This is a genomic window from Nonomuraea sp. NPDC049714 (assembly GCF_044465295.1).
GTDB lineage: Bacteria > Actinomycetota > Actinomycetes > Streptosporangiales > Streptosporangiaceae > Nonomuraea.
Genome location: NZ_JBITLM010000016.1, coordinates 189024 through 242696, shown reverse-complemented (window position 1 = coordinate 242696; position 53673 = coordinate 189024). Strand labels below are relative to the sequence as shown.

45 protein-coding genes and 1 riboswitch (1 of these 46 cut by a window edge) are annotated in these 53673 nt (G+C 68.5%); of the genes, 15 read left to right on the top strand and 30 right to left on the bottom strand.

All coding sequences use genetic code 11. The annotated features are described in order from the left end of the window. Positions 1-356: 356 nt before the first annotated feature. Entirely contained in the window at positions 357-1343 is a 987-nt protein-coding gene (locus ACIBQX_RS43995; RefSeq protein WP_397015521.1) for a DUF5937 family protein, read from the bottom strand. Positions 1344-1401: 58 nt separating this feature from the next. Here ACIBQX_RS43995 and ACIBQX_RS43990 point away from each other — a divergent pair, with 58 nt between their 5' ends. Further along, on the top strand, positions 1402-2658 hold the full coding sequence (locus ACIBQX_RS43990; RefSeq protein WP_397015519.1) for an MFS transporter: 1257 nt from the start codon (positions 1402-1404) through the stop codon (positions 2656-2658). A gap of 23 nt (positions 2659-2681) precedes the next feature. Continuing rightward, the gene (locus tag ACIBQX_RS43985) at positions 2682-3605 is read left to right on the top strand and encodes a DMT family transporter (RefSeq protein ID WP_397015517.1); all 924 of its coding nucleotides are present in this window, start codon (positions 2682-2684) and stop codon (positions 3603-3605) included. 171 nt (positions 3606-3776) lie between these two features. Here ACIBQX_RS43985 and ACIBQX_RS43980 read toward each other — a convergent pair whose 3' ends face one another. The 5 genes from ACIBQX_RS43980 to ACIBQX_RS43960 all read right to left on the bottom strand — a co-directional run bounded on the left by ACIBQX_RS43980 (position 3777) and on the right by ACIBQX_RS43960 (position 11598). Continuing rightward, positions 3777-4547, bottom strand: coding sequence for an ABC transporter ATP-binding protein (locus tag ACIBQX_RS43980; RefSeq protein WP_397015515.1), 771 nt, complete (start codon positions 4545-4547; stop codon positions 3777-3779). 16 nt (positions 4548-4563) lie between these two features. Continuing rightward, complete coding sequence (locus ACIBQX_RS43975; protein ID WP_397015513.1) at positions 4564-6966, bottom strand: FtsX-like permease family protein; 2403 nt, start codon at positions 6964-6966, stop codon at positions 4564-4566. A gap of 506 nt (positions 6967-7472) precedes the next feature. Further along, entirely contained in the window at positions 7473-9284 is a 1812-nt protein-coding gene (locus ACIBQX_RS43970; protein ID WP_397015511.1) for a Tn3 family transposase, read from the bottom strand. Positions 9285-9320: 36 nt separating this feature from the next. Next, positions 9321-10628: a DUF4158 domain-containing protein gene (locus ACIBQX_RS43965; RefSeq protein ID WP_397015509.1), complete on the bottom strand. Its 1308-nt coding sequence runs from the start codon at positions 10626-10628 to the stop codon at positions 9321-9323. Between the two features lie 367 nt (positions 10629-10995). Then, a complete protein-coding gene (locus ACIBQX_RS43960) occupies positions 10996-11598 on the bottom strand; it encodes a TetR/AcrR family transcriptional regulator (RefSeq protein ID WP_397015507.1) in 603 nt (200 codons plus the stop codon). A gap of 88 nt (positions 11599-11686) precedes the next feature. Here ACIBQX_RS43960 and ACIBQX_RS43955 point away from each other — a divergent pair, with 88 nt between their 5' ends. The 3 genes from ACIBQX_RS43955 to ACIBQX_RS43945 are packed head-to-tail and all read left to right on the top strand — an operon-like array spanning position 11687 to position 15052. Then, on the top strand, positions 11687-12913 hold the full coding sequence (locus ACIBQX_RS43955) for an amidohydrolase family protein (protein WP_397015505.1): 1227 nt from the start codon (positions 11687-11689) through the stop codon (positions 12911-12913). Next, positions 12910-13764, top strand: coding sequence for an alpha/beta hydrolase (locus ACIBQX_RS43950; RefSeq protein WP_397015503.1), 855 nt, complete (start codon positions 12910-12912; stop codon positions 13762-13764). The genes ACIBQX_RS43955 and ACIBQX_RS43950 overlap by 4 nt, the downstream gene beginning before the upstream one ends. Before the next feature lie 22 nt (positions 13765-13786). Then, positions 13787-15052 carry an FAD-dependent oxidoreductase gene (locus ACIBQX_RS43945; RefSeq protein WP_352037868.1) on the top strand — a complete coding sequence of 422 codons (1266 nt, stop codon included), beginning with the start codon at positions 13787-13789 and terminating at the stop codon, positions 15050-15052. 613 nt (positions 15053-15665) lie between these two features. Here the strand turns inward: ACIBQX_RS43945 and ACIBQX_RS43940 are convergent. The 10 genes from ACIBQX_RS43940 to ACIBQX_RS43895 all read right to left on the bottom strand — a co-directional run bounded on the left by ACIBQX_RS43940 (position 15666) and on the right by ACIBQX_RS43895 (position 30968). Further along, positions 15666-17093: an aldehyde dehydrogenase family protein gene (locus tag ACIBQX_RS43940; protein ID WP_357961193.1), complete on the bottom strand. Its 1428-nt coding sequence runs from the start codon at positions 17091-17093 to the stop codon at positions 15666-15668. Between the two features lie 30 nt (positions 17094-17123). Then, a complete protein-coding gene (locus ACIBQX_RS43935) occupies positions 17124-18674 on the bottom strand; it encodes a GMC family oxidoreductase (protein WP_397015501.1) in 1551 nt (516 codons plus the stop codon). A gap of 24 nt (positions 18675-18698) precedes the next feature. After that, positions 18699-19826, bottom strand: coding sequence for an o-succinylbenzoate synthase (gene menC / locus ACIBQX_RS43930; protein WP_397015499.1), 1128 nt, complete (start codon positions 19824-19826; stop codon positions 18699-18701). Between the two features lie 2 nt (positions 19827-19828). After that, positions 19829-20623: a GNAT family N-acetyltransferase gene (locus ACIBQX_RS43925; protein ID WP_397015497.1), complete on the bottom strand. Its 795-nt coding sequence runs from the start codon at positions 20621-20623 to the stop codon at positions 19829-19831. Then, a complete protein-coding gene (locus ACIBQX_RS43920; RefSeq protein WP_397015495.1) occupies positions 20620-23715 on the bottom strand; it encodes a serine hydrolase in 3096 nt (1031 codons plus the stop codon). The genes ACIBQX_RS43925 and ACIBQX_RS43920 overlap by 4 nt, the downstream gene beginning before the upstream one ends. Positions 23716-23930: 215 nt before the next feature. Beyond that, positions 23931-24731 (bottom strand): ABC transporter ATP-binding protein, encoded by an 801-nt coding sequence (locus tag ACIBQX_RS43915; RefSeq protein WP_397015493.1) that lies wholly within the window; start codon positions 24729-24731, stop codon positions 23931-23933. Continuing rightward, positions 24728-26587, bottom strand: a complete 1860-nt coding sequence (locus ACIBQX_RS43910; RefSeq protein ID WP_397015491.1) for a dipeptide/oligopeptide/nickel ABC transporter permease/ATP-binding protein — start codon at positions 26585-26587, stop codon at positions 24728-24730. The genes ACIBQX_RS43915 and ACIBQX_RS43910 overlap by 4 nt, the downstream gene beginning before the upstream one ends. 14 nt (positions 26588-26601) lie before the next feature. After that, positions 26602-27630, bottom strand: a complete 1029-nt coding sequence (locus ACIBQX_RS43905) for an ABC transporter permease (RefSeq protein WP_319711848.1) — start codon at positions 27628-27630, stop codon at positions 26602-26604. Next, complete coding sequence (locus ACIBQX_RS43900; RefSeq protein WP_397015489.1) at positions 27627-29186, bottom strand: ABC transporter substrate-binding protein; 1560 nt, start codon at positions 29184-29186, stop codon at positions 27627-27629. The genes ACIBQX_RS43905 and ACIBQX_RS43900 overlap by 4 nt, the downstream gene beginning before the upstream one ends. Positions 29187-29339: 153 nt before the next feature. After that, positions 29340-30968, bottom strand: coding sequence for a PucR family transcriptional regulator (locus tag ACIBQX_RS43895; protein ID WP_397015487.1), 1629 nt, complete (start codon positions 30966-30968; stop codon positions 29340-29342). A gap of 114 nt (positions 30969-31082) precedes the next feature. Here ACIBQX_RS43895 and ACIBQX_RS43890 point away from each other — a divergent pair, with 114 nt between their 5' ends. Beyond that, positions 31083-31928, top strand: a complete 846-nt coding sequence (locus tag ACIBQX_RS43890) for a M55 family metallopeptidase (protein WP_397015485.1) — start codon at positions 31083-31085, stop codon at positions 31926-31928. On the opposite strand, the gene ACIBQX_RS43885 is transcribed toward ACIBQX_RS43890, so the two are convergent. Together ACIBQX_RS43885 and ACIBQX_RS43880 are read right to left on the bottom strand one after the other, a co-directional pair. Continuing rightward, positions 31904-33091 carry a M20 family metallopeptidase gene (locus ACIBQX_RS43885; RefSeq protein WP_397015483.1) on the bottom strand — a complete coding sequence of 396 codons (1188 nt, stop codon included), beginning with the start codon at positions 33089-33091 and terminating at the stop codon, positions 31904-31906. The genes ACIBQX_RS43890 and ACIBQX_RS43885 overlap by 25 nt on opposite strands. Next, positions 33088-34053, bottom strand: a complete 966-nt coding sequence (locus tag ACIBQX_RS43880) for a serine hydrolase domain-containing protein (RefSeq protein WP_397015481.1) — start codon at positions 34051-34053, stop codon at positions 33088-33090. Before ACIBQX_RS43880 ends, ACIBQX_RS43885 begins: the two co-directional genes overlap by 4 nt. Positions 34054-34318: 265 nt before the next feature. On the opposite strand from ACIBQX_RS43880, the gene speB reads away from it, so the two are divergent. Continuing rightward, on the top strand, positions 34319-35302 hold the full coding sequence (gene speB, locus ACIBQX_RS43875) for an agmatinase (protein WP_225301984.1): 984 nt from the start codon (positions 34319-34321) through the stop codon (positions 35300-35302). Positions 35303-35382: 80 nt separating this feature from the next. On the opposite strand, the gene ACIBQX_RS43870 is transcribed toward speB, so the two are convergent. The 3 genes from ACIBQX_RS43870 to ACIBQX_RS43860 all read right to left on the bottom strand — a co-directional run bounded on the left by ACIBQX_RS43870 (position 35383) and on the right by ACIBQX_RS43860 (position 37776). Beyond that, positions 35383-35778 carry an SAM-dependent methyltransferase gene (locus ACIBQX_RS43870; RefSeq protein WP_397015479.1) on the bottom strand — a complete coding sequence of 132 codons (396 nt, stop codon included), beginning with the start codon at positions 35776-35778 and terminating at the stop codon, positions 35383-35385. Positions 35779-36058: 280 nt separating this feature from the next. After that, positions 36059-37453: a S41 family peptidase gene (locus ACIBQX_RS43865; RefSeq protein ID WP_397015477.1), complete on the bottom strand. Its 1395-nt coding sequence runs from the start codon at positions 37451-37453 to the stop codon at positions 36059-36061. Next, positions 37453-37776, bottom strand: a complete 324-nt coding sequence (locus ACIBQX_RS43860) for a hypothetical protein (RefSeq protein WP_397015475.1) — start codon at positions 37774-37776, stop codon at positions 37453-37455. The genes ACIBQX_RS43865 and ACIBQX_RS43860 overlap by 1 nt, the downstream gene beginning before the upstream one ends. Positions 37777-37865: 89 nt before the next feature. On the opposite strand from ACIBQX_RS43860, the gene ACIBQX_RS43855 reads away from it, so the two are divergent. Together ACIBQX_RS43855 and ACIBQX_RS43850 are read left to right on the top strand one after the other, a co-directional pair. Beyond that, complete coding sequence (locus ACIBQX_RS43855) at positions 37866-38513, top strand: response regulator transcription factor (protein ID WP_397015473.1); 648 nt, start codon at positions 37866-37868, stop codon at positions 38511-38513. Next, positions 38510-39523, top strand: coding sequence for a sensor histidine kinase (locus ACIBQX_RS43850; RefSeq protein ID WP_397015471.1), 1014 nt, complete (start codon positions 38510-38512; stop codon positions 39521-39523). The genes ACIBQX_RS43855 and ACIBQX_RS43850 overlap by 4 nt, the downstream gene beginning before the upstream one ends. Here ACIBQX_RS43850 and ACIBQX_RS43845 read toward each other — a convergent pair. The 7 genes from ACIBQX_RS43845 to ACIBQX_RS43815 all read right to left on the bottom strand — a co-directional run bounded on the left by ACIBQX_RS43845 (position 39520) and on the right by ACIBQX_RS43815 (position 47864). Continuing rightward, on the bottom strand, positions 39520-39855 hold the full coding sequence (locus ACIBQX_RS43845) for an alpha/beta fold hydrolase (protein WP_397015469.1): 336 nt from the start codon (positions 39853-39855) through the stop codon (positions 39520-39522). The two genes, ACIBQX_RS43850 and ACIBQX_RS43845, sit on opposite strands and share 4 nt — an antisense overlap. A gap of 174 nt (positions 39856-40029) precedes the next feature. After that, entirely contained in the window at positions 40030-40626 is a 597-nt protein-coding gene (locus ACIBQX_RS43840; RefSeq protein WP_397015467.1) for a recombinase family protein, read from the bottom strand. Between the two features lie 1373 nt (positions 40627-41999). After that, positions 42000-43391 carry a sensor histidine kinase gene (locus ACIBQX_RS43835; protein ID WP_397015465.1) on the bottom strand — a complete coding sequence of 464 codons (1392 nt, stop codon included), beginning with the start codon at positions 43389-43391 and terminating at the stop codon, positions 42000-42002. 58 nt (positions 43392-43449) lie between these two features. Next, positions 43450-44187 carry a response regulator transcription factor gene (locus tag ACIBQX_RS43830; protein WP_397015463.1) on the bottom strand — a complete coding sequence of 246 codons (738 nt, stop codon included), beginning with the start codon at positions 44185-44187 and terminating at the stop codon, positions 43450-43452. 165 nt (positions 44188-44352) lie between these two features. Next, the gene (locus ACIBQX_RS43825) at positions 44353-45693 is read right to left on the bottom strand and encodes a hypothetical protein (protein ID WP_397015461.1); all 1341 of its coding nucleotides are present in this window, start codon (positions 45691-45693) and stop codon (positions 44353-44355) included. Positions 45694-46591: 898 nt separating this feature from the next. Continuing rightward, complete coding sequence (locus ACIBQX_RS43820) at positions 46592-47161, bottom strand: hypothetical protein (protein ID WP_397015459.1); 570 nt, start codon at positions 47159-47161, stop codon at positions 46592-46594. A 367-nt stretch (positions 47162-47528) separates the two neighbouring features. Continuing rightward, on the bottom strand, positions 47529-47864 hold the full coding sequence (locus ACIBQX_RS43815) for a winged helix-turn-helix transcriptional regulator (RefSeq protein ID WP_397015457.1): 336 nt from the start codon (positions 47862-47864) through the stop codon (positions 47529-47531). 148 nt (positions 47865-48012) lie between these two features. Between ACIBQX_RS43815 and ACIBQX_RS43810 the strand changes: the two genes are divergently transcribed. Beyond that, positions 48013-48912, top strand: a complete 900-nt coding sequence (locus tag ACIBQX_RS43810; protein ID WP_397015455.1) for an alpha/beta fold hydrolase — start codon at positions 48013-48015, stop codon at positions 48910-48912. 387 nt (positions 48913-49299) lie between these two features. On the opposite strand, the gene ACIBQX_RS43805 is transcribed toward ACIBQX_RS43810, so the two are convergent. After that, a complete protein-coding gene (locus tag ACIBQX_RS43805) occupies positions 49300-49908 on the bottom strand; it encodes a TetR/AcrR family transcriptional regulator (protein WP_397015453.1) in 609 nt (202 codons plus the stop codon). Positions 49909-50017: 109 nt separating this feature from the next. On the opposite strand from ACIBQX_RS43805, the gene ACIBQX_RS43800 reads away from it, so the two are divergent. The 3 genes from ACIBQX_RS43800 to ACIBQX_RS43790 all read left to right on the top strand — a co-directional run bounded on the left by ACIBQX_RS43800 (position 50018) and on the right by ACIBQX_RS43790 (position 52353). Then, positions 50018-50899: an NAD(P)-dependent oxidoreductase gene (locus tag ACIBQX_RS43800; protein ID WP_397015451.1), complete on the top strand. Its 882-nt coding sequence runs from the start codon at positions 50018-50020 to the stop codon at positions 50897-50899. Positions 50900-50935: 36 nt separating this feature from the next. Further along, on the top strand, positions 50936-51295 hold the full coding sequence (locus tag ACIBQX_RS43795; RefSeq protein WP_397015449.1) for a transposase: 360 nt from the start codon (positions 50936-50938) through the stop codon (positions 51293-51295). 542 nt (positions 51296-51837) lie between these two features. After that, positions 51838-52353, top strand: a complete 516-nt coding sequence (locus ACIBQX_RS43790) for a hypothetical protein (RefSeq protein WP_397015447.1) — start codon at positions 51838-51840, stop codon at positions 52351-52353. An 8-nt stretch (positions 52354-52361) separates the two neighbouring features. On the opposite strand, the gene ACIBQX_RS43785 is transcribed toward ACIBQX_RS43790, so the two are convergent. Beyond that, the gene (locus ACIBQX_RS43785) at positions 52362-52871 is read right to left on the bottom strand and encodes an IS5 family transposase (protein ID WP_397015445.1); all 510 of its coding nucleotides are present in this window, start codon (positions 52869-52871) and stop codon (positions 52362-52364) included. A gap of 243 nt (positions 52872-53114) precedes the next feature. Then, positions 53115-53244, top strand: a riboswitch (cobalamin riboswitch). A gap of 30 nt (positions 53245-53274) precedes the next feature. Here ACIBQX_RS43785 and ACIBQX_RS43780 point away from each other — a divergent pair. Together ACIBQX_RS43780 and ACIBQX_RS43775 are read left to right on the top strand one after the other, a co-directional pair. Further along, a complete protein-coding gene (locus tag ACIBQX_RS43780; protein ID WP_132334386.1) occupies positions 53275-53463 on the top strand; it encodes a CbtB-domain containing protein in 189 nt (62 codons plus the stop codon). An 8-nt stretch (positions 53464-53471) separates the two neighbouring features. Next, positions 53472-53673, top strand: partial view of a CbtA family protein gene (locus ACIBQX_RS43775; RefSeq protein WP_397015443.1) — the 5' end (the start) only. It continues 551 nt past the right edge of the window; the window shows 202 of its 753 coding nt (coding positions 1-202); it begins with the start codon at positions 53472-53474; its stop codon lies off the right edge, out of view.

The following is a 53673-nucleotide window of genomic DNA, read 5'->3' as shown; positions in this document are numbered from 1 at the left end:
CCGGGCCCCCCTCTCGGTCCACCCGGGGTGGTTTTGTTGGGTTTTCTCATTCCATACTATTCCCCCCCCCCCGGGGGGCGGCCCCGGCGCCCCCCCCCCCCCCCCCGCCCCCGGCCGGTTGTCGCAGCAGGTGGCTGGCAGGGCAACACGTTCGTCGCCGAGCTGTACGTGATCACCAGCCCGCACCGGGTTCGGCTGGCGGTTGACGCCGACACGGAACTGCGGTGGCGAGGTGGAGGACGGTGCCCTTGACCAGGCCTAGCCTCGAGTTACATCTGCGGTCGCCGCTGATGACTCGCCCCGATGTCGCGCAAGGGCGCTGCGCTACCCGATCCGATCCGCGCGGTGCTGGCCAGTCAGCTGATGAGGTGGTCGCCTCGGACGGTCCGGGCGTAGTAGACCTCGCGTCCGACGCGGGCTTTGGATGCCAGCCCGGCTGTGACGAGTCGGTGCAGGTGCGCGGAGATGCCGCCGGGAGCCGCGTGCAATGAGCGCGCGAGCTGGTGGGTGGTCGAGGGGGTCTCCAGGAGCGCGAGCAGGCGGGCACGCGTCTTGCCAAGCACCGCCGTCAGGTCGTGGGGTGCCGGATCGGATTCCCACAGGGCGCCGACTCCTCGTGCGGGATATCGCACGACCGGGGTCCAGGGTTCGACTGTCTTTGCGTACACCCTGGGCCAGGCGAAGACCGACGGGACGAGCACCAGTCCGCGACCCGCCAGGGTGCGCTCCGGGTCGGTGATCTCGGCGAGTCGGTTACGGATGAGGAGGGTGTCGTCCTCATCGTGCCAGACGAGGTCGGGGTGGAGGCTGTTCAGCATTTCGCCTGGCCCGTCCTCGGCCAGTGCGCTGGCCCGATGCTGGACGTCGCGCTCGAGCACGCTGCGCATCTGCGGCCAGTGCGGCTCGATCGCGCGGCGCCAATAGGCGCCGAGATCGGCGACGAGCGCGGCGATCTCCCGGCGGGGTTCTTTGAGGAGTGGCGTCAGTGATTGCGGGACCCCCGCCGGACGGCTGCCGCTGACCTCGCGGCGGACGATCTCGGCCGGCGTCGCGGCGACCGCGTCGAGCTCGTCATCGATGGTGGTCAGTGGTGACTCGGGGGTGGGCGCGAGGAACCCGGGCAGATGGCCCGGCGCGCTGATGACGAAGTCCCGGACGGCCCGATGGCGCGGATCGGTGAGCAGCGGGTCGCCCCGATGGCGCGACAACCACGGCATGTGAACGGCATGTTCTCCTGGTCGGCCGAGGACACGCAGGCTGGCGAGGAGCTCCCAGGCAGGCGAGATCGCCCACCGCATCCTGCTCACGTCCGCCGCGGCGAGGCGGATGCGGACCTCCCTCATGGATTCACTCTAACGTGAATCTGATGCAGCCCGGCGCGGCCGTCCCCACGCTCGTCGCATGACCTCCGACGCAGCCCCCGTCACGACGGAGACACCCGCACCGGACCGGGATCGCCGCCGTTACCTCATCGCCTCCGGAGTCGCGCTGTGGGGAGCGCAACTCGCCGTGGTTGCAGTCCCGTTGACCGCCGTCACGGAACTGTCGGTCGACGCCCGTGGGACCGCCCTCCTGACAGCGACGACGGCGGTCGCCTTCATGGTTCTCGGCCTACCCGTCGGCGCCTGGCTCGACCGGGTACGACGCCGCCCGGTGATGATCACCGCAGACCTGGTCCGTGCCGCGACCCTTGCGACGGTGCCGTTCGCCGACTGGCTGGATGCGTTGACGTTCACCCACTTGTGGCTGGTCGTCGCAGTCAACGGGATCGCCACGGTGTTCTTCGACCTGGGTACCCAGAGCCACCTGAAGGACCTGGCTCCGGCGGATCAGTTGGTCCGGATGAACGGCCGCCTCGCCACGCTGACCCAGACCGCGCTGATCTGTGCACCGCCGCTGGCCGGCTGGGCGGCAGGGATCCTCACCCCCGCCGTGGTCCTGGCTGTCACGTCGGCCGGCTACCTGTGGTCCGCCACCTGGCTGTCACGGCTGCGGACCCCCGAGCCCGCTCGCGCCCGGTCGGCGGAGCGACGACACATCGCTTCCGACATCCGTGACGGAGTCGTGTTCGTGTGGCGTCAACCTGTGCTTCTGACCGTGCTCGGGTCCGGTTGCCTGGTGAACTTCGGTATCGCCGCGGTCACCGCGGTGCTGCCGGTCTACGCTCTCGACGATCTCGGCTGGTCGCCGGCACAGCTCGGGCTCTACCTCGGCGCCGGTGGCGTGGGCGGTCTGGCCGGGGCGATGACTGCCGAACGGGTAGCACGGCGGCTCGGGGTGGGGCCTTCCCTCCTCGTCATCGGCCTTGTTCTCTGCCCGGTTGCGGCGCTGCTGCCGATGACCGGGTCTTTGGTCCCGGGCCCGATCGCGGCGCTCGCATGGTCTCTCGTTCTCTACAAGGTCGGCTTCGACTCCGTGCTCATGATGAGCTTCCGGCAGGCGGTCACGCCCTCGTACCTGCTGGGACGTGTCAACGGCACCATGCGGGTCCTGCTCACCGGCGCCGTAGCGCTCGGAGCCGGTTGTGCGGGAGCGGCAGCGGGGGTCTTCGGTACGAGCGGCTCGATCATCGTGGCTGCCGTCGCCCTGGGGTTGGCGTGGGTGCCGGTCGCCGTGTCTCCGGTCTCTCGGATGGTGGCTCTGGACGGACAGTCGTGACTCGGAGCAGATGGCTCGCCCCGATGGTCATGATCGCCGTCAGCGTGGGCTGGGGCTGCTCGTTCCTGCTCATCCGGGACTCATTGCAGGTCACCGGACCCACCGGCGTCGCCCTTGCGCGAGTGGCGATCGGAGCCGCAGTCCTCGGCCTGCTCCCGGCATCGAGGCGGGCGGTGCCGCGGCGGGCATGGCCCGCGCTGACGTTGCTCGCGGTGACCTGGATGACGTTGCCGATGGTGCTGTTCGCGCTTGCAGAACAGCATGTGAGCTCGTCGACGGCAGGAATGATCAACGGCTCCGCACCCATCTTCACGGCCGTCGTCGCTGCCCTTCTCACCGCCAGGCTGCCTCGCACGAGCCGACTGCTCGGCCTTCTCGTCGGGCTGCTCGGCGTGAGTCTCATCGGGATTGCCGGCAGCCACGAGGAGTCCGGTGCACGGCTGGGCGTCGCCCTTGTCGCGGCCGCTGTCGCGCTCTACGGCGTTGCATTCAACATCGCTGGGGGCCTCCAGCGCGAGTACGGCGCCCTCCCGGTGATCTGGCGCGCGATGCTGCTCACAACGCTGATGCTGACCCCGTTCGGGATCCCAGACCTGCTCGACGCACGGCTCGAGCCACGAGGCATCCTCGCGCTCACGCTACTCGGGGGTGTCAGCACCGGCGCCTGCTTCGCGCTCTTCGCCTGGCTGGCCGGGACCCTCGATGCGACGCGCGCATCGGTGGTCACCTACGCCGTTCCCGTCGTCGCGCTGGCCGTTGGTGTGGTGCTCGGTGGTGAAGCGGTGAGGGCGCCCGCTCTGGTCGGCATCGCGCTCGTGACCGTTGCCGCATACCTGGTCCAAAGACCAGATCTGTCCAACTCCGGGGCGAGGCTGATCAATGGGAGTGCGGCGCCTCCCGATCCGGCCGTCGCCAGCCTGGACGATCACAACAGCCCCGGTCGTTGAGCACGAGTCATCCGAGCCCGTCAAGCCGCTGGCGGATGCAACGCGACGGCAACGCATCGGTGGCCGGACTCGCGATCGATCGACGCGTCGATCTGCCGAAGGCCGCAGGTGCGCTCGCCGGCACAGGAACTCCGGTGAGACTCCGGGTGGCTGTGGAGGCGCTGCGGGCGGTCAGAAGCCCAGCTTGCGAAGCCACTCCAGGAGCTTGTCCTCGCGCCGGCCGGCCGACTCGGCGTTCCACGTCCCCAGCTCCCGAGACTCGACGAGGACGCCGTCGCGCAGGTAGATGACGCGGTCGCCACGGACGGCGACGGCGGGGTCGTGGGTGACCATGACGATCGTGGTCCCGTCCCGGTGCACATCGGTGAGCGCATCCATCACCTCACCCGACATGCTGCTGTCCAGGGCGCCCGTCGGCTCGTCCGCGAACAACACCAACGGTTCTCCGGCCAGCGCCCGGCAGATCGAGGCGCGCTGCAGCTGACCACCCGACACCTGGGTGATGCCGTGGCCGGCGATATGCGCGATACCGAACCGCTCCATGAGCGCGTCGACGCGCGCGATCGCGGCCGCTCGCTGGTCCTTGGGTGCCCCCTTGAGCGCGGGTAGCAGGATGTTGTCCCGCACGTCCAGGTTGCTCAGGAAGTGCGGCTGCTGGAACACGAATCCCATCCGCGTGAGCCGGATGTTGCTCATCTCCGTGTCGCTCAGCGACTCCAGCTGCCGCCCCTGGAGGGCCACGCTCCCGCTGGTCGGCCGGTCCATGCCGCTGAGGCTGTACAGCAGTGTGGACTTGCCGGAGCCGGAGGCGCCCATGATCACGAGGAACTCGCCGGCGCGAACGGTCAAGTCGACACCGCGCAGCACCTCGGTCGGCGGGTCGGTGGAGTAGTAGGTCTTGCTCAGCTCCTGGGACTCCAGGGTCACTGTTGCTCGATTCATCACTCTCTCCTCATTCTCAGAGCCACTGGCTCTTGTCGGCACGACGGATCCCTGCGGTGAGCAGCGCGACGCCGAGGTATCCCGCCCCGAGCAGCAGCAGCGGGTACAGCACGTACACCAGCCAGGGATTCGGGATGAACGTCAGATCGGTGATCCCGACCTGGACGGCGGCCAGCCCGGCGCTTGCCAGGGACTGCCCTGCGGTCGCGGCGAACACGAGACCCACCACCGTGCCGACGGCCACCGTTAGCAGCGTCTTGATCCGCGCCTGCCCCACGAGTTCCCTCGCCGAGAAGCCGACCGCCGACAGCACGCCCATCTTCGACCGGTCGCGGGTGAGCCTGAGCTTGAGGAACAGGCTGGTGATCAGCACCGCTACCCCGAGCCCGAACACCAGCGCGACCCAGGCCGCCCTCCGCAGTGAGTCGATCAGGACCCCGAGGGTCTCCTGCGCATACTCCTGAGTCGGCTTGACACCGGCGGTCGGGAACTGGGCGTCGTACTCGTCGGCGATCCCACCAGCATCCGTGCCGTCGTCGGCCAGGTTGGCATAGACCGTGTACGCCGACGCGCCCGCGGTCACCTCGCCGTTCATCTTGGCGGTGTGCCCGCCATCGGTGATGTCCTGGTAGATCCCGCTGACCTGCACGGTCGTCGGTTCGTCGCCGTCGTAGATCGTCAGGTCGTCACCGACGCCCACCTGATATTTGTCCGCGTTGAGTACCGACAACGCGATCTGCCCGTCCCGCGGCAGGTCGCCCTCGCTGAACCGGACGCCTGCCTCGCCGGATCGGTCCCCGACCTCGACGCGCAGCCTGGCCCGCCCGTCCTCGCTGTCGGCGCTGTGGTCGACGTAGGCGTAGGTCTGCACGTCCGTGAGACGGTCGTCCTCTGCCATCGTGGCGACCAGTCGGTCCTTGACCTCGTCGACGTCCTCCTGGAACTGCACATCCGCCCGCAGATCACGCTCCGGCGCACCCAGGTAGGTGACGAAACGAGGGCTCTCGAAGGTGCTGACCAGGTTCGCCGGGAGCGTGATCAGCACCGCGGTCAGGCCGAACACGATCGGCACCAGCACCCACGCTCGACCCTCCGCCAGCAGGTCGAGCAGGGCCAGCCGCCGGTTGACGCCCGCCCCGGACGACGCCAGCCCGGTCCGACGTACCCAGCGCGCCTGCCGCTTCGCGCGACGGGCCGTCTGCCTCTCGTCGAGGGTGTTGCCGTGCACGAGGGCGTTGACGACCTCGATCCGCCTCACCCCGCGCAGGACCCTGCGACAGATCCCCACGACGATCACGTAGACGGCGGCGAGCGCGATCAGCGGCACCAGGAACGTCCAGATCCCCACGGGCGCGGGCGCGAAGTTCGTCCGGATGCCCTGTGTCAGCGCGTTGGTCGCGACCACCGCGAGCAGCCCTCCCACGGCGCAGGCCACCAGCGTGAGGATGCTGTACTTCGTCAGGTAGAGCCTGGAGATCGCGCGGTTCGGGATACCGATCGCCTTCATCGCGCCGATCTCGCGTACGTCGTCCTCGAGTGTTCCCCGGATGACGAAGCGCAGGTTGAGCAGGGCGATCGCGACCAGGATCAGGCTGACGAAGACCAGCGCGAACGCGACCAGCCCGTCGCTGAGCATGCTGATGATCCGCAACTGCTGGCCCGTGATCGTCTGGCCGTTGGTAGGCAGCCCCCTGGCACCCTCGTACGCCGTCTGCAGCGCCCCCGCGTCGCCGCCGGGCGGCAGCCGGTACTCCACGATGATCTCCGGCGTGGCGCCACCGCCCTGCCGCAGCGCCTCGAAGTCCTCGGGATGGATCAGGAACCGGGACGACGGCGAGAGCGACGCCGCCATCTGCGAGTCCTTCACCGACCCCTGCACCTTGAGCTCGTGCGCCCCCGAGTCGGTGTGGATGGTGAGCACGTCCCCGGCTCCCAGCCCGTACTGCTCCTGGTAGAGGACGGGGACGTACACCTCGCCGGCCGCGGGTTCGACGACGTCACCCGTGTCGTCGACCAGGAAGTCGAACTCCTCGTTCTGCGTGACGAAGAGGTTGTCGATCCGGCTGGCGGCCAGGTCGCCGTACTCGCCGGTCTCCGGGCGCGCCCAGGACAGAGAGGTGCTGTCGAAGCCGAGCATGTCCTCGATGAGCCACGCGCCGATCTCGGCCTCGTAGTCCGCCGCGAACCGCTCCAGCGCGGCTTCGTCGTACTCCCCCAGGTGCATCTGCATGAGGTCCGGGGGCTTGCCCTGCTCGGACAGCTGGCTGATCGAGCCGGTCAGCCGCTCGATGACCATGGATCCGGTCGCCATCAAGAAGGCGCTCAGGATCAAGATGGCGATGACGGCCGCGTTGACGCCCTTGTTCTTGCCCAGGTCGTTGATTGCGTAGCGGAGATAGAGCCGTTCATCGTTCTTCACTGTGATGCTCCGCATCCGTGGGATCTGCGACGGCGTCTACGTCAGGACGTCCCCATCCTGGTGGGACTACTGCTCTGGAAGGGATGGGGTTCTGCCCTGATCCGCCCCTGGTTTCCTCGCGCCCGTACCCTGACCGTGGCGGCGGCCGGACCCTGAACCTCGATGGCGAGCGGGCCCGCCTTCGTCGGGGGTTCACCACCCCCGCGGATGCAACTTGTCCCATGTCTCGTTCGCGACGTAGTGGTTGTCGTACAACTCCGCAGTCGCTGTGAGCTCGTCGACCGTCGCCTACGTCAAACCCGGCCTAGAAACCATCACCAAGGTCACCGAGGTCCTGGCACCCCGCCGCCGTACCCACTGATCAATCCAGTGGCGGCTCGCCCCAGCTAAAGGGAGTTCCGGGCCTAACCGGCGGCGCACCCTCCCTGCGGATCGAGCCTTCCGGTAATGGCCGGCTAAGGCCAAGGCCTACGAGGAGTCCCCAGCCAGCCCACGGCGCGTTGATCTCACAGATCCGGGTCGTCGGCGGCGGTGGGGTCGCGCAGGTCCCGCAACCGGCCGGGCAGTTCCGGCCGGTTGAACGGGTACGTCCCGTGGAAGTTGATGTGTTCCCACTGCAGCGGCGACAAGTGGGCCCTGATCTCCGGGCCGATCGTCATGCCGCCGGCGGCGAGTTTCTTCACCGCGGCGTCGATATACAGGCTGTTCCAGAAAATGATCGCGTTCAAACCGAGGCCGAGCGCGCCGAGCTGGTCCTCCATCCCGCGTTCATAACCCCTGCGCAGCTGGCCGTGGTGGGCGAAGAACACCGCCCGCGCCAGGCCGTTGCGGCCCTCTCCGACGTTCAGCTGGGCGCCCATCATCCTGCGGTAGTCCTCCAGGTGGGCGACGTGCAGCAGGTGCATCGACTTGAAGATCCGGCCGTAGTGGGCGAAGGCGTGGCCGAGGCCGGTGGTGCGGCCGTCGGCCGTCATCATCTTGATCAGGTCGTAGGCGCGGACCTTGTTGGTGACCAGCGATCCGGCGACCTGGAGCATCTGTGGCCAGTGCTGCTTGATCAAAGCGATGTTGACACGGCGCAGGTTCAGCTCGGTCAACCGTCCGTACCCGGCGGCCGCCGGGGTGGTGCGCTTGTCGGCCTGACCGACGTCGGCGGGGTCGATCCACCACTGCTGAGCATCGCCGATGTCGGCGATCCGGGGCGCGAACTGGTAGCCGCAGATCGCAAATAATCCGAACACAATATCGGAATATGACGCTGTGTCCGTCGTCAGGACCTCCGGCTGCTCCTTGGCGTCCAGCCGGTGCAGGGCGTCCAGGATGAACAGCGAGTCCCGCATCGTGCCCGGCACCAGCAACCCGCCCAGGCCCATCACCCGGTCGGAGACGACCGCCAGCCAGGTGGCGCCCTTCGAGCGTTTGGACTGGCCGAAGTAGTGCGGGTTCGGCCGCCCGTACAGGGAGCGGACCGGGACCACGAACCGCAGCCCGTCGGCCGAGGCGACCAGCCCGCCGCCCCAGTCCTCGCGGGCGATGTCGATGCCGGTCTGCCCCTCGATCAGCTTCCCCGACGCCAAGCCCATCCCGTCGTGGTGGAAGTAGCCCTTCTCCGCGCTGATCAGCCGGTGAATGCCCAGCACAGGATCGCCGGGCTTGGCCACCGGCCCCAAGCCGAGATTGCAGGAGCGCGCCACCATCAGCGCGGCCAGGCTGATGTCCAGATCCGCGCGCCGTGACGTCGAACCGGAGATGTGCTCGAAGGCGTCGAACATGCCGGTGTGGCCGTGGACCTCCAGCAGCAGCTCGGGATAGTCGATGCGCGGCAGCATGTTCATCACCGCGTCATGGGCCGCCTGGTAGGCCTCCGGCATCGGGGCGGCCTCCAGCTTCGCCAGGTTCAGCCGGCCGTCCTTGATCGTGATGGCGGGGTTGGCGTCCAGGCTGTCGGCCAGCTCGCGATAGATGCCGCCCAGGTCGCCGGACAGTTTCCGGAGATGCTCGGCCGGGTCGGCGGGAAGGCCGAGCGCGGTCAGGATGCTCGGCGCGTGCACGCTCCACAGGGCGTCCGGGATCAGCTTGGTCCGCGGGTCGCCGGACTTGTCCGCGCCGACGGCGTACACGTCCTTGCTGCGCAGAGCCGACCACAGCCCCTCCAGGATACAGAAGGTGTAAGCATGCCGGTCGATCAACCGGTCGCCGAGCTCGGGGTTGTCGTAGACCAGCCGCCGCCACGACCCCGCCACCAGATCCTTGTGCGCCTCGATGTGCTGCACCCCGGCGTGCTTGCCGTAGGCGAGCACGCGAGGCAGACCCCGCAAGGCCGCGATCACACCGGCACCGGCGTCGGTGGCACCTCAGGGGATCGTGTCGGCCAGCAGTTCGACGAACCCGCGCACCGAAGCGAACCGGTTCGTCAGCTCCGCCCGCCACGCCAGATCCTCATCCTCACCCGCCGGCGGCACCAACTCCTTGATCACCGCCAGCGCCGCCTCCAACTGCTCGATCGGCACCACCGACGCGATCCGCGCGATCATCTCCGACGCGGTCGTCGCCCGCACCACCGGCCCCGACCCGGTGCTCTCCCCAGCCTGGCCATCGGGCTGCGGGGACTGTTCCCGCTGGGTCATCGGGGTGTCCAGCGCCGCCCGCAGCGCCGACTCGGCCTGCAGCGCGGCCTTGCGCAACTTGGGCAGCGACTTCAGCTTCGCGTTCTTCTCATCCCGACTCGCCCGCGCCAGCAACTTCGTCGACATCAGCAGATCGAACAGCAGCAGCGCGTCATCGACCGACACACCCTCCAGATGCCGCATCGTCGCCAGCAACGTCGCGACCCGCCGGCTCCCCTTCAACTGCCCGATCTTCGGTGCCTTCGCCGACATCCCGTAGGCGGCCAGCTCCGTCAGCTTCACCGGAGCTACCCCGCCCGCATCCACCGCGCCCGCACCGAACGCCCACACCGCCACCGACCGGTTCAACGCCTCCTTCATCCCCGTCCCGGACACCACCGCCACCGCTGTGCGCATCCACTCCAACGGCGACACCTTCTTGCCCGCCGGCACGACCAGGCTCTCCAGCAGTTCCCGCCGCATCTCCACCGGCGTCTGCTCCACCAGATGCTCGTTGATCGCAGCCAACTGCTCCGCCCGCACATTCGTGACCAACGGCGCCAGCGTCGTGATCCCCGGCAGCAACACCCGGTTCTCGATCAGCCACACCACCGCCCGGTCGAACAGCTCCCGCCGCGAATCCCGCGTCTGCGCCGCCCGCGACGCCACGAACGCCCGCAGCTCCGCCTCCGCCTCCGCGAACTCCCGCAACCCCAACAGCTCGCGGATCTCCCGCGCGTGCTCATGCTGGGTCGGCAGCCGCTCCGCGTAGTGCTTGATACACGAAGGGTCCGCCACCCCGAGCTGCTCGGCGACGTAGTCAACCGCCACATGCGGGACATCGCCAGTCGGATCGGCCAGAAACGTGCCGAGCATCCGCACCGTCCCCCACTGCAGACCCCAGCCGAGCCGGTTGTGCGGACCGCGCTTCTTCGCCACCTCCGCCAACGCGTCCGCGTCCAGGTAGAAGAACCGCTCCAGATCCTCCGGCGACGGATCCGTCAAGAACCGCCGATAGCGGGCCCTCTGCTCCTCGGACAAGTACTGAAACGACATAAACCGTGACGGTATGAGATCAATGACCGCCTACCAGCCGGTACACCCAAACCGAGATCAACTCGTCCGCGACGCTCGGCCCGCAACCCCCTGACCTGCGGTGGAGGCTTATCGTTCAATTCCGGCCGGATAGTCCCAAGACCCCATACAGCGGATCGCCAGTCGGGTCTTTCCGCACCCGCCCGGCAGCCACCGCATTGGCGATCCACGTCAACACGCTCTACCAGCGACTGGCCGCAGCCGACCGCCTGCTCGGCGAGGGCTGACGTTCGCCGCAGCGGGCGCTGGAGTTGCACATGCTCCTGCACCTCACCGCGGCAAGCGGTCCGCTGGATGGGCCGGACGGCGGCTGAACCTGACGCCCTGTTCAATGCCCCGGGTGTGTCCGTGGAACGGATTGGGCCTTGCTCATGCGCAGGATCAGGACGACCGCGTCCTCCGAGTGAGCTGTTGGAGTCAGAACCTCCTGTAAGAGCAGGCCACGGATCGCGGCAATGGTGACGGTGGCCAAAGTCAGCGCCTCCTCGGTGTCGACCCCTCCACGTTCCGCGAGCGAGGCCAGCACCTTGGTCAGGTCGTCGAGCGAGTCGATGAACTCACGAAAGTCCTCTGGGCTGTACGCGGCCAGTCCTACGACGTGAAAGAAGCCGCGGACACGCGACAGCTGCTCCGGGCGGGTGTAGGCCCGCCAGATCGCCATGACGAGGTCGTCGAAGGTGCCCTGCTGGGCGACCTCGAGCAGTGCCTCGTTGTCACGGGATCGCTGTGCCTTGAGCATGGCCGCCAAGACACCCGGGAGTGACCCGAAGTGGTATCGCAAGAGGGCGTGGCTGGTCTCGGTCCTGGCGGCGATCTCACGGAGCGACACTTCCGGTGCGGGCAGGCCCTCGCCGAAGGCGTCGAGAAGCCGAGCGAGGAGACGCTCCCGTGCGTCGCTCTTGCGTTCTGTGCTTGACAGGATCACTCCCACAGTTTATCCATTGGAAAAGAAGCGCTGCCAGTGCCGGGTTACGTCACACATGGTCGCAGCCTGCTCGCAACGGCGGAGGGAACGACTCGTGGGACGTGTTCAGGTAGTCGGCGCGGCGGTCGTCGACGGATCGGGTCGCGACCCCAGCGACGTCAACGTCACCATCGAAGACGGGCGTATCACCGAGCTTGGTGCCGCGACCGCACACGGCGAGCGCCTCGATGCCGAGGGGCTGACGATGACGCCCGGCTTGATCGACGCTCACGTTCACCTGGGTTTGTCGAGCCTGATCCAGCCGCAGTTCTCGTTTCAGATCAGTGCCGCTGAGCTCGCGGCGGACATCTTCGCCACGGCCGGCGCGACGCTCGATGCCGGCTTCACGACCGTTCGGGACACCGGCGGGATCGACGGCGGCGTCGTCACCACGATCGCGAAGGGCAAGGTCAGGGGACCGCGCGTCCTGTCGTGCGGACCTGTGCAGTGCCAGATCGGTGGGCACGGCTACTACGGAGCCGACTGGGAACCCACCGAGCTGTGGAGCAGCCATCACCTTCCGGGTCTGTGCGCTCTGTCCATGATGTCGGGCAACGCAGACGAGCTGCGGAGCAACGTGCGCGAGGCCTTCCGCCGCGGAGCCTCCTTCCTGAAGCTCTGTGTGACCGGCGGGGTGGTTGGGGCGCACGACCGGCTGACCGACACCCAGTTCACCGTCGAGGAGATCGCCGTCGCTGTCCAGGAAGCCGCGGCACGGGGCACCTATGTGACGGTTCACGCCCACAACAATGAGGGCATTCGGAACGCCGTCGAGGCCGGGGTGCGCTGTGTCGAGCATGGCACCGACCTCGACGAGTCCACGGCCACCCTGATGGCCACTCGCGGGGTTGCCCTTGTGCCTACGTTCGCTGTCGTCGAGCAACTGCTGCATGACAGCGCTGGAGCCGGCCTCGGCGAGTCGACCCGCGATCGTGTGATCGGTGTCCGTGAGCGGATGGCGGAGGCGCTCGCTGTCGCCAAGGAGGCCGGAGTACGGATCGGGCTGGGTTCCGATCTCATCGGTCCGGCTCAGGACCGTCGAGGCGAGGAGCTCAGGTTGCGTGCAGCGCTCGAGACGCCGATGGAGGCTCTCGTGGCAGCCACCAAGACCAACGCTGAGATCCTTGGCCTGTCCGACGAGGTGGGGGTCATCGCTCCCGGCATGCAGGCAGACCTCGTGCTCTGGAACGGCAACCCGCTCGAAGACCCCGAACTGTTCGCTGACCCCGCCAACGCCGTCCTCGTTCTCCAGGCCGGCCGAGTTGTGAAGGACCTCCGATGAGCACCATGTGGCAGGGCTGCCTCGCCGACACCGACTACTTCGAAATGCGTTCCGGCGGCGGGCATGACTACGGCGTCTGGGTCACCACGCCACCGGGCTACGATCCCGCCGGGACGCAAGCGCCTGTCGTCTATGTGCTCGACGGCAACTGGGCCGTGGGCATGACGGCTCCGCTCATCGTCACCCAGATGGACCCCATGCAGAAGATCCAGCCATACATCCAAGTCAGCGTCGGCTACGCAGGCGAGGAAGCGCAGCACTGGGATCGGCTGCGCAACAGAGACCTCGTGCCACCTGGCGAGCCCATCGCCAAGGAGCTCATCGATGCCGTGGAGATGGGAGTTCAAGCGGGCGCGAGGACACGCGAAGAAGCCGACGCGTACCTCGCCGAACTACGCGACACCCACGCCGATGCCTTCCTGAGCTTCCTTACCTCGGAACTGCACCCGCGAATCGAACGCGACTACGGCACAGCCACGAGCGGTCACGGCCTTTTCGGCTACTCCTACGGCGGACTTTTCAGTCTCTACACCTGGCTCACCGACTGCACGCTCTTCGAGACCATCGGAGCGGGCAGTCCCGGCGTTGCCAGTGAAGACAGTCAGGTCTTCGCACGGCTCGAAGAGCTTGGCGACAGCCTGCCTGCCGCCAAGCTTCACCTGACCGTCAACGACCGAGAGCTTCTCGGAGACCTGGCCATTTACCAGAACCTCACGAAGAACGCGGCCACCGTCCTGCACCGCCTGACCGCCCGCGGCGGAGCCGTCACCAGCGCGGTCCTGCGCGAAACGCATGTGACCGGCCTGCAGGCCTCGTTCCTCAGCTACCTCAGGACCTGCCGTGCCCGGTAAGCGCCTGAGTACCGATGTGGTCGTGATCGGCACAGGGGTGATCGGTTCGTCGATCGCCCTTGAGCTTGCACGGGCGGGGCACCGGGTTATCGCGCTCGATCGGGCCCCAGGGGCTGGACAGGGGTCGACCTCGGCATCGAGTGCGGTCGTTCGGTTCAACTTCTCCACCAACGCCGGGGTGGCAACGGCGTGGGAGGCGCATTTCGGCTGGCTCGACTGGGCCGGCCACCTCGGGCACGATGTCAGCGACCTCGCGATGTTCCGCAAGAGTGGGCTGGTCATGCTGGACGTCGAGGCGGCTCCGCGTACGTCGTGGCTTCCGTTGTTCGATGAGATCGGTGTTCCCTACGAGGAATGGGACAGCGCGACCTTGGCCGAGCGCGTTCCAGGTATCGACGTCGGCCGCTATTGGCCGCCGAAGCGGCTCGACGACGAGGAATTCTGGGAGGACGCGAAACAATCGCTCGGTGGCGTGTACACCCCGGATGCCGGTTACGTCTCGGACCCAAGCCTCGCCGCCGTAAACCTCGCCGCCGCGGCCTCGGCGTGTGGGGCGGAGTTCCGCTTCCGCAGCACGGTGACAGCGCTGGAGAAGGCCGGCGGGCGCGTGACGGCGGTGCGGCTGTCGGACGGCACCCGGATTCCCTGTGCCGTCGTGGTCAACGCGGCCGGTCCGTGGTCCGGCGCGTTGAATCGGTTGGCCGGCGTGGGTTCCGACTTCACGGTCGGTGTGCGCCCGATGAGGCAGGAAGTAGCGCACGTGTCGGTCCCGGAGGGCTACGGCGGGCCCGTGGTGGCGGACATGGATCTGGGCACCTATTTCCGCGGTGAAGGAGGAGGGGACCTGCTCGTCGGCGGAACGGAACCGGAGTGCGATCCGATGCAGTGGACCGACGACCCGGACGCCGTCGACATCCACCCGACGGCCGCGGTCTTCGAGGCTCAGGTGACGCGGGCCGCGCGGCGGTTGCCCGACCTGGAGGTGCCCAACCGGGCCCGCGGCGTGGTGGGCGTTTACGACGTCGCCGACGATTGGACTCCGATCTACGACCGCACCGAACTCGAGGGCTTCTACCTTGCGATCGGAACGAGCGGTAACCAATTCAAGAACGCGCCAGTCGTGGGTCAGCTGATGACGGAACTGATCAACCAGGTGGAGAACGGAGTCGACCATGACGCGTCGCCCGTCCGGTTCCGGGCCCCGCGCACCGGCCTGGAAATCGACCTGGGTGCGTTCTCTCGTAAGCGCAACCGAAACACCGCGAACACGGGCACGGTGATGGGCTGAGCCGGAACGCATACGAGGCGTTGCATCCGGGCGACCTTGATGCCCAGCCGTGGTCCAGCGTCTGCCTACCGGGCTGGGTGGCGTACGCGGCCGTCATCTCCAAAGGCGACAGTGAACGGCTCGACCGCGAGTCAAAGGGGATCGAGTGCTCCGCGCGGACATCGCCGCGCTCGCAGCCGGCCGGTGATCGCCTGGACGGACACGACAACGGGCTGCGCTACGGCAGCGAATGGGCCCTCAAGGTCACCACGGTGCTCAACGCGAGGATCCTCACCGGGCCCCGGCCGGAACCCCCGGCACGCTACCAGTCCGCAGGACCGCCAGGCGATCGGCACGCGCGGCGACCACTGCCCGCCGTCGCCGCGCACCACCACGTACGCGGTGAGCGGCGCCGCGAACGAGCTGCCACCGCACATGACCCGCCCCGTGTCGACCGAGTAGCTGCCCGCCGGTCCGTTACCGCCCGACTGCGCCGTGGCCCGGCCCTGCCACAGCACCCGGTCATCCGAGGCGCGCCTGACCTGTACGGCGACCTGGGTGCTCGGCTCCGAAGTGGGCCCTTGCTCAGGCCGCCACGACCGGCGCGACCCCCCGCCGGGAGCACGGCCCCGTACTACCCGTGGTTCGTGGACGGCGAGTAGAGCATCGACACCGGGCGGGTGGCGGCGTCGAACGACGCCGCTGCCCCGGTCGCACCCATCCCGCTGACCCCCCACGGCTCGTAGACCATGTTGACGCCACCGTGTTGCCACTCGTTGATCCACACGAGAGCGGCGTTGATCTCCCTGCAGCGCCGCAGGTTCTCGGGGGTCGAGGAATAGACCGTCGCCGCGAGTCCGAAGCTTGTGGTGTTGGCCAGGTCGATGGCTTCGGCGAAGGAGTCGACCACGGTGACGGGGGCGACCGGCCCGAAGGTCTCCTCTTTCATGATGCGCATGTCCGAGGTGACCTCGGTCAGCACCGTCGCGGGGTAGAAGTATCCGGGCCGGTCTGGTTGCCCGCCACCGCAGAGCAGCGTCGCCCCGCGGTCGACGGCTTCGTGGACGTGGTCGTGCACGATCCTCCTCTGGGTGTCGTCGACCAGTGGTCCCAGGCCCGGGGAGTAGGGGTCGTCGCTCATCGTCCAGCCTTCGGCTTCGGCCACGAGGGCGGCGATGAACTCGTCCGCGACCGCGCGGTGCACGTAGATCCGCTCCGACGACGTGCAGATCTGTCCGCTGTTGAGGAACGTCGACGTCGCGACCGCCTTGGCGGTGGCGGCCACGTCGACGTCGGCGTCGACGAGGACGGGGTCGTTCCCTCCCAGTTCCAGGATCGTTCGCTGAAGGCGCTTGGCCGCAGCGACGGCGACGCTGCGGCCCGCCTCGACAGACCCGGTGAAGTGCACCAGCTTGACCGCCTCGTGCTCGGCCAAGGGCTTGCCGGCGCGCGCGTCGCCCAGGAGAAGGTTCACCACGCCTGCCGGAAGGTCGCACAGCTCGACGAGCCGGGCCGCGGACAGCGGCGCCTTCTCCGAGGGCTTGATCACCACTGTGTTGCCGGCGGCGAGCAGGGGGCCCAGGGCCCCCAGGATCGAGGTCACCGTGAAGTTCCAGGGCACGATGAGTGCCAGCACGCCCAGCGGCTCACGGATGACCACTGTCCGTCCGGACTCGCCCGGAGCTGTGACGTCGGCGACGAACGGATAGGACCGCGCCCGCTCGATGCCGAGCCGGAACGAGGCGATTCCGCCCGCGATGAACTGCTCGGCGAGCGGGACAGGCTTGCCCATCTCCCGGTTCTCGAGTTCCGCCAGCTCGCGCACATGCCGTTCGAGGAGGTCGGCGGTGCGGCTCAGCCGGCCGAGGCGGTCCTCGAGGTCGAGCCTCGCCCAGCCCGCGTGCGCGGCCTGCGCCGACTCCACCGCCGCCGCGGCGTCGGCGGCCGATCCGGCCGGAATCAGTGCGACGACCTGTTCGGTGGCCGGGTTGACGACGCTGCGGAGCTCCGGGTCCGCGGCTTCGACCGGGGTGCCGTCGATGATGTTGCTCAGGCGCTTCATCTGCTCATTCCTTCTGGATCGAAGCCGGCTTCAGTGGAGCCTGCGGGCCATGTGCTCGCCGAACATCACGCAGGCGAGATGGGTGTTGGCGCGTGGGACGAAGGGGAAGACGGAGGCATCGACGACTCGGAGACCCTCGAAACCGAGGACCTCGCACCGGGGGTCGACGACCGTCTCCGGCGCGTTCGGATCTCCCATCCGGCACGTGCTCGTCGCGTGCTGCGTGTCGACCACGCTGGCGCGCAGGTAGCCGCGCAGTCGCCCTGGTGTGTCCAGGGCATCGCGCAGCGACGAATTGACCCGCCAGAGATCGCCGTCGGCGATCTCCGCGAAGCTGGAGTGGGCCACCAGGTCGCCGAGGAGCCTGATGCCCGCTTCCAGGCGGTCGATGTCGCGCTCGTCCGACAACATGTTCAGCGCCACCCGGGGCTGCGTGCTCGGGTCGGCGCTTCGAAGCTTCAGCGTTCCGCGCGAGTAGGTCCGGTTGACGAACACCCCGACGGCACCGGCGCCGGCGCGCACTTCGGCCGCCGCCATGGCCAGCGCGTTCTGGTTGAGGGCGGCCAGCATCATGTCGTTCCCGCCGGGCACGGTGCCGCTGCTGTAGCGCACGCAGCAGTTCGTGTGCCGGTCGGCGGGGCCGGCCGAGGCCGCTTCGGTGAGCGGGATGCCGATCAGGGCCATCGGATGGTCCTGGAGCCCACGGCCCACCGGCAGATCGGCACGGACCTCGATGCCCAGCCGTCGGAGGTCATCGGCGGGGCCGATGCCCGAGCGCATGAGGATCGAGGGCGAGGCCGTGGCACCCGCGCTGAGCACGACCTGGTTCGCGTGGAAGGCCGATCCGTCGGCCAGCCGGACGCCGACTGCCCGAGCACGTTCGAAGAGAACCACGTCGACCAGGCTGTCGCCGCGGATGGTGAGGCCCGGGTTGTCGCGACGTGGCTCCAGGTAGGCGTCGTGACACGAGACCCGTCGACGGTCGATCGAGTTGATGGGGTAGGGAGAGACGCCGGTCGCGCCGGGTGCGTTGACGTCCGGGGCCCACCCGAAACCCGAGGCGAGCGCTGCCGCGCGGAGCGCCTGGTCGACCGAGCCCCACGTGTCGACCGGGGCCCGGTAGACGGGGATCGGGCCGGCGGTGCCGTGGTAGTCCTCGTCGCCGAAGCCGGCGTCGGACTCCAGGGCGACGAAGTCCGCCATGACCTCCGCGGACGACCATCCGGTGCAACCGGAGGCCGCCCACTCGTCGAAGTCCTCGATGGGCGGCCGGATCGCGATCTGCCCGTTCACCGTCGAGCTTCCGCCGAGGCCCTTGCCTCGCCAGTACAGGTAGGGCTCCTGGGCCTCGGTCCTGGTGGCCAGATGCCCGTCCCACAAGAACGCGTTGTAGTCGGAGTTCAGGATCGCGTTCAACGGATTCGGCGACCTCCATGCCTCCGGAAGCTGCGAGGCCGCGTAGTCCCGGCCGGCCTCGAGCAGCAGCACCCGCTGTCCCGCGTCGGCGAGCCGTGCCACGAGTGCCGAGCCGGACGAGCCCGCTCCGACGACGATGGTGTCGTAGCTGCCTGCTGATCCCATCTGGCCTGATCCTTGGTCTCGTCGCTAGGCGGTGAGGTCGAGCGTGTGAACGGTCATCTCGCCGAGTGCCGCGGGAAGGGGTTCGACGCCGAACCCGGGTCCGCCGGGGATCGACACCGCGCCGTCCTTCATGACGATCGGCTCGGTGATGTCCTGGGCGTAGAACCGATCCGAGCCCGAGATGTCGCCGGGCAGCGTGAAGCCCGGGAGCCCGGCCAGCGCCGCGTTGGCGGCTCGGCCGATGCCGGTTTCGAGCATGCCGCCGCACCAGACCGCGACGCCGTGCGCCAGCGCGAGGTCGTGGATGCGTGCCGCCTCGAGGTATCCCCCCACTCTTCCAGGCTTGATGTTGATGACACTCGCCGCCCCCAGCGCAATCGCGTCGGCGGCCGACCGCGCGTCAACGATCGACTCGTCCAGGCAGATCGGCGTGGTGAGCAGGCCCGCGAGCAGAGCGTGTTGCCGCAGGTCCTCCTCGCCCAGCGGCTGTTCGATCAGCAGCAGATCGAAGGGGTCGAGTCTGCGCAGCCGCTGGGCATCGGAGAGACGGTAGGCGGTGTTCGCGTCAACCTGCAGCGCGATGTCGCCGAACCGCTCGCGCACCGCCTTGACCGGCTCGAGGTCCCACCCGGGCTGGATCTTGAGTTTGATGCGCGCGTAGCCCTGGTCGACGAAGTCGCCCACCCGACCGAGCAGGTCGGGAATCGACTTTTCGATGCCGACGCTGACCCCCGACGGCACCGAGACGCGGGTCACACCGAGCTGCGCTGCGAACGACATGTTCCGAAGCCGCAGCTGGGCATCCAGGATCGCCATCTCCAGAGCGCCCTTGGCCATGCGGTGGCCGACCACGTGCTCAAGTGCCGCGCCGACCGTCGATGCCGACACGGCGTGACCCGCGGCCTGCCACTCGAACAGCGCGGGCACGAGGAATCGCCGCAGGACCTCTCGTGCTCCCTCAAGGTATTCCGGCGAGTAGAACGGCTCGGCGAGGGCGACGCACTCACCCCACCCTGTCACGGTGCCGCCGTGGTCTGAGGCCGTGACCCGGATCAGGAGCGGAAGGCGCTCCGTCTGGGTGGAGAACGAGGTGGTGAACGGGTGGATCAGCGGCATCCGGACCGTGATGAGCTCGACACGCTCGATGTACATTCTCAGGTGCTCCTCGTGAGGCAGTAGTGACCCCGGCGGTCGAAATCGACGACGACCCAGCCTTCTTCCAGCAGCCCACCCAGCGCCCGTCGTAGCGCGAGCCGCCATGAGATCGCGAGCTCGGGTTCGTGGCGCCGTAGAGCCTCGATGTCCGAGGGGATCTCCACGACGCATCGGGTCAGAGACTCCGCCCGGCCGAGGTCGAGCTGGGGTCGCCGGTCCACGGACCTCAGCACGGCGGGGCCGTGCTTCTTCTCGGCTGGTGAGGGCGCTGTGGTCTGCCCGATGTGCCAGGCCACCATGATCCGGTCGCTGTGCTGGCCCTGGTTGAGCCCGTCACCCATCGGTCCGTAGAAGTCGGGCAGGTAGACCTCGACCTCACAGCCGAGCTTGTGGAGGTTGAAGTACGCGTTCCGGGCCACCAGGGGGTCATAGGTCCACGTCACGCGAGTGACACCGCGGGCCAGGCACCAGTCGCGCTGGTGGTGCTTGAGGGCTCTGCCCCATCCTGTGCCCGCCGCGTCTGGTCGCACGCCGGCGATGTGGGAGTGCAGGGCATTCTCCCGGGGCGGGTAGAAGAACCCGACGCAGACCGCCATGAGCTCATGGCCGCGGAAACCACCGGCGACGTAGTTGCCCGCGTGCGCGAACGCCGTGAGGAGCTCCGGGCTGACATGCGACTGGGTGTTTTGGACCTTCCAGATCTGCGCCACGAGCTCGGAGGCGGCAGACATCTCCTCCGGGCGGTGAAGCAGCCGCAACTCCATGGAGGTCGAGTTCGGCGCCTGGGTCGTCATGAGCACTCCTGCCGCAGGAAGCGGTGTCCGTTGTAGACGCCGCCGGCGACGGGCCGGAACTGCTTCTCCCCCGCGAGCTCAGCGGTGGTGTAGGCGTAGACGCCCGGGATGTTCGAGGCATGCAGCGCGACGAACTCCGGCTCTGCTGCCGTGCCGTCGCGCAGATGCCCCTTCCGCTCCCACAGTGTCAGTCTGAGACCGTCCGCGTCGGGGGCCACCTCCGCGCGATAGCCAGCGCACTCCCAGGCGCCCTCCAGCGGTTCGGGCGGACGTGTCATGTCGGCCCGGACCTGGACCGGGGGCAGGCTGCCGTCGATCGACGACGTGACGTCCGCGAACAGCTCGTAGAAGAGACCATCCGGTTGACCACCGCTGGTCAGCAACGCCACCGCGTAGTTCGTACCGGGGATCAAGCGCAGGTATGAACGTTGGCCGATCGTGCCGCCGTCATGGCCGTATACGAAGGTTCCCCGCCAGTCCTCGAGGAACCAGCCCAGTCCCCAGCCTTGGACGGTGGCGACGCTCTGTCTCAGATCGACATGCTCGATGGTCATCAGGCGAGCGCTGCCGGCTGACAGCAGACGAACGCCTTCCCGGGTCACCCCTCCGCGCAGTGACATCTCCGCGAACGTCAGCAGGTCGCCGACGCTCGCCACGATCAGGCCCGCGGGTCCCATGGATCGGGTGATCGACCACTGGGGCACCGGGGCCGACTCGTCGCCGAAGCCGGCGTGGCCGGTCGCCGTGGCGAACCTGGGTGCGTCCTCGCTCAGGGTGATGGTGTGCCGCAGGCCCATCGGCTTGATCAAATAGTGGAGCAGCGCCTCGTCCCACGTCATGTCGCGGAGCACCTCGACGATGCGGCCCGCGACGACGAAGCCGGCATTGCAGTAGGAGAACCTCTCTCCAAGCGGGTGGATGTGGGAGACGGCGGCGAGGTGCTCCACGTACCGCGCGACGCAGTCGTCTCCCCTCCCGGTGTCGGTGAAGACGTCCCCGTCGATGCCGCTGGTGTGGTTGAGCAACGCCCGTACCGTCACCGGGGGCGACTCGTCATCGGCCAGCCTGAAGTCCGGCAGGATTTCGCGCACGGGAGCGTCGAGATCGAGCAGCCCCTCGTCGACGAGCTGCATGACGAGCATCGTCGTCCAGACCTTCGTGATCGACCCGATCTGAAAGACGGCGTCGTCGATGACGGGTTCCCGGGTCGAGACGTTCAGGACCCCGGAGCTGACCGTGATGCGGTCGAAGACCGTTCCGCTCCGATCGAGCTGCACAATGCCGAGTTGCGCCCCGACGACTCCGTGCCGTTCTCGGAGGAGGTCCAGACGGCGGCGCCAGTAGTGCTCCCCACGTGGGGCCGGCGACAGCGCGGCCGGCCGTGCGGCGGCGCGGGTGTGCAGCTCGACCCATTCCACGACCCGGGCGTGGTAGTCGACGCGGTGATCGACCTCGCCGTCGGCGATGAAGAGGTGGCTGCCTCCTGGATAGACCACCAGGCGAGTCGGCACACCCTGGATCCGCAGTGCCGAGAACCACTGCTGCGCCTGTCCGATCGGGCAGGTGTTGTCGTTCTCGCCGTGCAGCACGAGCGTGGGTGTCTTCACCTGCTCGACGCGTGCGATCGGAGAGCTCTCGATGAGCCGGACCACGTCTGTCGGCGCGGCACCTGCGGTCGCCGAGGCGAGGAAGCCTTCCGGCAGCAGTCGCTGACCGGCGATGGAGGCGAAGTCGCAGATCAGGCCGCCGGCCACCGCGGCCGCGAACCGGTCGGTGTGGGCGGTGAGGGCACAGGTCGCGACGCCGCCGTAGCTATAGCCGGCGACAGCGAGTCGCTCGGGGTCGGCGATCCCCTCGGCGATCAACTGGTCGATCGGCTCGATGAAGTCCGCCAGATCAGCTCGTCCCCAGCCGCCGTCGACGGCTCGGTAGAACTCCTCGCCGTACCCGTCGGATCCACGGGGGTTGAGCGTGAGGACACGCCACCCGCGTGCGGCGAGGAGCTGTTGGTACAGATGGATCTCGTCGGCCACACCGGCCCAGGCGTTGTGCGGCCCACCGTGGATGTCGAGCAGGAGCGGAGCGGTTCCGGTCGTGTCCGGTGCCGCCATCAGCCACCCGTGGACGACGACGCCATCGCTGATCGTGAACTCTCGTGGCTCCGGTCGACAGAGCTGGACCCCGGGGAGGCTCTCTTCCATCAGCGAGGTGAGGACCTCGACTTCGCCGGTGGCGAGGTCGACGATCGCGACCTCGGCGAACGACTCAGGAGTGGTCAGGACGATCGCGGCACGGGGTGCCTCGGCGGCCACCGAGAGCGCGGAGACGACCTGATGCGGCTCCGCGACGATCGGCCTGCCCTCTCCGCCATCCGGACCGACCCCGTACAGATGGGTCCAGCCACGGTCACGCAGGCAGAAGACGATCTCGCTGCCGTCGTGGCTTTGGGCCGGGTGGCCACCTGGGTAGCCCGTCGCGCCCGGCAGCACATTGCGGTCCAGCCCAGCCGTGATGTCGGTGTCGGGCCTGCCGTCGCCGTACAGCCGGAGAAGCCGGGCATGACCTGCCACCATCGCGGGTGATCCCACGGCGAGCAGCGACGCGCCGTCGCGAGCCCACATGACCGGACCGGTCACTCCTGTGGCCTGTCCGAGCACCTGCACCGGAGCGAGCGGGTCGTCGACCTCGACCGCGTAGGCGCGGCGTTCGAGCTCGACGTCTGCGCGGTGGGCCATGGAGGCCGTGAATGCGAGGCGGTCGCCGTCGGGCGACCATGCCGGGCCGTCCGCGTCGTAGTCGCCGTCGGTGACCTGTCTGATCTGCCTGGATCCCAGGTCCATCACGAAGATCTGGCGGCGGACACTGCCGATCCAGCCGATCCCGTCCGCCTTCTGGTCGAGCGTGTCGATGACGATGGGCGCAGCGGCGTCGCCGGGCGCGCGGTTCACGGGTGCGGAGAACGCGACCCGGCGACCGTCCCGGCTGACGGCCGCGGCCCCGGCCCCCAGCGGCAGCTCGGTCAACCGCGTCGGCTCACCCATGTGCGGCAGGAGATGCAACTGCGGGAATCCGTCGACATCGCGCAGGAACATGATCCCCGTTGGGACGATGCGAGGTGCTCGATCCGTCGGCCCGTGGGTCAGCGGCTGTGGCTGAGAGTCGCGGGAAACCGCCCACAGCGAGGTCTCCGTGCGGTGGTCTGCCGCCTGGCGCCGCGTGAAGACGACCGTTCTTCCATCCGCCGTGATAGCAGTCTCGGGAACGGTGACGACCTGACGGACGTCATCGAGACTGAACAGGCGAGAGTTCATAGAGTGGTTCCTTCGCCGAAGAGAGGGGTGCCGATCCGGGGGACGGCACGGACCAGCTCACGTGTGTAGGGGTGTTCGGGGTGGTCGATCACCTCGGTCGCCGATCCGACCTCGACGACCTGCCCGTCCTTCATGACTGCGACGTGGTCGCACAGCTGCCTGACCACAGCGAGGTTGTGGCTGATGAAGAGAACCGTCAGATCGAGGTCCCGCTGGACGCGCATCAGCAGATTCAGCACGGTCCCCTGCACCGAGACGTCCAGCGCCGAAGTGATCTCGTCAGCGAGCAGCACCCGGGGCTCGGCGGCCAGCGCCCGCGCGATCGCGACGCGTTGACGTTGACCCCCCGACAACTGCATGGGCAGATCGCCGGCACGGGCCGGGTCGAGCTCGACCATCTCGAGAAGTGCGGCCACCTCGCCGCGCCGGTGAGCGCGATCGCGTCGCGTGGATCTTCCGCGTACGGCGAGCGCCTCCTCGATCGAGGCGCCGATGGACATCCTTGGGTTCAGGCAGGAGTTGGCGTCCTGGAAGATCAGCTGCACGGTGCGGCGAACGGACGCGGCGCTCCCCCGGGCACCGACGACATCGGTGCCGTCGACCAGGATACGGCCCGTATGCGCCTCGTGCAGGCCGACGACGGCGCGAGCCAGCGTCGACTTGCCCGAACCTGACTCGCCCACCAGCCCCACCGTCCGGCCGCTCGGCACGTGGAGACTCACCCCACGAACCGCCTGATGGGCGGCGGGTCCGTGCCCGTACCTGACTCCCACGTTCTCGAAGGCGAGGTCGCTCACACCGACCCCTCCCTTACGGCGTCGAGGGGAAACTCGGCACCCTCGGTGATCGTGGCGAACTCGGTGCCCGGGACGGCGTCCATGTGCGGCACCGCCGCCATCAGCGCCCGGGTGTAGGGATGCTCCGCGCGTCCGCTCGCGAGATCCTCGGTGCTCAGGCTCTCCACGATGGCTCCCCGGTACATGACCAGGACTCGCGTGCAGAATGACGAGACCAGCGAAATGTCGTGCGAGACGAACATGACGGCCGTCCCATGCTCACGGTTCACCTTCCGCAAGAGCGCCAGGACCTCCCGCTGCACCGTGACGTCGAGGGCCGTTGTCGGCTCGTCGGCTATGACCAGCGCCGGTTCGCCCATGAGCCCCATCGCAATCGTGGCTCGTTGCCGCATGCCACCCGAGAACTCGTGGGGATACTGGCGGGCGCGGCGAGCCGGGTCGGAGAGCCGTACCGCGGCAAGCCGGTCGACCGCACGCCGGCGTGCCTCGCGTCGGCTGAGGCCGCCGTGCAGGAGACCGACCTCCGCGACCTGCGTACCGACGTGAAGGGCGGGGTTGAGCGAGGTCGAGGGATCTTGGAAGACGAATGCCAGCCGCGTGCCGAGCTGTTGGGCCAGCGACTTGGAGCGCGGTCTGCCGGGGACCTTGCCCCTGACGACCAGTTCCGTGCCGTCGAACTGGACCGATGACGCCGTCACGTGAAGTGGCTCTTCCAGGAGTGACGCGACTGCCATGCAGGTCAGTGACTTCCCCGAGCCTGACTCACCGACGATGCCGACGATCTCCCCTCGATCGATGTCGAAGCTGACGCCACGAACCGGCGTCGCCCATCCATCCCCTCGGAGCGCCTCCACGCGCAGGCCGCGTACGCGGAGCACGGGGTCCTCCGCGACCTGCGGGACCGGTGATGCCGCCGTCGAACCGGTAGGCTGCCGGCGCCGTCGGCGGCCGGAGGGCCGGTGCAGCCCGAATGTCCGGGCGAGCACCTCGCCGGCGAGCGCGAACGTCACGCCGGCGAACACGATGGCGGCGCCCAGCCCCAGAGACGGAGCGGGGTTCACGTAGATGGCTCCCATGCTCTCGTTGAGCATGCGGCCCCAGTCGTAGTCCGGCGCCTGTACGCCGAGGCCCAGGAAGGACAGCCCCGTCGCCGCGACCAGCGCGGTGCCGGCGCCGATGCTGGCGTTGACGATGAGCAGGTCTCGCACGTTGGGCAGGACGTGCCGTACCAGGATCCGCGCTCGGCTGACGCCGAGGATGCGAGCGGCGGCCACGAAGTCGCGCCCGGTCACCGACGCACCGAGGGTCTGAGTGAGCCGGGCGTAGGACGGCGCCATGGCCAGGCCGATCGCCAGTGTGACACTGGTGGCGCCCACACCGAGGGTGATCGACACGACGATGGCGAGCAGGAGAGCCGGAAAGGCGAGTGCCACGCCGATGGCGCTGTTGACCAACCGCCCCAGCCGCCGGGGCGCGATCGTCGGCAGCAGGCCGATGACCACACCGACGAACACGCCGAGGGCGGTCGACAGGACGGCGGTGACGATCGAGAGCCGGGTCGCGGTCAGCACCCGCGCGAGAACGTCCCGGCCACCCGCGTCGGTGCCGAGGAGGTGGTCCGCGCTGGGCTTCGCGGACAGTTGGGTCAGATCGGCCTGCCGCGCGGCCTCGCCCCACAGCACCGGTCCGAACACCGCGAAGAACGCGACCACCATCAGGGCGGCCAGCGCGCCGATGCCGAGGGGAGAACGCAGGACGGTCAGGAACCTGCGGCGAGACGAGACCGCCATGGGCATCGGCTCGCCCACCGCCGTCGCGGCGGGCGGCCCCGCCAGCGCGGAGTCGGGAGAGGACATGCTTGTCACCGCCATCACGTGTCTTTCAGCGCTGAACGCGGGTCAAGGCAGACCAGGACGATGTCGATCAAGAGGTTGGAAACGAGGACGATCAAGCCGTAGACGATGACGATCCCCTGCGCGAGCGGAAAGTCCTTGCTCCGCACCGCGTCCACGATCGTGAGCCCGAGTCCGGGCCACGAAAAGATGGTCTCGATCAGCACCGTGCCCGCGACGAGGGAGCCGAGCACGATTCCGGCGACGGTGAGCGAGGAGGTCACCAGGTTCGGCAGAGCGTGGCGGAAGTACAGGCGCCACCTTGACATGCGCTTCGCCCGCGCCGTCCGGATGTAGTCCTGCTCGAACACGGTGAGCGCCTCGACCCGGACGATCCTCGAGACGCCTGCGGCGACCGCGATCGACAGGGCCAGGACGGGCAGCACGTACGAACTCGGATCGGTTCGGCCCGCCACGGGCAGCAGGTGGCTCTGAACGGCGAAGAAGTACACCAGAGCGACTCCCATGAGGAACTCGGGGATGACGGCGAACAGGCCGCTCGCCGAGGTGTAGGCCAGGTCGACGGTGGGTCTGCGGCCGCCTCGGGTGAGCGCGGCGACGACGATGCCGAGCGGGATCGACACCAGGAGCACCAGCGCCAGCGACAGGAACGCGAGTTCCAGGGTCGCCGGCAGGCGCTGCTCGATGATCGTGGTCACCGGCAGGTGAAGGGAGAAAGAGTCTCCGAGATCCCACGTGAGCAGCCCCTTCCAGAAGTTCAGGTACTGCGTCCACAGCGGGTCGTTCAGTCCCAGGCTTTCGCGTTGTGCCTCCACGACCGCGGCCGTCGCGTTGATTCCGAGGGCATTGCGGACCGGGTCTCCTGGGATCAGCCGGACCATCAGGAAGACGACGGTCACCAGGGTGACCACCGAATACGCGAGCCGCACCAGCCGCCGCACGATGAAGGCCCCCAGTCGCCCACCTCTGCCCCGGAACGTTCCGGTCGCGGAATCCGGTCCCGCCCCGGTTCCCGTCAGCAGGGTGACGGTCGGTTCCGTGGTCACTTCAGCACGCGGATCGCGGAGCCGCCGATGGGCAGGTAGAGCGCCGTCGCGCCATTGAAGTACATCTTGTACGGCGTGACGGACACCGGTATGAGGTCAGCGCTTGTCATCAGGGTCTTCTCCGCCTCGGCCCAGGCCTTGCAGGCATCGTCACCGGTCCGGTCGGCGGCCGCGACGACGCTGCGGTTGTAGTCCTTGTTGTCGATGGAGGCGAAGTTTGTCCCCGCAGGGGCGGCAGGTCCGGAGAGGTACTGCGGGAAGATGGCCGGTGTGCCCGTCTGGAGGTTGAGCCCCAGCGATGCCGTCCAGCCCGACGGGTCTTTGGCCGCGAAGGTCCGGCTGATGATGTAGTTCTCGTCACCACCGTCGAGTTTCACGGCGGCGCCGGCGGTCTCCCACTGCTTCGCGACGTATTCCGCAGCGGCGCTGCCCGTGTCCGTGGAGTTGTCGTAGACAAGTGTGATGTCGACCGGCTTGCCCACCGCGCGCAGGGCCTGGCCGGCGGCGTTCGGGTCGTGGGAAGGCAGGTTGCCCTGGACGGTGTCGTAGGCGCACCGGCTCGGGTGTCCGGAGAGCAGCGATTTCGCCCGTTCGCCCTTGCCGCCGGTCAGAATCTTCGTGAGGGTGTCGAGGTCAATCGCCTGGGTCAGTGCGCGCCGTACGGCGGCCTCAGCGGTCGGGAGACCTTGATGGTGGTTGTAGACGATCATTCCGGACATGGCCGGCGTCGGCTGCGACTTGAGAGCGGCGAGGCGTTCCTCGTCCTTGCCGCTCACTATGGCCGCGTTGAGTTGACCGGACAGCAGCAGGTTCGCTCTGGTCGACGGGCTCGGCACGATCTTGGTCGTCACGGTCTTCGGCATCCCCGGCGTGTTCGAGGTGCTGTTCTTGGGGCCCCACGTGTAGCCCTCTCGGCGGGTCATCGTGATCGAGTCTCCGGCCACGACGCGATCGATGGCGAACGGGCCGGTGCCGTCGCTCCCCGCGGAGAGGCTCTTGGGGTCCTTCAGGCCGCGCTCGCACACCAGCTGCTGCGCGCCGATGTCGTACAGCATGAAGGGCCGCGGCTTGGAGGTGGTGACGGTGAGAACGCTCCCCTTCGCGCTCGCCTTGGCATCTGCCGGCACGACGGATTCCAGGCGCGGCGACTTGTTGGCGGGGTCGACGATCCAGTTGAGGTTGTCAGCGGCGGTTTGCGCGGTGAACGGCGTGCCGTCGGCGCAGGTGATGGCGTCGTTCAGGGTGTAGGTGACCTTGGTCGGGCTTTCGGTCCAGCTCTTCGCCAGGAAGGGCGCGGGCTTGGCCGTCTCGGGGTCGAGGAAGATCAGCGTGTCGTAGGAGTACATTCCGACGATCTGCGCGTTGACGAGGTTGGTGACGAGCGGATTCAGGTCGCCTGGGTCGGAGTCGATCGCGAACGCGAACGTGCCGTCCGTCGCGAAGCCCGCCTGGCCCCCGTCCGAGCCCGAGCCCGAGCCCGAGCCCGAGCCGCCGCAAGCCGCAAGAGCCGGCAGAGCGATGAGGAGGGCTGCGAAAGCAGCAGCGCGTCGATTCATGGCAGGCCCGCCTTAAGGTCCGAGTCGGGGTGTGACGTCGAAGACCAAGACTCACCCGCCTAGTCGGAGAGGCGCATCGTACGTCCGCCTGATCTGCGTGCGCGGACCTTGGACGATCGACCAACCCGGGACCGGCTGATGCGGTCCCGGTCGCTACGCGGGTGGCCGCGGCGATCGCCGACCGGGGCCGAGGCGGAGTTGCAGCATCAGAGCGAATCGTTCGTCGGGGTCGGCCAGATCCACGCCGCCGATCGTCTCGATCCGGCCGAGCCGGTATCGGAACGTGTTCTTGTGCACGTGGACGGCTCGTGCCGCGGCGGCGACGTCCCCGAAGTGCTCGAGCCAGCTCTGGAGTGTCGGCACCAGCTGGGTGTCGTGTTCGGTGTCGTAGTCCTCCAGGTCGGCGAGCGGGCCGGTCAGTTCGATGCGGTCGGCTGCCATCAGGTCGCCGAGGCGGAGCAGGAGAAACTCGATCGCCACGTCCGCCAGTGACGCGACGCGTCTGCCCGCGCGCGGATTGGAGCTCAGCACCCGCATCGCGGCATCGGCATCGCGCCGGGATGAGCCGAGTTCGCTGACGTCCTCGACGATGCCGCCGAGTCCGGCGCAGAACTCGGTGGTGGTGTCCAGACGGGCGATGAACTCGGCGGCCAGGTCCTTCATGGCGGCCAGCGCCGGGGCGGCCGCGGCACGCACGGGGACGACGGCGTAGACCGCGCCACCGAGTTGGGCGACGATGGCCCGCGGATAGGTGGGCCTGAGGTGCGTCCGAAATGCGGAGGCCGTTCGCTGGATGTCGGCCGCCGTGCGGACCTCGTCGTCGGACTGCAGCGGCCCCAGGACCAGGACGCAGACCGGCGACGAACCGAAGGCCAGCTGCTGCGCGGCTTCGCGCGCGCCGGTCCCTCCCTCAAGGAGCATGGACAGCAGGGCCACTCCGAGTCGTTGGGAGGCATCGGCGCTGACGCGGGCACGCAGCATCTCGAGCGCGATCACCCGTGCTGCCCCGATCATGGCGGCCTCCCGCTCGGGGGTGAGCGGCCCTGCCACGGCGGCCCAGATGGAGCCGAGAAGCTCATTGCCCGCCTGGACCCTCATCGCCGCCCGAGGACGGGTGCCGGGGGCGGGGTTCTGCATGAACACCGGTCGCTCCGAGGCGTACACGCGGCGGAACATGCCCTGTTCTCTCTGGTATTCGCTGTAGATCTGCGGCACCTGGAGGCCGAGGATCGTCAGGCGGCGCGGCTCGTCGGCGCCGGCCTGGTCAGCCGAGAAGGCGACCACCCGCGACGACAGATCCTCGATCGTGACCGGGGCATCGAGGAGAGCCGACAGCGAGTTCGCCAGGGCGAACAGGTCTCGGTCCGCATCGCCGCCGACAGCGGGCGCCCCATCGGCACCGAGATGCAGAGCGCCGCTCAGCAACGTCGCCACCTGGATCCACGATGCGCCCTGCACCAGGCCGAAGACGGACACCTTGCCGCGCTCCGCCTCGCGGGCGACCTCCTCGTCGACGGCCAGCGGCTCCCGGACCACGAGGGCCGTGGCCCCGGCTTCGCCCAGCGCTCTGACCAGGGTGACCAAGCTGTCGTCAGCCGCCACGCCGACGCCCAGCACCACTGCGTCCGGCGGGACGTCGGGTTGGTCCAGAGGATCGTGAAGGATGACGGTCGTCACGGCACGAGCCGGCTGACGTGGCCCCGCCTTGATGGTCAGCAGCGTCGAGCCGAGCCGCTCGACCACCCGCCCCAGGTCCGCTGGACTGCTCGTACCGCCTTGCATTGTGTGATCGTACATCTGTGTCCGATTTGATTCGGTCGATCGACCCAGTGTTGGCGCGAAAGCCTCGACAACACTGGGAGTTACGCGTGGCACCGACGAAGGAGCAGCTCAGCGATGAAGGCGTACATTTCCGTCGACATGGAGGGCGTCGCCGGCATCGCGACCCTCGACCAGATCGTGCGCGGCGGGTACGGCTACCCACGAGCCCAGGAGCTCATGACCGAGGAGGCCAATGCCGCGATCGCGGGCGCCTTCGACGGCGGAGCGACGAGCGTGCTCGTGAACGACTCCCACGGGACGATGGACAACCTGATCCACGAGCGCCTCGACCCGAGGGCACGGCTGGTCTTCGGGCAGCCCAAGGCCCAGTGCATGGCCGAGGGCCTGACCGAGGACTGCGCCGTGACGCTCTTCGTGGGCTACCACGCGCCGGCCGGCACGCCCGGGCTCTTGGCGCACACCTTCTCCGCCTACTTCGGTGAGGTCAGAGTCAACGGATCACCGGTGTCGGAGGCCGAGGTCAATGCCCTGTACGCGGCATCGCTCGGTGTCCCGGTGGGCCTGGTCACCGGGGATGACGTCATCGGCGCGATCGCGACCGAGATCTTCCCCGAGGCCACGATCGTGACCGTGAAGAAGACACACGGATTCTCGGCCACGGACTCCGTCGCGCCGAGCGTGGCGAGGAACCTGGTGCGGGAAGGGGCCGCCGATGCCGTGGCCCGCGCGTCGGCACTGAGCTGTCCGCCGCCGCCCCCGTCGTTCGAGGTCGAGGTCGACCTGCCCTCGCCGGTGGCCGCCGAGCTCGCCACCTGCATCCCCGGCTGCGCCCGGACGGCCGACCGGACGGTGTCGACAGTCCTCACGGCGTCGGCGGATCTCCTCGGATTCATCACAGTCCTGTACGAACTCGCGGCGAGCAGCGAGCGCGCGCGTCAGGTGATCTCCGCCCGCCGTTGAGGCCCGGCGCTCCTACCTGTGAGTTCCTCGATGAGGGTGGTGAGCAGTCGCGTACGCGGGAGGATCCACGCGATCTCCGCGTGCTCGTCGCGGGCGTGGGCGCCGGCGCCGACGGCACCGAGCCCGTCCAGGGTGGGCACTCCCATACCCGCGGTGAAGTTCCCGTCCGATGCGCCGCCGACCGTCATCTCCTCCAGCGGAGGATGGCCGAGGCGGCGTGCGATTCGTTGTGCCTGGCTGAACAGCGCCGCCGCCGCGCTCCGTTCCATGGGCGGCCGGTTGATTCCGCCCCGCACCCGGATCTCCGCCGGGACGAGAACCGGCGTGACCTCGCGGATCGCCCGGTCCACGCGGTGTTGCTCCTCGGCGGTGCCGGCCCGGACGTCGACAGCCACAGTGGCCGTCGCGGGCACGGTGTTGGGCGTCGTGCCCGCGCTCATCACCGTCGGGGTGACGGTCGTACCGGCCGCCGGGTCAGCGAGCTGGGCGATCGCCAGCACCACCTCGGCGATCGCGATGGTCGCGTTCACGCCCTTCTCCGGATCGAGACCGCTGTGCGCGGCACGACCGAGCACTTCGATCCGGTAGAGGGACACGCCTTTGCGCCCCGTCTTCAGTGCGCCGCCCGGGCCGGCCGCCTCCAGCACGAGGGCTGCCCGGCAGCGGCCTGCTTCCTGCTCGATCAGTGCCCGTGATGTCGTGGACCCCAGCTCCTCATCGCCCGTGATGAGAAGGGTCACCTGGTCGAGGACGCCGGTGCCGCGGCATCGCCGCAGCCACGCGAGAGCGTGGATCGCCTGGACGAGGCCGAGTTTCATGTCGAAGCAGCCCGGGCCACTGACGACGCCGGCAGTTTCGGTGTAGGGCAGCTCGTCCAACGTGCCGAGCGGCCAGACGGTGTCGTGGTGCCCGAGGAGCATGACCTTCGCATCGGCCCCGCGCAGCAGGACATGGTCGACTCCGTCGACGCACAGGATCTCTGGCCGACGCCCCAAGCGCTCATGAACCAAGTCCGCGACCACCCGCGCGGAGCGGCCGACCGCGTCCAGGTCCGTCGACGGCGACTCGGTACGAACGAGTCTGCTCAGATCCTCGAGGAGGAGCGACAGGTTCCCGGACACCTCCGGCCCGGTGGAATCCTCGGGTGTCGGCTTTTTCCTCATGAGCCGGCAGCGTTCGCGAGCCGGGTGCGCAGGAACGCGGCGAGCAGGTCCGCGGAGTGGTCGTCGAGGTTGGTGAGGACGACGACGGTCATCGCGGTCGCCGGATCGTGGCCGGCGAACGATTGGAATCCGGGCAGTTCGCCGTTGTGGCCCCACATGCCGTCGAAGTTCGCGATGCCGAGGCCGTAGGTGATGGTGCTGTCGGGCACCGGGTGGGTGCGCATGCGTTCACGCCGGGTCTGCTCCTGGAGGAGGTCGCCGCGCACCGATGCCTCGATGAGCAGTCTCAAGTCGCCCACGGTGGACACCGCGTTACCGGCGGTCCACGCCCAGGACGGGTTGACGCGCGTCGCGTCGACGAGTTCGCCGTCCCGGCGGTGGTACCCACGCAGCCGAGGATCCGGCAGGGCGGCGGCGTCGTGCGTCAGCGGCGGGAGCTCGGTCTCCCGCATGCCGAGGGGGTCGAAGACCAGCCGGCGCGCGACGTCCTCGACTCGTGCGCCGGTTACGTGCTCGATGAGCATTCCCAGCATGATGTAGCCGGCGTTGCAGTACGCCCAGGAGGTGCCGGGCTCGAACTGCTGCGGGTTCCGCAGGGCGACTTTGAGCAGCTCGGAGGGAGTCCAGAGCCGGTCGGGCTCGAGGAGCAGACCGGCGACGAACTCCTCCGAGGTGTAGTCGGGCAGGCCCGAGGTCATGTCGAGGAGACGGCGAACGGTGACTCCTCGCGGGATCTGCGGCTCTGCCAGATGGGCCTGTATCTCATCGTCCAAGGAGAGGTCTCCGGCTTCCACCAGGCGCAGGACGATCAGCGCCACGATGGTCTTCGTGAGGCTCCCGATCCTCATGCGGCTGCCGGCGGTGAGCCGCACCCCGGTGGCCAGATCGCAGACGCCGAGCGCACGGGTCCAACTGCCGTACGACGGACCGCTCACGTGGACGACGGCACCCGGGATGCCCAATCGCCGGCGCTCTCCGTCCAAGGCGCCGAGCAGGTCTGGAGTCAAGGACGCATACGCATCCGATGCATTCTCAGGCAAGCGGAATCCTCACTCGTGGGTGTCATGCCGACCTTCGCATCATTGTCCTCACCAGGTATCGGCGCATTGTGCCGAAGGCCGGAAGCGGCGCGAATCCCTCGTGCGATCGACCGAATGCCCGGGAGACAGCTCTGACTACTGTGAGGCCCAGAAGACGGGGGCCGGTCACCTTGGAGGGAGAATCGCGTTGTCGAGCGTTGAGAAGGACGAGCTCGCGGAGTCCGGCGACACAGGGATCGTCGGACCGCCCGATTCCATCAGGCAGCTCCCGCGTTTCGCGGGGCCCTCCACGTTCGCCCGCCTGCCGCGGCTCGACGAGGTCTCCCGGGCCGACGTCGCGATCTTCGGCGTGCCGTTCGATGCCGGTACCACCTACCGGCCAGGCGCACGATTCGGCCCGGAGGCCATTCGCGCCGGCTCCAAACTCCTGAGGCCCTACCACCTCGGGCTCGAGATCGAGCCGTGGTCAAGGTTGCAGATCGCCGACGCCGGTGACGTCGGCGTGACTCCCTTCGACATCGCCGAGGCGGTGAGTCAGATCGAGTCGGCCGCTCAGCGGCTCTATCGAAGTGCTGACCGGATCATCACTCTGGGCGGCGACCACACCGTCGCCCTCCCGATGCTGCGAGCCGCCCATCGGCACCACGGCCCCGTGGCACTCATCCACTTCGACGCCCATCTCGACACCTGGGACAACATGTTCGGTGCGCGGCTCACTCACGGCACTCCGTTCCGCCGGGCCACCGAGGAGCGACTGCTGGCGGTGAACCACTGCGCCCATGTGGGCATCCGCCACACAACCCCGGCCGCCAAGGATCTGGAGGACGACAGGGAGCTGGGATTCGCGACGATCTCCACACTCGACGTCGCGCGGCGCGGCATCGAGCACGCCGCCGACCGGCTCCGGGAGAGAGTGGCTGATCGGCCGGTCTACATCAGCATCGACATCGACGTGCTCGATCCCGCCCATGCGCCCGCGACCGGCACCCCTGAGCCCGGCGGGCTGAGCACCCGGGAGCTTCAGCTGCTGCTGTACTCCCTCGCGGACCTCGACATCGTCGGTGCGGATGTCGTCGAGGTCTCACCCGCCTACGACCACGCTCAGATCACCGCGCTGGCCGCCGCCGGCCTCACGTTCGACCTCCTGGCCATGGTTGCCCGGGGAAGGTAGTCATCGAAACGGCCCCGGTCCGGGCCGCGATCTCGATGGCGGGCACGCCGTTTATCAGCGAGGTCATGGGAGGCGTGCCGTCACCAGGGCTGCCAGCCGAGGTTGGAGAGCCAGGTGTCCAGGTTCTCGGCGGGGCCGCCTCGCCATAGTCCGACGAGTTCGGCGGAGATGTCGGCGCGGGCGGCGCGGAGCAGCTCGGAGTCCTCCGCGTGGTCCAGGGTGAGCACGCTTCCCGGTGCGGAGACGGCGGTGATCCGGTCGAGGAGCAGGTCGGCGGCTTCGGGCGGCAGCGCATACAAGATGCCCTCCGCCAGCCAGGCCGCCGGCCGCCGCGGGCTGAAGCCTGACTCCGTCAGCGCGAGCGGCCAGTCCTGGCGCAGGTCGGTGGCGACCTTGACGCGATGGCACGCGAGGGTCGCGCCGCGGCCGTCGAGCACGGCATTCGTCCTGGACGCGACTGACGAACCGGGCGACACAATCCGTGGGCATGGCTACCGAGAGCTACCTTGGGGCTGGCCGCGTGGACCCGAGCGGAGGGCCCCCTACACCCGACCAGGGCACCTCAATCGCCGTCCTCGCCCCGCGCCCACGGCGTCAGCCGCGCCGCCATCCGGACCGCTCTGGCCGATCCACTAACGGGGCGCCGGTTACGGCAAGCGCCCATGCTCGACTCCGCTGAGGGCGACCCGTCTTCACGGTCCGCCGCCGCCAAGCACGTTCTGGGCTGGTCGGAGCGCTGAAGGTGCGGCAGGGGGCTTAGAGAAGCGTCAGCGCCTTGGCCAGGCCTGGGTCGTGTCCGGTGGCCAGGTCGTGGGCGGTCGTGGGGGCGTGGTGGTCGACTGGCACGCCGATGGTGTCGATGACCTCGCGGGCGGGCCCGAGATGGCGGACCTTGGGCAGGAGCAGGACGCTGCCGTCATCCAGGAGGTAGGCCGTGCTGGGGCCGGAGATCGCCCCTGCGGTGCGGGTCCCAACGAGGGTGCCCAGGTCGTTGTCCTTGACCGCGGCGCTGAAGTCATCGCAGGCCGAGGCGCATGCGCGGTCGGTGAGGACGATCAGGCGCGAGCCGAGCAGCGCGATGCTGTCGTCGGTCCGGTTGGGCACGCAGTCGCCCTTGAGCGGGCAGAAGTAGCTGGTGATCTTGCCGTGCGCGAACGCACCGAGCAGGCGCGTCACCTCGCGAGGCGAGCCGCCGCCGTTGCCGCGTAGGTCAAGGATCGCGGCTTTCGGCTTGTCCCGTAGCTTGGCGATGACCTGGTCGGCGACGCCTTCGTGGAATTCAGGCAGGTAGACGTAGGTGACGCCGTCGGCGAGCTTCCGAGAGGTCACCGCTGCAGGTCGCCGCGTAACAGGACCTGCTTTGAGCTCGACGACGCGGGTGCGTCCGGTGGTGGGCCGCTTGAGCGTGAGCCGTACCCGGTCGGAGACGAAGGCGTCGCGGATGGCCTGATTGACGGCGTTTTCGATGAACGCCGGCATGCCATTGACCTTCTCGATGATGTCACCGGCCCTGACGTCGGCTCTGGCGGCGGGGCTGCCCGGCAGAACGCGGGTGATGAACAGCGGCGGCCGGGCCGCAGGATCGAGCTGAGGCCCCTGCTGGGCCGACACGCCGACGACGCCGGTTCCGGTCGGCTCGCCTTGGGGCGAGGGGTCCGGCGTGACCCAGCGGGCGTGGTTGTCGTGCAGTCCGGCGACCATGCCGGTGATCGCGGCGTGCAGGGCGGAAGAGTCGCCGACGCCGAGGACCTGCGCGAAGGCGGCCCAGTCGGTGCCGGGGTTTCCGGTCAAGGCGGGCAGCCGAAGATCGGCCCGGTCGCCGCCGCGCCGCATCAGATCGTGTGTGTAGGCGGCGAAGGCGCTCTTCAGCAGCGCCTTCGAGTCCATGACCGGTCCGCTGTAGTAGTTGTCCAGCACGCAGAAGTACGCCTGTCGGAGCGTGTCTACCGAGGTCGCCGACGCCGGTGGCGGCGGTGGTGCCGTGATGGCGGTGCACCCCTTGGCCGGCCCGGAGGCCGAAGTGGGAACCGGAGTGGGAGCCGGGGTAGGCGTCGAGGTGAGAGTCGAGGTGGAGGCCGAGACGAGCGTGCACGCGGGTACGAACATGACACAGGCCGCTACCAGCCCGGCGGCGCACAGCTTTCTGGGCATCAGCCGGGAAACCTCACGATCGGGGCTTGCGGTGCCAGGGGTCCGCCGGGCAGGACAGCCCCGGCGGGCAGCAGGTGCCGGCAGGCCCGGACGGCCTGGCCGTACTTGTCTGACAGCGCCTCCACCCGCTCGCTGCCGATGGTGAGGTTGACCAAGCCGTCGGAGGAGACGGCGACGTCGGGAAAGTCGGGCAGGCCCTGGGCCCGCATGCAGGCGGTGAACTTCGTGCCGCCGTCGCCGGCCTCGATCCCGGCTAGGGCGGCTGGCAGCGCCCAGAGTGAGGCGGCCGTGGCGGCGGCCAGGAGCAGGTTGCGTGTCTTCATGGCGCTTAGCCAATCTCCCGGCCGGTTACGGGGAGGAAACAGCGGCGGTTACCGCGCTGTAACCACCACCTGGGCATGCTAGGCAGATCATGAAAGTGCTGGTGGTGGAGGACCACGAGGAACTGGCCCGCACGGTGGCCGCCGGGCTGCGCCGTGAGGGCATGGCCGTCGATGTCGTGTTCGACGGCGCCGACGCGCTCGAACGTGCCCTGATCAACCACTATGACGTGATCCTGCTCGACCGCGACCTGCCCGGCCTGCATGGCGACGACGTGTGCAGGGCACTGGCCGGGCATCCGGCGCGGGTGCTGATGCTCACCGCCGCCGGCACGATCGAGGACAAGGTGAGCGGCCTCGACGTCGGCGCCGACGACTACCTCGCCAAGCCGTTCGCCTTCGCCGAGCTGGTCGCGAGGATCCGCGCGCTCGGACGCCGCAGCACCTCCGCGCTGCCGCCCGTCCTGGCCCACGGCAGCCTGCGGCTCGACCCCGCCACCCGGGTGGCCACCCGCGATGGCCGCAGGCTGGCGCTCAGCCCCAAGGAGTTCGCGGTGCTGGAGCTGCTGCTGGCCGCGCGCGGCGCGGTCGTCTCGGCCGAGCAGCTCCTGGAGCGCGCCTGGGACGAGTACGCCGACCCGTTCAGCCAGACCGTTAAGGTCACTGTTAGCCGCCTGCGCCGCAAGCTCGGCGATCCACCGCTCATCGAGACCGTCGCGCAGGCGGGATACCGCATATGAGACAGACCGTACGGCTGCGCCTGACCGCGCTGTACTCGGGTCTGTTCCTGGTCGCCACCGTGCTGCTGGCGCTGCTCTTCTTCGGCCTGCTCAGATGGTTGCCCGCGCCGCCGGCGCCGGTGGCGCCCGGAGGAGGCGCGCTCTCGGTTCCCGAACCCTTCCCCGACTCCGGCAGGCTGCTCCAGGTCTCCCTGATCACGCTGGGCGTCATGGCGGTGGCCTCGACCTGGCTGGGCTGGGTGGTGGCGGGGAAGGTGCTGCGGCCGCTGGGGCACATGACGGCCACCGTGCGCCGCATCACCGCCGACCGGCTCGACCGCCGGCTGGCCGCCTCCGGGCCTGACGACGAGCTGAAGGAGCTGGCCGACACCTTCGACGACCTGCTCGACCGGCTGGAGGCCGCCTTCACCGCGCAGCGACGCTTCGTCGCCAACGCCTCCCACGAGCTGCGCACCCCGCTGACGGTCCAGCGCGCCATGGCCGAGGTGGCCCTGGCCGACCCCGAGGCGGACCTGCGCTCGGTCCTGGTACGGCTCCTGGCGGCGGGTCAGCACCAGGAGCGATTGATCGAGGCCCTGCTCACCCTCGCACGCGGCCAGCAGGGCCTGGCCCGCCGCGAACCACTCGACCTCGCCGACCTCGCAGGGCAGGGCGCGCCCGCCCCATTCCTGGGAGACCGGGCCCTGATGGAGCGCCTCGTCGCCAACCTGCTCGACAACGCCCGCCGCTACAACGTGCCGGGCGGCTGGGTCAGCGTCGACACCTTCGTACGGCACGGCCACGCGGTCCTGGTCGTGGCCAACAGTGGCCCAGTCATCCCGCCAGACCGGATCGGCGCGCTGCTGGAGCCGTTCCAGCGACTGGAGGCGGGACGCAAGGCCAGCGGCGACGGCCTGGGACTCGGGCTGTCGATCGTGGCCGCCATCGTGGACGCCCACCAGGGCCACCTGGACCTCAGACCGCACGCGGAAGGCGGGCTCGAGGTCACCGTCACGCTGCCTTCTGCCTAACCCTTTCCCCGCAGGCGCCGCAGCGGCATCCAGCCGACCACGAGCGGCCGGTCCACGCCCCTGGCCGCGAGGACTCTGTCGATATCACTGACGTGCGTCTCGAACGAAGCGGCTGCGGCCGAACGCTTCGATCGGCCGCGGGCCCGCATGTCGTAGGTGATGTGCCGGTAGTCGCTGCCGAGTTCGGCGATGACGCGCCGCCAGTACGCCTGACTGGCGAACTGGCCGTTGAGGTAGATCACGGGGCGGCCGGGCCCACCAGTGTCGGTCACGGCCAGTGCAGTGTCGTCGACCGGCACCATGCCGGTCCAGGTGGAGTTGATGTTGCTCACCCGTTCAGCGTGCACCCTGACCTAAGGTCAAGGTCAAACCCAGGGCGCAGGCATGCGCACATTCGCCGAGCGGGCATGCGACCAAGCGCCTGACTTCGCCTGAACGCAAGGCGGGCAGTTACTCGGGACTGGTAGGCCAGTCACGACAAACAAACCACCAACCTCGCGCCCCGACTACGACCTTCCCCGGGCCTCCTTCAGCTGGCGGGGCACGGTGTCGCCCTTCAGATGCCCGTACACCGTCGAGCGCGGCACACCGAACAGGTCAGCGATCTGCTGGACGGTCTTGACTCGCGCGTCGTACAGCTCTTGGGCCAGCGCTGCCTGCTCGGGGGTGAGGCGGGGGCGACGGCCCCCGACCCGGCCGCGCGCACGGGCGGAGGCCAGGCCGTCCATCGTGTTGGCGACGATCAGCTCCCGCTGCAGCTCGAACAAGACCGACAGCATGCCGAACATCGCACGACCCTCCATCGTGTCGGTGTCGATGCCCTGCTCGATCACATGCAGGCCCACGTTGCGTTCGCGCAGGTCCGCCCCGAGGGTGACCAAGTGCAGGACTGAACGCGACAGCCGGTCCAGCCGGGTGACCTTGAGCGTGTCGCCCTCGCGCAACAGCTTGAGGACCAGGTCGAGGCTGGGCCGGGAGGCCTTGGCGCCACTGGCCTTGTCCAGATAGATGTCGTTGCGGTCGACGCCCACGCGCAACAACGCGTCGATCTGCTGGTCGGGGTTCTGGTCGGCGGTACTGACCCGCGCATAGCCGAAGAGCACTGTCGAAATCTACTCCACGAACCGTTCACCGACATTGATTCTCGACACGAGCCATCGACAGTGCTCACCTGCGGTTCCGTGATCGGTCCGGCGAGTGTCGACAGACGACCGTTATTCGACACTGAGATGACTCAACCCCGTGACCACAAAGAGTAGAGATGGTTACTCAACGCTACTTTGCGGCTGGTGACGCGGACCCGAGTGGGAGCCCAATACCGACAGACACCATCGACCGTTCCCGAACAGCAGCGAACGCCTCCGAACTTTCCACCAGCAAGTTCTCGAGGGTTTGATTCCTCGCCCTGTGAAGGCGTGCGGTATGGGCCATCATTGAGTCCAGTCAGGGACCAACCCACAATTCCCACAGTCGCCGAATGTCATGCGGCCTGCATTCATTTCCGGTTGAGCCGTCCGCGTAGTCTCGGCCCACTACGTGGCATTCGAGGCGGGAGTTGTAATAGGCGACAAACTCCCATCCAGAGGCGGCCATCGACTTTGCTGGTGACGCAGATACAGGTGAAACCATCGCGACCAGGGTGGCGAAGGCCACGACCGCCGCTCCCAGCGCAGACTTGGATGACATACGATATCTCCGATGACAAGGGGAGCGACACTGTCGCTCTTCTTTAGATTGAGGCCCGCCCCTGGGCGCTTATGCCTGGAGGCTCAAGCTCCCAGGGGCAGGCACTGCTTTGCTTGATCATGCACTCCGGCGGGGCCGTTATTGTGCATACATCTAGTAGATCAGTCGCGCATTTCAACCAAAACGCCATAGGCGCCGCTACCATTCACACAGGTTGTTCGCGATTCCTGCCAAGGCCGTACCCATGAACCTAGGGCGTCGCCACCGTAGTAGCAGTATAGGCGGACGCGGTGATAAGCCGCGATATAAGGCGTGGCGCAGGCCGACCATCCCTCGCCTGCACCTTCGTCGGGATCCCACTGAACCATGCGTGCCCCGCATTTTCCTGGCTCCGGCCAGGCCATAGCAGCAGACGCCGACGCCGACGCCGGCAATAGCGTCACACTAAGGCCGATTACTGTCACGGTGGACATGATCGCCGTAGAGACCGCCGTCAACGCCCTTCTTGTTGCCGTTCCCAACTTCTCCTCCTACAAGCCACATGATCGCACCTAGGACTTCCGAGCCGCGATCGTCTTCAAATGCCTACGGATGAGCCCAATCATTTCAAATCACCCATTGCGATACCTATCGATCGCGCGGCGTCCCTGCTGGCCGTCTTGGGTCTCCGGCGCTTGCTCGCGTCACCGAGGGCGTAGCAGCGCGTGAGGAGCGACTGATTTCCTGAAGTTCTGCCACCTCAGCCTCATGTCCCATGCCAACGAGGCGTACGTCGGCCCCTGGCTACCTCTCACTCAGCACCCGGTGCCGGCAGCCGTACGGTGAAGATCGTGCGACCGGGCGCGCTCTCCACCGCCACGCTGCCGCCCTGCTCCAGCACCACAGCGTGCACGATGGCCAGCCCCAGCCCGGTGCTGCCGGCCGCCCGGGAGCGTGAGCCGTCGCCGCGTGCGAACCGCTCGAAGACGTGCGGCAGCAGGCCGGCGGGGATGCCGGGGCCGTCGTCCGCGACGCGCAGCACCACCTCCCGCCCGCTCACGCCGACGCCCACCGTGACGCGGGTCCCCTCCGGCGTGTGCGTACGGGCGTTGCCGAGCAGGTTGGCCAGCACCTGCTGCAGCCGGGCCGAGTCGCCCACCACGATGACCGGCTCCTCCGGCAGGTCCAGTTGCCAGTCGTGGCGCGGGCCCGCCGCGTGCGCGTCGCTGACGGCGTCCACCGTCAGCATGGACAGGTCCACCCGGTCGTGCGCGAGCGGCCGGCCCGCGTCCAGGCGGGCCAGCAGCAGCATGTCCTCGACCAGGGCCGTCATGCGTTCCGCCTCGGACTCCACCCTGCGCAGCACATGCGCCACCTCGGGCTGTACCGGCTGCCCGCCGCGCCTGCTCACCTCCGCGTAACCGCGGATGGCCGCCAGCGGGGTGCGCAGCTCGTGGCTGGCGTCGGCGACGAACTGGCGTACCTGCGTCTCGCTTGCTTGCCGTACCTCTAGCGCGTTGCCCACGTGGTCGAGCATCCGGTTCAGGGCCGCGCCGACCTGGCCGACCTCGGTGCGCTCGTCGGCGTCGCGCTCGGCGACCCGCTGAGGCAGCTCCACTTCGCCGCGGTCGAGCCTCAGCTGGGACACCCGCGTGGCGGTGGCCGCCACCCGGGACAGCGGGCGCAGGGCACGCCGTACGATCACCACGCCCAGATAGCCGACCCCGGCCAGCGCGAGCACGGTCACCCCGGCCACGACGCCGGCGACCAGGTAGAGCGTCTCCCGCGTCTCGGCCAGCGGCAGCCCGGTGATCAGTATGTCCCCGTCGGGCATCCGCCGCCCGACCAGGCGGTAGTCGCCGAGCTCGCCGAGGTCGTAACTGCGGGGCACCGCGTCGGCGGGCACGCTCAGCAGCGTCGCGTCCTGTCCGCTCAGGTCGGGCGGCGTCTGCCCCTGCTCGGGGAGCACGCCGGCGAAGACGACCCGGCCCTGCCCGATGTGCGCCGCCAGGGTGCCGATGACCTGTCCTGGCGGAAACCTGTCTTCACGCGGGCTCGGCGGTGGAAACCGGTCGAATCCGCGCGGCGTCCTGGCCGCCGCCGCCGTCAGCTGGTCGTCGACCCGGCCGTACAGCGCTCTGACCAGCGTCGCCTCGGTGGCCACGCCGACGACCAGGAACGCCGCCGCCAGCAGGCCGACCATCGCCGCGACCAGACGCGCCCGCAGCGACCAGCTCGCTGGCGCCCGCCACCGCGGCGGCTCATTCGCCGGGCTTGAGCACATACCCCGCACCACGCAGCGTGTGGATCATCGGCGGCAGGCCCGCGTCGATCTTCTTGCGCAGGTAGGAGATATAGAGCTCCACCACGTTGGCCTGCCCGCCGAAGTCGTAGTTCCACACCCGGTCGAGGATCTGCGCCTTGCTGAGCACCCGGCGCGGATTGCGCATCAGGTAGCGCAGCAGCTCGAACTCCCTGGCCGTCATGTTGATCAGCTTGCCGCCGCGCCGTACCTCGTGGCTGTCCTCGTCCAGGACCAGGTCCCCGACCACGATCTGGGAGCCGGCCAGCAGCTCGGTCCTGGCGGCCCGGCGGATCAGCCCGCGCAGCCGCGCCACCACCTCTTCCAGGCTGAACGGCTTGGTCACGTAGTCATCGCCGCCCGCCGTCAGCCCGGTGATGCGGTCTTCGACGGAGTCGCGCGCCGTCAGGAACAGCACCGGCACGTCCGGCGCATCCGCGCGCAGCCGCCGCAGGACCTCCAGCCCGTCGATGTCGGGCAGCATCATGTCGAGCACGACGGCGTCGGGGCGGAAGCCGCGGGCGGCGCGCACGGCGCCCAGCCCGTCGGCGGCGCTGCTCACCTCCCAGCCCTCGAAGCGCAGCGCCATCGCCAGCAGCTCGGCCAGCGTGGCCTCGTCGTCGACCACCAGCACCCGTACGGGGCTGCCGTCGGGCCGGCGCAACTGCCCGCGAGCCTCCGCATTCGCCATGCTCATGGTCCGATCGTGGGGAACGACTCTGTGTGTGTCCTTGGCGCAACCTGTCTATCACCTGTGAAGACCCGCCTGACCATGCCGAACACGTCCAGGACCAGCCTCTACACCCCGACCGGACGGGCGGCCTTACCCGGGACCGGACCGCGACAGGCCTCCGCGACGGCGTCAGTCCCGATGCCGGTTGGCCAGCTCCGCCGTGACCGCCCGCTCCCGTAGCCGCCCGGCTTCGGCACGCGCCGCCTCGACCTCGGCCCGCGCGTCCTCCAGCCGCGCCCGTTCCAGCCGCAGGTCGAGCAGCAACTGATCCCGTTCGCGAACGGCGGCCTCAGCCCGCGCCCGCTCCCCCTCGGCCCGCTCCTTCTCCCCCTCGGCCCTGGCTCGTTCATCCAGAACCGCGGCCGCGGCCTCCTTCTCCACCGCGGCGAGCCGGTCGGCCGCCATCGCCAGCTCCCGCCGCCTGCTCTCCTCAGCCCGCGCCACCTCGGCACCGGCCACCTCACGCGTCCGCGCGACCTCAGCCTCAGCCGCCTCATGCGCCCGCGCGACCTCGGCGTCGGCCGCCTCGCGTGCCTGCACCGCCTCGTTGAGCGCGACAGCGCGCTCCCGCTGTGCCTCCGCGGCAGCCCGCTCGGCGCTCTCGGCGCGTGCCACCGCCCGGTCGCGCTCCTGCTCAGCCGCCTGCGCCGTGGCCGCCGCCGCGGCGACATCCCGCTCGGCCCGTTCGCGCGCGCGCACGGCCGCCGCCATCTCCTCGCGCGCCCGATCCCCTTCCGCCCGCGCCTGCTCAGCATCCTGCCGAGCCTGTACGGCCAGCGCCTTCGCTTCCTCGGTACGCGCGTCGGCAGCCTCCACCTGCTCGGCCAGCTCCTGAACCGCCTGATCCCTGGCCCGCTCGGTCAGCTCGACGCGTCGTACCGCCTCCTCGGCGCGCTGCTCGGCCACCTCCGCCCGCCGCCCGGCCTCCTCGGCCGCCTGCAGCGCCTGACGCTCGGTACTGGCAGCCTCACGCAACGCGGCCAGCGCCTGCTCACGGGCCCTTTCTGCGTCGCCGAGCGCGTTGTCCCGCTCCGCCTCGGCCTCTTCCAGCCGCTCGCGCATCTCCCCGGTCTGCCGCCGCGCGTGCTCGGCGGCCTCCCGCGCCAGCCGTACCTGCTCGAACGCCTGCTCACGCTCGGTGCGCGCGATGGCCACCCGGGTGTGCGCCTCGGCCTGCACGGCACTCAGCCTGGCCTCCACCCCGGCCGGGCTCAACTCGTCCGACAACGCCTGCGCGAGCGGCTCGATCGCCGCGGCCAGGCCACTTTCCATGCGCTCGTACAACTGCTCAGCCCTGGCCAGCGCCCCTTCCAGCCCAGGCGTCGCCCGCCGCAACTCCCGCTCCCGCTTCGCCGCGGCCTGACAGTCCCCTTCGGGGCAGTAGGCCTTGGGCCGCCCTCTCCCCCGCCGCTGCTCGATGGGCGCGCCACAGTGCTTGCACGGCGTGACCGTGCCGGTCTCAAGAGTCACGACCGCAGCGTACCATTTTTGATTTTCTAGAAAATAAAAATCAGAAATTAACTTCTGTTGCGTGCTGCCAGTCTGACTGTAACTTGCGAGAATGCAGAATTCCCGCAAGTAACCCACCGTGGACATCCGGCAACTGCTTGCCAGGGCCGGAGTGTTCTCGCCTGGTGAGATGGGACTCGTCACTTGAATTTCTTGGGCGTTCGTCACAGGGTTTCAGCGCATTGTCACGTGATTGCACCGCTCAACTCGGAGCAAAGCACTCATACCGGTTGTCTCTGCCCGCCATGATCTTCGTGTTCGCGACCTCGCGTGCCCCTGAGCTGACCATGACTCTGGTCCCTCACCCCCGGTGGCGGGTCTGCCAGCTGAAAATTCAGCCATGCGCACCGCCGAGCGGAAGCCGACTGTCGCTGATGGCTCTTGTGCTCGCCTCCGGGCTGCTCGCTCCCCTGCAATAGATCTGACCAAATCTGTTGAAAGCGGGATGACCAACGATGCCCGGACCAGCGTTTTCGTCACATGGCTGCAGTGGTTGGTCACCACAACTGCAGTGAAACACCGCACTGCTGAATGTGACCGGTCATCTGCGAGGCATGCAGCTGATCATGCGCCCTCGGGCGCGGTTGTCACCTGCTGTTGCGGGTGGCCGCGAAGTCGTCCTGGGTTTTGCCACAAGGTGTCAGTGGAACCGTCACAGGATGTCAGCAAGATCTTTTGATGAGGGCCGCGATGAGTAGCGCTCCCTCGGCTCCTAGCGGCTATCTTCAGAGCTGAGAGCCATGATGGGGCGGACGCTGCGTCATATCTCCCTCGGTGTCATCGTTCCCTGCCGCATCTCGCTGCAGAGCGATGATCTCGGTGTCCTGCGGCGTTTCGACCGGGGAGTCTGCGAGGAGCCTCACCCGGCCCACTGACAGGTCAGGGCAATGTGCCATTCGCTGACAGCGCCCATGGAGCAGATGACCTGCTGTTTTGCCAAACATGTCAGCAGGAAATGCCATGAGATGCCAGTGCTTGAGCCGGACCGGTCCACGGCGCGGATGTAGCGCAACACCACCGGGGAGGCGGGGGCCCAGCGGCCGTGTTTGGCGATGACGGCGACCGGGACGCCGGCGGCGTAGGCGACGGTGGCGCCGCCGGCGCGCAGGCTGTGCGCGGTGACGGTGCGCGCGTACGGCACGCCAGCGCGCACGGCGAGGTCGCGGACGATGGTGTTGACCGCGTGGGCGCCGAGCGAGGGGCCGACGCCGCCGTGCCGGTTGATCCGGCGCAGCAGCCGCCCGGTTGTGTGTCCGGCCTGGTCGAGGACGTGCAGCCAGTCGCGCCAGGCGGTGACGGGGTCGGTGAGCGGGTGGCTGCCGCGCGGGATGGCGATGGTCTCGCCGGCGGAGTCCTTGTCGGTCTTGGAGGTGCGGATGGTGACCTCGAGGCCGTCGGCGACCTCGCGCATGTCCCTGGTGAGAGCCACCAGTTCGCTGCGGCCAATCGCGGCAATTCAACGAACCCATCTCTGACCTGCGCTGATGAATCAAGAGGGTGCGATGGCCCTGAGCGGTTTGTCGTCAGTGAATCGCTTGGTCGCGGCGTCGGCGGGCCGGCGCGGATCTCGGCGTCGGCGATCTTGCCCTCGAGCAGTGCGTACAGCTGGTTGGTTTCGGTGGAGGCGTGGCCGAGGCGGCGGCGTTGATGAGTTCGGTGGCGTGGACGTGGCGTAACTGGTGGATGTCGATCTCGACGCGAGCGAATCATCAGAATGGTCGCGGTCAGCTGATTATGGCGTCAGAGGGGGCTCGGGGGCTTCGTGGTCGCCACGCAGCGGCAGTGACAGCTCCTTTTCAGGCCGCGGGGATCGCTTCGATGGTCTTCATGTGCTTCTCGCCCCATTCGCCCAGGGGGATGAGGGCTTGATTGAGTGACTGCCCGAAGTCGGTCAGGGAGTACTCCACCTTCGGTGGAACCTGCTGGTACACCTCGCGGTGTATCAGACCGCAGTGCTCCATCTCGCGGAGCTGGATGATCAGCGACTTCTCGCTGATGCCCGGTACGGCCCTGCGTAGCTCTCCGAAGCGCCGGGGTCCGTCGTGCAGCCCCCACAGGATCAGCGCCTTCCACTTGCCGCCCACCACGTCCACGGCGGCGTCCAGCCCGCACGAGTAGCTGCGCTTCTTCACCCTGACCCCTTCAAAACTGAAAAAAGGTACGTACTGAACAAATAGTAGGTACTTGTTGAAAGTACTGCAAGGAAAGCAGGATCGGTGATGCCGCGGAAGGGACTCATCCCGCGGCATCACTCATCACTTCACCAGCACGGAGACCATCTTGAACTATGGGCGCATCACCGCCAACGACATCGACTTCTCCTACGCCGAGGAGGGAAACGGGCCGCTGGCCCTGCTGCTGCACGGCTTCCCCGAGTCCGGCGACGTCACCTACCGCCACCTCATCCCGGCCCTCGCGGCAGCGGGCTACCGGGCCGTCGCCCCCAACATGCGAGCCTTCGCCCCCACCGCGCTTCCGGCGGACGGCAGCATGCTGCTCAGCGACCTCGTCGACGATGTCAACGCTCTGCACCAGGAGCTCGGCGGAGGTGGCGACTCGATCTTGGTGGGGCACGACTGGGGCGCGGGCATGGCCTGGTCCGCCGCCGCCACGACCCCGGAGCGGTGGTCGCGGCTCGTGGTCAGCGACGTCCCGCCCCTGCCGTTCTTCGCCGCCTACGCCAACACCTTCGAGGGCATCGAGAACCTCAACCATTTCTGGTTCATCCAGATGGACATGGCCACCGAGGTCCTGGGCGCCGACGACATGGCCTGGTTGCGGCAGGGCCTGCAGGACAAGTGGACCGCCCCTGACTTCGACGCCACGGAGGAGATCGACGGGATGCGCAAGGCCCTGGGCGAACCAGCCCGGCTCCGGGCGGCCTTGGATCTCTACCGAACCAACTTCGGACCCAAGCAGATGGGCACGCCGGAATGGGCCGCTGAGCACGGCCGGCTGTGGGGCAGCCTGCCGAGCCAACCGACCCTGTACCTGCACGGCACCGAGGACAAGAGCGTCGTGATGGACCAGCAGACCCTGGACGCCATCGGCGCCGCCCTCGCTGAAAGCAACGCAGGCTCTGAGGCCGCTTTCGTCGAAGGGGCCGGGCACATCGTCCCGGCCGAAAAGCCGGACCGTTACAACAAACTTGTGCTCAACTTCCTTCGTAAGAAGATCTGAAGGGTCAGATGACGGTTCCCGCACACCTCCACGGCGGCATCGCCGTGGAGGTGTGCGGTCGTCAAGAACCTGAGGTACGGGTAATACTGCGGAACTTTCGCAGCTCAACAAGGTTGTCCATGGTCTTGGCCTGACCTGCCAGGGCCAGAGACAGCCTCATCGAGCGGCGTCTCGACAGGCGCGCCGGCGAGTACGCCCGCCGACGCCCTGCATTGAACGGCGGGCGCCAGGCGGGCCGGCCGCACGGTCAGCCCATGGCGCTGGTCAGGCGCAGCCGCTGGGTGAGGCTGTATTTGGCGCCCAGGTGCCCCCATCAGTGTCGCCAGCGAGCACTACGGAGCCGTACACGGAACTCTTCGATCAACGTCTGTCGCCTGTCGACGGTGATCAGGGCCCGTCCGGCCCTGATCCGCAGGGCACGCTCTGGACCTCGTATGAGCGTAGGAGGCGGGCGAGTTGGCGGCCCGTCACCTGTAGTGGTTCCTCGCTGCGGTTGACCTGGGCGGTGACTTCGGCACCTTCCAGGGCGGAGATGACGGTGGTCGCCAGTTCCCGGGCGCTCTGGGAGGGGAAGCCGCAGCGCAGTAGCTTGTCGCGGACCAACTGCTCCCAGCTGCGCAGTGCGTCGGCGCACGCCTGCTGAATCTCCGAGTCGGTGCCGAGCGTTTCCAGAGCCGCTGCCGTGACGGGGCAGCCGTCGATCCAGCCCGACTCGCGCAGTTCATCGGCGAGTTGCCGGGCGCAGGCCATCACAGCCTCCGCCGGGTCCTCCTCACTGTCCAGTGCCTTTCGCAAAAGCGTCGCGAATTCCTCGGTGCTGTGCTTGATCGCGGCGACGGCGACGGTCTCCTTGCCGCCCGGGAAGAAGTGGTAGACGGAGCCTAGGGTGGCCTGCGCCTCCTGGGCGATCTGCTTGATTCCCGTGCCGACGTAGCCCTGCCGCTGCAGGAGGCGTGATGCGGCGACGACGATCCGGTCCCGCGTGCTGGTCTGCATGCAGCCACCGTATCGGCCCATTGAGTAGAGCGCTCGTTTTAGAGCTGTGGTACGTTCTGAGCACGCTCTAAATAGAGCGCTCGTTTTAGCGAGAGGTGGATATCTCATAATGAGCAGCACCGAGCAGTCGGTCACCGTCATCGGCCTCGGCCCCATGGGACAGGCCATGGTCGGCGCCTTCCTCGACCGCGGCTACGACGTCACCGTCTGGAACCGCACAGCGTCGCGCGCGGACGCACTGGTCGCGCGCGGGGCGGTGCTCGCACCGAACGTGGAGGAGGCCCTTGCCTCCAATGAGCTGGTGATCCTCAGCCTCACTGACTACGACGCCATGTACGCCACGCTCGAGCCCGCCGCGGCCGCGCTGACCGGCCGAATCCTGGTGAACCTCAGTTCGGACACGCCCGAAAAGGCCCGGGCCGCGGCCCGTTGGGCAGCCGAGCGGGGCGCCGTCCAGCTGACCGGCGGCGTCACCGTGCCGCCCTCCGGGATCGGTCAGGCCGAATCATCGACCTTCTACAGCGGACCGCGTCAGATCTTTGACCAGCACCGGTCCGCGCTCGAAGTCATCACGGGGCGGACCGACCACCGAGGAGAAGACCCGGGGGTCGCCGCGCTCATGTACCAGATCGGCATGGTCATGTTCTGGACCTCCATGCTGAGCTACTGGCAGGCCATCACCCTCGCCGACGCCAACGGCCTGACGGCGGCGGACATCCTGCCGCACGCCGTGGAGACCGCGAACTCGCTGCCGGGCTTCTTCTCCTTCTACGCCGAGCGCATCGACGCCGGCCGGCACATCGGCGACGTGGACCGCCTCGCCATGGGGATGGCCAGCGTCGAGCACGTCCTGCACACCAACGCCGACGCGGGAGTCGACACCACGCTTCCGGCCGCGGTCGTCGAGCTCTTCCGGCGCGGCATGGACGCCGGCCACGCCGCGGACAGCTTCTCCACCCTGGTGGAGTCGATGAAGACGGCTGAGGCATAACCGCGCCCGCCCGACGAGCGATTCCCCGCGCCGGACATGATCAGCAGAGGCGATCTGACCGACGAAGAGTGGGCCATGCAGGAGCCGCCGCTGCCGGTGAGTGGTAACCGATGCGGCCGATGGCGCAGCCACCGCCAGGTGATCAACGGAATCATTCACCGGCTGAGCACCGAAGTGCAGCGGCGTGACCTGCCGCAGCGGTTCAGCCGTGGCAGACCGTCCACAAGCGGCACCTGCTGTGGTCGGCGGACGGCACCTGGGACAGGCTCCTGCAGCATGTCCAGGCCGTCGCCGACGCCACAGGGGACATCGACTGGAACATCAACTCAGTACGTGCCCACCAGCATGCCGCCGGAACACCCAAGCACGGCTCATTCGTCTCGCCGAGCCCTTTGAGAAACGGCGAGGCAAGAGGCGAGTCAGGCACCGCTGACAGCGGCGAACCCGCGCGATCCGCTGGTGAAAACGAGGCGGCAGGCGAAGCCCTCGGGCGATCCCGTGGCGGGCTGACCTCGAAGCTTCCCCTCAGCGCAGACGTGAAGTGTCGCCCGGTGTCCCTACTCATCTCACCGGGACAGCGGGCGGACTGCACCCGGTCGAGTCGGTGATGGACAAGATCCGTGTTCCCCGACTGGGCCCGGGGCGACCCCTTCGCACACCGGACAGCGTCGGAGCCGATAAGGCATACAGCAACCGTCAGATCCGTGCCTACCTTCGCCAGCGCGGCATCCGCCACGTGATCCCGGAGAAGAGAAACCACGAAGCCGCCCGGCTACGGCGGGGCGCACATGGCGGGCGGCCCCCTGGCATCGAAAAGGACCGCTACAAACATCGCAACACGGTGCAGCGGGCCTAGAGGGAGTGTTTCAGAAGTGGATCACTTAGTTGATCCACTTCTGAAACCCCCACCGGCCTGCTGAGTTTCGGGCTGTACTCCAGTGGGTGAGATCCACTGGGCAACGGATCGCGTCGATCGTACGCTGCCACGTGTGGCAGACATCAGCTACTTCGAGGCATGGCAGTTATGGCTGGACGGCAGGTCGACGGTCGGGAACGATCTTCTCGGTCTGCCGATGATCTGGTGGGGGCGCGCGGGAAAGATCCTGTCCTTCATCTCCGGAGCCGCGATCCTCGTGGACCTTCTCGGTCCCGAGAAGCTGGCCCGCTACGGCACGCGCCTGACGTGGCTCATGGAGAAGCGGGTCCTGGGCCTCAATCCCGGCCCGATGCTGGCGGGGGCGTTGACGGGGATACCCGCCCTCGCCATCACCGATCACATCGGCATGCCGTGGCTGCCTCAGATGCTCCTCGTGATAGCGCTCGGCATCGGCGCCAGCATCCTACTTGCCGCGTTGGGCGCCGCGATGGCGGACACGAGGCTGGCGATGGTCACGCGGTGGACCTCGCTGGCGCTGTTCGTCATCGGTTTCCACTTTGACCTGCTGGCCTCCTAGGGCCTGCTTTATAGGCAGGTCAGCCAGTCGTTGATGATGGCGATCTGGACGGTGGCTTCGTAGCGAACGGCGAGCTTGTCGTATCTGGTCGCGACGGCGCGGTGGCGTTTGAGCCGGTTGATGGCGCACTCGACGGCGTGCCGCTCGCAGTAGTCGATCTTGCAGAACCTCGGGGGACGGCCGCCCCGGCTGCCGCGGTTCTTTCGGTGGCGGACCTGATCGGCCTTCTCCGGGATCGTGCAGCCGATGCCGCGTCGCCGCAGGTAGGCGTGGTTGGCGCGGGAGCCGTACGCCCTGTCGGCCCGAACTTTGTCTGGCCACTTTCGGGGACGGCCCAGGCCGAGCCTGGGCACGCTGATCTTGTCCAGCACCGGCTGGAACTGCGGAGAGTCGCCACGCTGACCGGCGGTGACGATCAACGACAGCACCTTCTGCCCCTGCTCGCACGCCAGGTGCATCTTGGTGGTCAGCCCGCCCCGGGAGCGGCCGAGCCCGTGGTCGGCGGGTTCCACACTCACCCCGCCAGGCGGTTCTACCTGCAGATCCCCCTTTTACGCGCACCAGCGGCGTGCTGATGCGCCCGAGCGATCGAGGAATCCACGCTCACGTCCCAGGTGATCAAAGCCTTCGTCCGCCAAAGCCTGCAACGCCCGCACGATCCGCGCCCACGTGAGGTCCCGCTGCCCGCCGTCGCCTACGTTCGGCATCGTCTCATACGCGCACCGCGCCCGACGGCCGCTGGGGTGCATTGACGCGAACGGGAGGAAAGGATACGTTCCGGTAGATTTCACGGTTGTCCAAGGGAAATCCGGTGAGATGCCGGTGCGGACGCGCCACTGTATCCGGGACGTAGATCCCGGGAGCCAGGTCGCTTGGCCGCCGTGACCTCGCTATGGGACGCGTCACCCCGAGGAGGCTCGTATGAGTGGTTTGACCACTCCGTCCATCATCCCCTTCCCACGCCTGCGCCCTTGGCTGCTGGCGGTGCCTGTGCTTCTGCTCGTCGCTTACCTGGTCCTGATGGACAACGGCGCGGTCTCCCAGACGGGCGCCTTCCTGCACGAGCTGATGCACGACGGGCGGCATCTGCTCGGCGTGCCCTGTCACTAGGGGCCGGGATGGTAGGCACCTTCCTGGTCCGGGGGCTGCTCGTGGGGCTGCTGGCCGGACTGATCGCGGGCGGATTCGCCTTCGCCTTCGGGGAGCCGCGCGTCGATGCGGCGATCGCCTTGGAGGAGGCCGCAGCACCGGAGCCCGCCGCCGAGGAGGCCGGGCACAGCCACGGCGAGGAGGCCAAGATCAGCAGGCCGGTGCAGAAGG

Coding starts and splice junctions, on each gene's coding strand:
- ACIBQX_RS43995 (WP_397015521.1), bottom strand. CDS start 1,343: ATGAGGGAGGTCCGCATCCGCCTCGCCGCGGCGGACGTGAGCAGGATG.
- ACIBQX_RS43990 (WP_397015519.1), top strand. CDS start 1,402: ATGACCTCCGACGCAGCCCCCGTCACGACGGAGACACCCGCACCGGAC.
- ACIBQX_RS43985 (WP_397015517.1), top strand. CDS start 2,682: ATGGTCATGATCGCCGTCAGCGTGGGCTGGGGCTGCTCGTTCCTGCTC.
- ACIBQX_RS43980 (WP_397015515.1), bottom strand. CDS start 4,547: ATGAATCGAGCAACAGTGACCCTGGAGTCCCAGGAGCTGAGCAAGACC.
- ACIBQX_RS43965 (WP_397015509.1), bottom strand. CDS start 10,628: ATGTCGTTTCAGTACTTGTCCGAGGAGCAGAGGGCCCGCTATCGGCGG.
- ACIBQX_RS43950 (WP_397015503.1), top strand. CDS start 12,910: ATGAGCACCATGTGGCAGGGCTGCCTCGCCGACACCGACTACTTCGAA.
- ACIBQX_RS43940 (WP_357961193.1), bottom strand. CDS start 17,093: ATGAAGCGCCTGAGCAACATCATCGACGGCACCCCGGTCGAAGCCGCG.
- ACIBQX_RS43935 (WP_397015501.1), bottom strand. CDS start 18,674: ATGGGATCAGCAGGCAGCTACGACACCATCGTCGTCGGAGCGGGCTCG.
- menC (WP_397015499.1), bottom strand. CDS start 19,826: ATGTACATCGAGCGTGTCGAGCTCATCACGGTCCGGATGCCGCTGATC.
- ACIBQX_RS43925 (WP_397015497.1), bottom strand. CDS start 20,623: ATGACGACCCAGGCGCCGAACTCGACCTCCATGGAGTTGCGGCTGCTT.
- ACIBQX_RS43920 (WP_397015495.1), bottom strand. CDS start 23,715: ATGTTCCTGCGCGATGTCGACGGATTCCCGCAGTTGCATCTCCTGCCG.
- ACIBQX_RS43910 (WP_397015491.1), bottom strand. CDS start 26,587: ATGTCCTCTCCCGACTCCGCGCTGGCGGGGCCGCCCGCCGCGACGGCG.
- ACIBQX_RS43900 (WP_397015489.1), bottom strand. CDS start 29,186: ATGAATCGACGCGCTGCTGCTTTCGCAGCCCTCCTCATCGCTCTGCCG.
- ACIBQX_RS43895 (WP_397015487.1), bottom strand. CDS start 30,968: ATGCAAGGCGGTACGAGCAGTCCAGCGGACCTGGGGCGGGTGGTCGAG.
- ACIBQX_RS43890 (WP_397015485.1), top strand. CDS start 31,083: ATGAAGGCGTACATTTCCGTCGACATGGAGGGCGTCGCCGGCATCGCG.
- ACIBQX_RS43885 (WP_397015483.1), bottom strand. CDS start 33,091: ATGAGGAAAAAGCCGACACCCGAGGATTCCACCGGGCCGGAGGTGTCC.
- ACIBQX_RS43865 (WP_397015477.1), bottom strand. CDS start 37,453: ATGCCCAGAAAGCTGTGCGCCGCCGGGCTGGTAGCGGCCTGTGTCATG.
- ACIBQX_RS43860 (WP_397015475.1), bottom strand. CDS start 37,776: ATGAAGACACGCAACCTGCTCCTGGCCGCCGCCACGGCCGCCTCACTC.
- ACIBQX_RS43855 (WP_397015473.1), top strand. CDS start 37,866: ATGAAAGTGCTGGTGGTGGAGGACCACGAGGAACTGGCCCGCACGGTG.
- ACIBQX_RS43850 (WP_397015471.1), top strand. CDS start 38,510: ATGAGACAGACCGTACGGCTGCGCCTGACCGCGCTGTACTCGGGTCTG.
- ACIBQX_RS43835 (WP_397015465.1), bottom strand. CDS start 43,391: ATGGTCGGCCTGCTGGCGGCGGCGTTCCTGGTCGTCGGCGTGGCCACC.
- ACIBQX_RS43830 (WP_397015463.1), bottom strand. CDS start 44,187: ATGAGCATGGCGAATGCGGAGGCTCGCGGGCAGTTGCGCCGGCCCGAC.
- ACIBQX_RS43805 (WP_397015453.1), bottom strand. CDS start 49,908: ATGCAGACCAGCACGCGGGACCGGATCGTCGTCGCCGCATCACGCCTC.
- ACIBQX_RS43800 (WP_397015451.1), top strand. CDS start 50,018: ATGAGCAGCACCGAGCAGTCGGTCACCGTCATCGGCCTCGGCCCCATG.
- ACIBQX_RS43795 (WP_397015449.1), top strand. CDS start 50,936: ATGATCAGCAGAGGCGATCTGACCGACGAAGAGTGGGCCATGCAGGAG.
- ACIBQX_RS43780 (WP_132334386.1), top strand. CDS start 53,275: ATGAGTGGTTTGACCACTCCGTCCATCATCCCCTTCCCACGCCTGCGC.